We start from the raw sequence: 54,971 nt of genomic DNA, 5'->3' as shown, positions 1-54,971 counted from the left end.
TGACTGGCTGGCCGAGAACTACCCGGTGCAGTTCAAACGCGATCCGATACCGTCGTGGCGTAAACGCGTGGACAGGCTGAGAAGAAGCAAAAGTGCTCACCTCGCTATTTCCAACTACCAGTCCTTCATGAAAGCGACGCGTGAGGTCCGCGATGCGCTTAATGAGACAGCCCGCCAAATTGACGACGAGATCGATAGGCTTGTCGATGAGCGGCGCGGGAAATAGAGGGGCCAGACAATCCCACTTAAGCAAAAGAAGGGCATTGGCCGGACGCGCTTAATTAGCCATGTCCGCTGGGTCAGTTCTTTGATCGGTTCAATTCCGGGGGTATGATCGAGCGTGAACTAAGAGGTTCCTTATGGACGCCGCAGAGGTAATTGTTGAAGCAGTCCGGCGGATACCTTCTGGGCTAGGCCTATTCAATCACTATGAAATCTATGAAGCCGCCCGCGAGGATGCGGATGCGCCGAAATTACGGCGGCATAATCTTGGTCTCTATGTTCGGAGTTTTCTTGAGCGACCAACTACCGACTTGTGGATTGCCGAGGCGCCTTCGCGTTATGGTGCGCGCTGGTCGGGCGTGCCTTTCACCCATCAAGGCAGCTTGAAAGAAATGGCCGAGATGCTGGGCTTGTCGAAGCCTTTTGCCGTGCCGACGCGGGATCCAGAAAACGGCGCAAGCCGAACATCAACAGCGATCTGGGAAATCTTCCCAAAGCCGATGCCGCTTCTGTGGAACGTCGTCATGCCGCACCCATTCAAACTGCGGAACGGGCAAGTCAGAAATGCAGAGACCACCCGCGAGCAACACGAACTTTGCCGTGAGTCTTTAACGCTGATCCTCGACACGTTTAGGCCGAAGCGCATCATTGCGATTGGCGGTGTATCAGCAAAGGTACTTGGCCGAATGGGGGTGCCGGTGAGGCAAGTTGCTCATCCAGGACGGAACCGCCACCATCTCTTCTGGGCCGATATGAAGACGCTGGGTATAAGCTAAGCTCGCCTTTTTGACCCGGAGCGAGGGCGGGATGGGGAACCCCGGGGGCGGCCACAGAGAGCTTAGCATCGTCATCTACCGCCAGAAAAACTCGTTCGAAACCTTCCATGTAAGGAGGCCTTCCGCTAGGTTCACAGCCAACGTGGTGGTAAGTTTAGCTGCCATCATTCGTCCGTGTATGTGTATCAAATGCCCTCTATTCCCGCTGTCGACAACGCAGACTGGCCTCGTGCTCTCGCGGCGGCAAACGCATGGCGTGGACGCTGTCTCGATATATTTGCTCGAAGCGAAGCAGCCGTCAGCGATACGCTTTTGGTGCTGGCGAATGTATCGGAGCGGGGCGTTGTCGTGAAACTGCCCCATCTGGTCGGCCAGAGATTCGAGGAGTTGGCAAACTTGATCGGACCAGCCGGAGCTTTCGCCTTGGAAGGCAAGGCATCCACAGTCGCATTGGCGACCTTCCGTGCCCATGAGAGCCTGCGCGCGTCGCTGTGTCACGGTGTCGGCAAAATTGTACTCGACCAACAAGGGGGTTGGTTGCTCGTATTGCGGACACTTGCGTTCCGATCAAAGCAGCCGCAACGCACGGTTCTTGTTATTGAAGAGAACGAAGCCGAAGGATTGGTAAAATCGCTCCAAGCCGCTGGGCAGGGACTCCGCTCAGAGTTGGGGAACCTGCGGCATGCCCTGAACCCGACCTGATCCTCCAGCGGAAAAGGAACCAGTTCAGTCCTGCCAGCCCCGGCAAGCTACGACCGCTGTTGTTCTCGGCGCCGCTTGTCTGCCCGCTTCAACTGATCGCGGACATACTCGGCCGATCGGCGACTGTTGGCGATCGTGATCTTGTCAGTGGCCAAAGACCCCCCGTTGGCCGATTGCTGGGAGGAGCCATGTTTCAAGGCACTGTCGGCTGCATCGATCACTTGGTCCAAGTTGTCGATCGCCTCAAAGTTCGTTCCTGGCGCTGCGCGCCCCGCCGGATGCCGACGAACAGTCCGCCGGCCAAGCTAAGCGCAAGCGGTATTGTTCCGCCGCGCATGCCGACGCCGCCGTGGTGCGAGCAAGCACCGCGCCTGCCGATTGAGCTGGAATGCGCGCCGTCGCTGCAGGTTGTTTCCCCACGAAATGGAAGCAAGCAGATCATCAGCACCATGAACGTCGCAGAGCCAACAGCCCAGGGGCTGTTGATGAAGCGGCGATAAATTCTTCTGAGATGGCGAAGCATACGGCAATGCATAAATGTTCGAATTCCGATGGCCAAGCCAAAAAGCGCTACCGCCCGCGATCAGGATGGCGCAGCCCCTCAACACGGTCGCCGGCAAGGCCGACATTTGCTGCCAGACATCACGGGAAGAGAAAGCGACACGTGGCCTTTGTTCGGTAGCCGTCGCCTAATCGATCCGAGGTCGATTGTCGGTAAATACCACCGCTCCGTCGTCAGCTACTTGAAACACTGAGATGCCGAGGTACTTCAGTGCCGGCCTTATCCGACCGACATGGACATTGAACCATCGCGACGATGGGATGCCGATGGCGAAACGCTCGCCCGCTATGCCTTCTTGAAAGCGCCAGCCAGCGGTCATCAAAAACGCTGCACCGACTCTTCCCCAAGCAGCGTTCGAGCTATCTACCCCCGAATGCGCGCCGCCTTTTGCCTCAATCAGCCAACGCTCGCCCGTATCGTTGCGCTTGGCAACAATATCGTAGCCTCGAGAGCCGGCCTTTATGGCTTTGATTTCCGAGAAGCTGTTTGCGTTCAACCACGCCTCAATCGCGTCAACGACGCCCTGTTCCCTCAGCGGCATACTTCCCCCTAAACCAGATCGGGCAACTTGTTAATGAGAGATGGTGCGATCGTCTAGGTATGTAGAAAAGACGTGTAACAAATCGTGCAACATGCATTCGCCAACGCTGCAAGCGTCAAGCGGGCGACCGGCATCAAGGATGAGGCGCTCGCCTCCAGATCCTTCGATTTCAATGCACGAACCGCCGATCGACTTCGTTCCGCGATGAGCGGTCGGGGTCAACGTCATTCAGGCATCACATGGCGCGAAAGAAGCGGTAGAGAAAGTCCCCCATGATCTGGGCCGACCTCATGCACGCGGACACCAGCGCGTTGGAGCTTATCGCGGTGCCCGTTCCTAGCGAAGCTGGCGGCACATTGCGCCATGCGATCACTGGCGATCGATTCTGTAAAGCCTTCGGGCCAGTAGTTCCCGATGACAATGCCCGGTTGCATAATCACGGTCGGGGCCTCAAGAGTGGCCAGCATTTGCCATATACCCACGCTCTCCAGATTGCTTCCATCGCCTTCGCGGAACAGGCGATGGAGGTCCAATAGCAGGACCGCCGTAGTCCGATATGCCTGTTGCACCTGACCTATTCGATCGCCTTCCTCCATCCAGCGCACATATTTCCCTAGCTGTTCCAGAACTTTCGGCGCGCCGTCTTGGCTTGCACGAAGCTCAGAATTGTTAGCGCATTTGGCTTCCCAGAAGCATATCGACGGTGATCTACCATCTGCTCGCTGGGCAACCACGAGATCCATGCGGGGCGCTACCCGCTCCCTGTCTGGAAGGTCATTCGCGGGCAGGCCCATCTCAAGATCGATAACGCCCGGATTGACCCCGATGAGATCATCAACGAAGCGCTTTTCGGCTGAAGCATAGCTTTCCGCCGTTTCGATCCAATTCGCGATCAGCGTGCCCGTAACCGGATCAGCAAGAGATTTGGCGTCATAATTCTCATAGCCCTGCACCGGAGGGGCATCATAGCGCCCCCTTCGGCGACCGTTGGCGTAAGCCCTATGTACCGCGAGCTTTGGACCGCTCCGGCCCGCGGACAGTTTGGCGACCGACTGACCCTTAATATAGAAATTCAGATAGCCGTCCCGCAGCCCGAGCCTCAGTACCTCCTTCCCGGATGCCTTCCTCCCCGGCGGACACCAGCGATCGAAAAGCGTACGAATCGCACTGTCGGGGTTGCTCGCAATCCACCCGGCAAGAGCGTCGACCGCGAATGAGCGGGAAAATAATGGCAATCAGATTCCCCCATAATCTTATTCATTGTTGCAGGTAACAAATTACATGGAAATGAGCAGCGTTCTCAACCTCATCCAACGGTTGGGGTTCGCTTTCCAGGAGCGTCCGCCAGCTGAGCGTCTGAGTGCAGCGCATCAAAGAATGAAGACATGTGCCCCCTGGCGTTAGGCCTTGGCCAACGAAAAGTATCAAGACAGCCGTTGCGACCCGGCACGGAACGACATTCCGGTCTACTCGTCGGCGTTGCTAGCTAAAGTCGATGCGCGGAGCCTCGCCACAGCCAAGCTCCGATCCCACCCTTGTTTAGCGCTCGGTATTCGAAAATACTCGTAAAAGAACCGACTGTATCCGATCCAACTCATTGTCGTACTCATCCGGAAAATGCGCACGAAAATAATCGGACGCTTCGGAAAGTCTTCTTTCGATAAATTCCTGGGCGTCTGCCTTGGAACGATCTGAAAATAGCATCTTTATCTTTTCGAGAATCTCATCCCCAAGGAGGGCACCTAGAGCTTTCTGTATTGGTCTAGAAAAACACCCTGTGTCTATAACTCTATTGGCGGCACGCCATATGAGGAGGTTCTCCTTTGCCTCTTCCATTATTTCCTTCGAGGACGAGTCTGCGTAGAGATCCATATCCTTCTTAATCTTTAGGTCGATGCCTCTCAGAGCCGCTCCAATCTCGGAGAAATTGCCTTTGGGGCTGATATTGCCCATTGAGAACCAAAGGAGCGCCCTGGCTCTCAGGACGACAGCGGGATGACTGGCAAACACGTTGGCCTGTGGAGGCTTGGCAGATACCTGTCGAAGCTGAGATACAAACACGCTGAAATCGAACCTAAGATGCCTGTCCGACAACCCGGAAATGGTCTTCAGCAAAGCCCTAAGTGCCATTTCGAGAGATTCGCAGGCAATGAGGCCAACCCGATCGCTCGATATTTCCTGCGCTCGGCTTTCCACAAAGCTCTGGACGCTAAGGTTGCGATAGAGTGAACGTCCCGTACCGTGCCTCAAGAGGAAATGTCCCAACTCATGCCCAGCTACGAAGGCAAACTCATCAGGTGAAAGCAAGTCGACTAGCGCGGAGGAAAAACGGAGCACACATCTGGTATGCCCGGTTGTAAAACATTCCGCCTGGATCTGAGGTGATGCATAGACAAAAGCTGTGACCGCCCCTTCGGGAATGTTCAAACGTTCACGGGCGGCTCCAAGACGTTCGGCAAGAAGCGGCGTCACTTCCCGCGTGATCTTAAGCTCATTTTGAAGCAATGAGCTGGCGAACGCATCGGCCCTGCTGTTGTCAGCTAACTCTTCATGCTTGCCGACGTCACCGGAATACCTGACGGCCTCTGCAATGTCTCGAGCTGCCCAAAGATATTCAGCCATAATTCTTGCGAGCCTGAGCGACCCTGTCCAACATCAGCTGCGCGTTTTGACGCTCATTGCCTTCGGGCAGGGTGTTCAGGCGATTGTTCCATTTTTGGAATTCATTCCTCAAATGCTTTCGCTTTCGATCCTGGTCCCAGTCGGGATCCATGCCAAGGATATCCTCCAGCGTGCCATGACCGGAGATATCGGCATTCAATCCAATGATTTTCTGATCCCTCAACTTTTCGATTTCAGCCAAATCGAGACCCAACGCGGCCGCGACGCCATTGATAGTCTTCAACTCCGCTGCATCAGCGACGCCGTCTGCAGCCATGATATCGAAACAAAGCTCGATGATTTCGTACTTCGTGCTGGTGTCGCCGATCTCGTTCACTCGATCGGTTAGGGCGGTGAGGCTTAGGTTGCCGCCTTTGGCATTCTGGTAGGCATCTCTGAATGCGTCGTTGTAAATGCTCTTGAGTTCAGCTTGCCTTCCGTCCGCGAACGGAGAGACAGCCCGCGTAATCCACTTTTTTATGATTTCCCCTTCATTATCGTCGAGCGAGCCATCCGCCATGGCCACTGCCACCGCAATCTTGACAGCAATCGCTTGCGCCTCATCACGCTCTATCGCATGTTCCTGGAACCCTTTGTCAGTAAACTGATGGCTGAAGCCAATAGCTTCCGTCCACAAGATACCCGGATGATCTTTGGCAAATCCAAATCGGATTTTGGGCGGGTCGTCCAGATTGATCAGCCTCACCACAGCCGTTAGGTCGCGGCGCCCGCTGAAAGGCGGCTGCAGGATTTCCGGCAATATCACGCCGATGCGAACCCAATCGACAAAGCCCTGATTCGGCTGGACCCATCCCACCTCAATACCGTGGCGATAGGCGATGGTGTCCTGTTCCTGAAACGCCTCAAGCGCCGATAGAACGAACAGGGGTTTTTCGTCGACCCGATCAAGAACGGAAGTTTCGACTCCCAAGAATATCCGCCGGGGCAACGGCAAAAGGCCTTTGCATTCGATTATCTTAGCTAGGGGGCCATCTCCTTGATCTCCCAGTCGCGTATCCCTAATTCGGAACTGGAGGGGAGGCATGCCTTTGAAGGCAATCTCCATGTTGCCGGCGAACGTACCTTTACCCACGGCCGCCTTGGCAGCGGCACCCACGGTCCGAGCCCCTGCATTCAGCACCAACTTGAATAGAGCGATACCTACGACAAAGATGATAAATGCGAAAACCGCTCCCATCTCACAGAACCAAAAATTTCTCGACTTCGTCGTTCCCAGAGTTGCTAAGTTCAGTCATTGAAAGGTCTACCTTGGTCTGTCGTCCAGTGGCGGTGTCTTCGAAAGCACATTTCATTATTTGATTTTGGTCATAGGAAAACGTCACTTTGATTTCCTGTTTCGCAGGGCGATTCGAAGGTAGCGAGAGCTGACCTTCCCAAATCACCTTGACAAAGCGCGGATCACTTTCAGCCGAAGTGGACTCGGTTACTTTGCACATGACCTCCGTCTGGCCCTCGCGGACGGTTAGGAACGATTGCGTTACCGAACAAGGAATCTTTTCACCTTTCCTGATAAGGACGTTGTTTGTCACGATGTCCCGATCGCGGGCGACATCGAAACTCAGAGATATCGTTCCGAAGCACTTCGATGTGGATTCTAACACCTTGATACGCTGAATGGCCGTTCTTTGCGCAGCTGTAAGTGTGGCTCGATCGCCCTTGTATGCCGCGTAGAGCGCTGCTCCAAGAGCGACCACCTCATCGACATTCGCCAACGCAAGCGGCTTCTGCCTGAAAACTCTCGTTACGCTTTCCTGAATGCTAGGCCATCTGGTGCTTCCCCCTGCGAGAAAGACACCCTCGATTTGGGACGGCTCCAGTTCGGCGTCGTCCAGTGTCGCTTCGCATAGCATCTCAGCTTGCGTTACCAATGACGATATCGCCTCGTCGAGTTCCTCCCGCGTGACGTCGATCAATTCCTTTCCTACCTTGATGGTGACGCGCTTGCGCGAAGCTAACGACTTTTTTTGTTCCTCGGCATCATTTTTTGTGAAGTCGTCCGCCTCGAATTTCCTTCCTGTCTCCTTTTCGTATTTTTGCTTCACAATCCGGATTAGTGCGTCGTCAAAGTCGTCGCCACCGAGCTTGGCCACACCGTTAGTAGCCAATACGTCGACGTCATGCCCCTCGACGTGAATGATGGAGACATCGAAGGTCCCGCCGCCGAGGTCATAAACTGCATAGTTCCCGCTTAATTGTTCGCCGCTTTTAAAGGCGTAGTAGAGAGCAGCGGCAGTGGGCTCGTTAATGATATAACGGACATTCAAGCCAGCATTCTTGGCCGCCCGCATTGTTGCTTCGCGTGCCTCATGGGCAAAATTCGCGGGTATCGTCACAACCACTTCGCCCAACTCGCCGATCGCGGCGAAGGCGTCCTGTGCAAGTTTTTTGAGGACGAGAGTGCTTAGATCAGTTGGTGTAAATTCGTGGCCGTTGACCATGTGTTTGGCCGCAGTACCCATTTCCCGCTTGAATCGCGCTGCAGCCTTTTCAGGGGCGTTCCCCCAGGTACGCCGCGCATATTCGCCGACCTCCACCCGTCCGTCGCTTGCTGTGACACAAGACGGCGTGAGGTTCTTCCCATCAGCGTTGTGAACGATTACGGGCCTGCCCGTTTCGTCAATTGTGGCCACTGCCGAAAAGCTTGTTCCCAGATCGATCCCAACAAAGGACCCCATCTTACCTACTCCTGTTAAATATAAATGATGACTTTCGCGGGCATAATCACCTGCGGATCTTGGCCCTGCTTTAAAACATATCCAGGCTCCGCGACCTCTGCGATCCTAAACTCTTCATCCTTCGAGCTTGCAGCGATCGTTCTTGGATTGTCCGCGACGCCGACAGCGATTCGGTAATCAGCACCAATGTCCGGTTGGTAACTTTCGATGCCGCATTCCTCCAGCGCGTCTTCAAGCAACCGCTTAATCTGCTTCATTTCTAGCGTAGCGATGTCTGGATTTGAGCAAAATTCGCGAAGTGTAATGTCTAACCGGATAAATCGAGTAACAAACGATTTAAATACGTGATAATCATGACCTGTTTTCAGTCGGCGAATTTCGGTATCTTTTTCATCCAGGGCATTTTGATAGGTCCTAAACGCCTCTGTCATTTCCAATACTCGTGAATCCGTTTGATCGTATATGCGCCTAACGTGATTGACTTGGGCGACGGTAGCACTGCCCAGCTCCGATAGTTCCTTACCGAAGTCTGAAATTTCACCACCAAGAGACTTCAGGTATTTAGCAACGTCTTCTGGCACTGCGAGATGAGGCGATGATAGGAGAATTTTTCGCCACTTGTAGAGGTAGAACGTAGTTGCGGAGAGGACGGCTACCGCTACGGACATCGCGGTTAGCAGAACGAATAGCCAGGCGCTCGAGCTGCCGTCGCCTGCTCCACTGTTGGCGATCACAATCGGAGAATTTCCAGGAGAGTTGCCAGCTGGCTCCGAAGAGGTAGCGCTGGAAGGGCCTTGCGCGTACGCAATCATGCCGGTCACCTCAACTGATTGCGACGTACCCATCGCGACAGCAAGGCATAGGAACACAGCAACCGACGCGACTCTTGCAAGGCTCTTCATGACTGACCAATTGCCTCCCCAAACACCCAACGCTATTCTTAACATTCTTACCGCTTCCCAAACCAAAGTTACGCCGGAGCCACGCCGCATTTCTTTTGATCCAGCCACTTCAGGCCAAATGAATTCGGCTCCTCCTCTTAATGCCCGAACCGAACTCAGCGATCACGGTCTTAGAATGCTCGAAATTCCTCCCGGCCGCCGAGTCCCCATGCTCTTTTTTTCGGCTCAGCGATCATCATCGGGCGCCGACCATATTGCACTATCAAGTTGATCGGCAAAAATCGTGTCAACCGTTCGGATTGCAGCCAGCTTCCCTACAGCCGTTCTAGCTCAGTCTGGAACGCCAGCTTCATAAAAAAGGGGGCCCACCCCTCGGTCTTTAATATCCCGAGCCTGCAGTGGCCCCTTTGATCGCGCGATTTGACGGTGGTTGCTCTGCTAATGGGCTTGGCGGTTCAACTCCCGTTGTTGCTCGTCGGACAGGACCGGAATGTCAAGCGTCGAACTTCCTCTACTAGAGGTCGCGCCGAGCCCTGCCCCAACCGCTTCGCGTCCAGAGGCTGGCTTTCAAGACCTGTCTTCGACGGGTCGGCCCCACGGCAGCGTTTTGGAGATGCAAGCGTTATCCATGTTGCGACGGGACTAGAAACATTCATCAGGCCGCTTTCAGTATTAACCAGCACGGCGATCATCCTGCTGTGATTACTGAAGAGATCTGCCATGGATCCCTATGGAATTTTGGCGCAATCGGCATAGGAATAAACATTGTATGGGGTGATTGGCTCATCCTCTTTCGGTGCAAATCCGTCGAGCAGGTCTGAGACGAGTCCTCCATAGCGCTTGCCTTGGGCAACAGCGTACTGCTCGGTCTGGTAGACTTCCTGGCGGAACGCGGGAACAACGACCATCTCCGCAGCTCCTTCGCCGACCATTTCGTACGGTAACTCGATCGGCTCAGCTAACATCAAAGGGAATGTCAGTCGACAGATTGAGGCGCCGTTGGAGCAGGCAAAATCACCCTTTGCAGTCCATGCAGGCTTGCCATCGTGAAATTCTCTCAGGCTGACTTTGCCGATCTGCGCACCCTCGGTGAACTGAAGCTCCTGATATGACTTAGGGCTTTCGTCCTTAACCAGTTTCGACCGGTAGCGCCGTAAGTTGAATTCGCAATCTGGTGCCGGCGAAGGTTCGCTTGGAGTAAGGGACTGTCCTTCAAGCTCTACACAAGCATTTTTCCAATCAACCAGTTTCTTGCCATCACCTCGCTGTGGCGCCAAAGAGAACCGCTTCCCAGCAACGATGAGGGACGCGCCTTCCCCAGCCGTTTCCGTGAGAGCATCAAAGAACGTATCGATGCTTCCGAGGCTAAATGTAACGATCCACCCGCCATCCATGTCGTTCGAATCCACACGAACCGAATTCACCGCTAGATCAACGGTGGTGGAGCCGCGTGACAGCCTAAGCTGGGCCTTCGCTTGGCCTTCCGTTCCAATGATCAGGGATGAGGCGATTTTTTCGACGTCGCCAGTGAAGACTGTGAATTCCGGACCACCCCCGGATTTCTTCTCGCATGAAATGCTGTGTGAAATGCACTCTGCAACTTCGTCGCCCGTGCAAGGGCTTATCGACACAGAAGTTTGCGGGGGATCATCGCTTTGAGAAAAGTATGAGAACAGCTCTTCGCAGCTGGCGGACGTCCATGAAAGCATCACAATCAAAAAAGCTGCCACGCCAATCGCCCGCATAGTCACTTCCTCGCTGCCGAACATCGCATTTTGTGACATGATGAGGATGCTATGCCAAGAACTGCACTAACAATGATTATCGAGGCTGTTGACCAGCCTGTGGGCGCATGAACTTTGATTCTCGCCAGGAACTGCCCTAGTTCCACAAGCTGGAAGCGGCCTTTACGTTTGGCACGTTCCACAGCCTCATCTCCAAGCGCAAATTAATTCACCTCAACATCCATATCGTCGGCCTGGCCGACAAGGCGGTGGCCGAAAGCCGCGAGCGGGTGCAGGCGGCACTGCATGCCTCCGGCCTGTCGATGCCGTCGAAGAAGGTGACGGTCAATCTGGCGCCGGCCGACCTGCCCAAGGAAGGCAGCCATTACGACCTGCCGATCGCACTCGGCCTGATGGCAGCGCTTGGCGCCATTCCGGGCGACATGCTGGCCGGCTATGTCGTGCTCGGCGAACTCTCGCTCGACGGCACCATCGCCGCGGTTGCCGGTGCGCTGCCGGCGGCGATCGGCGCCAACGCCGAGGGAAAAGGGCTGATCTGCCCGTTCGGCTGCGGCCCAGAGGCGGCCTGGGCCGGCAAGGATTTCGACATATTGGCGCCGCGCAGCCTGATTGCCATCGCCAATCATTTCCGCGGCACGCAGGTGCTGTCGCGGCCGGAGGCCGGCATCCACGCCTCGGCGCGCGACCTGCCCGACCTCTCCGACATCAAGGGCCAGGAGACCGCCAAGCGGGCGCTGGAGGTGGCGGCGGCCGGCGGCCACAATCTGCTGAGAGTGTATATGATTAAATATTTTAATGCTGCACATTGGCTAATTAAACGCGCGCCGCCATCATGGCGAAACCCGCCCATTAAGCGCCAAACGGCTTGGTCCAAACTTCGATCAGGAACGACCGCAACGGGACGTAACCGGACTGTCAGGTCTCGGCAGGCATTTGAGATAAGCTGCCGTTCTCTATACGACCCCAATTCGGTCGTTCAACGAGCCCGGCCAAATGGCCAAAAGCGGTCAGCCCTGTTGAGAAGGCGTAGGTGCGCCGAGGGCTCTCACAAATCCGTCGTTTTCCCGCTTTGCGCCAGACGTTGAACGAGCAGATCAATGAGCATTCGGACCTTCGAGGGCATATGGCGACGATCTGGATAGAGCGCGTATACCGGTAGCGGTTCACCTTGATACTCTGCCAGAAGGGGGACCAACCTTCCCGCTTCGAGATCGGCCGCCACAATTGCGCTTGGCAGACTGGCGATGCCGAGTCCCGCAATCGCTGCGGCACGCAGGCCATCGGCGCTATCCATGACCATTCTCGCTTGCGCATGCCTAACCTTCACCAGTTCATCACCGGCCTGAAGCGACCAGGCCATTAAGTGCCCGTCGCGGCCAAATGCCAGATGATCATGTTCGTTTAGCATTTCGGGGTTGTCTGGCTTGCCGCGTTTGGAGAGGTAGGACGGCGCGGCGCACAGGACTCCATCGATCCGATCAATGACGCGGCTCACAAGGCCGGTGCTGAATTCAAGTCCCCCTATGCGAACCGCGAGATCATAGCCGCCGCCAACGAGGTCACTGATGCGATCGGAAAATGTCACCTCTGCCCTGATCTCTGGCCATTGGAGGAGGTATTCCTGCAGAACCGGCAAGATGCTTAGCCGGCCATAGGCATCAGGAACGGACAGTTTTATCGTGCCACGGGGCTTTTGCTCACGGTGCCGGACTGCCGCCTCTGCTTCTTCCAGATCTGCCAGCAGCGAAACGCAGCGTTCATAGAAAAGCAGGCCGTCCGAAGTGGGCGAAACTCGGCGCGTACTTCGGTTAAGCAACCTTGCGCCAAGACGCTCCTCCAGCCTGATAACGGCCTTCCCCACAGCCGATCGCGTTATGCGCAGCGCTCGCCCAGCCGTCGTGAAATCGCCAGCGTCCACCACAGCGATAAACGCCCGGATGGCTCCGATATCGAGTTCGTCTCGCAACAGGCACCCCGTCCACAGTGTGGGGACACACATTCCCCAATAGATCGCTTATATCGCGAATTGTAGCGCCAGAACACCTCCCGTTCCCAGTCGCGCGTCAAGCAAACACGATGGAGAATAGCTATGTCCGCCATGTCCCCTCTCGATACCGCCCCGGTGGTTCGTCACAACCCTTCAACGATGTGGGACTCGACCACGAACGGTCACTCACAAATCAGCGTCGCCCAAGCAAGGCAGTTGGCCTACCTGTCGGGGCAGATAGCTGCCCCGCTCGACGGCTCGGCGGTGCCAGAGACAGTAGGTGGCCAAGCGGAGCTCATTGCCCATAGCTTGAAGGCTGCCCTCCAAGAACTAGGCGCCTCGACAGACGACATCGTTATGCTCCGCATCTATGTTGTCGATGGCACAACAGAGCGCTTTCTCGAGGCCTATGCACCGATCCAAGCGATGCTTGCCGGAACAATGCCGAGTCTCACCGTGTTGGGGGTGCAGTCCCTCTTTACCCCAATGTTGCAACTCGAAGTGGAGATGGTTGTCCGCGTCCCATGACGACGACAGGTTAGAGCCTCGGAGGTCGGGGCCCAGCCATGGCTGCTTTCAGGAGAACCTGAACGAGCCATGCGACGGCTGAAATGCGGCGCACAGCTGACCGGCAGATTTGGGGCCGGAACCCGTCGGTCCGCTATCGGGGCGAACTCGGCGGATAGCTGCCATACGGCAGAGGACCTCTGAGCGGACGTTGAGGCGGGTTCCATGCATACGGATGCCCCGGGCCTGAGGAGGGGGTTTCAGTGAAGGGGCGGCGGCGAGGCAGAGCTTTTCCAGCATGGAGGCACTGGAGCAGCGTCTATGCGACTCTCCTTGAACTTTCCGGTCGGGCGCCGGCCTGGCGGAGGAGTTGATCCTTGCCGAGCCGAAGCTCTCCCTTGCGGTAGCGGAAAAGGAGGTGAGGCTGGGTGCTCCACTCCCCGGCCTCATGTCGGAGCGCGTGGCGCAGGCGGCATAGCCAAAGGGCATTTGAAGCTACACGCTAGGTCCGTTTCTCCGGGCCGATCCTCTTTTACCCAGCTCAATCGGTCGCGGGGATCAACTTCTGAAGCGTCGGCGTCAGGATCATGCCGAAGGTCAAGACATCGCCATAAGCTCGCGCGGAAAGCATTGCGCCATGCACGGTCGCCATGAAGGCCTCGGCCTCAACGCGTGGCGAAGCGGAAATAGACAGCGTGCCTTTCTCGGCACCGCGCTCGATGACGCCAGTCAGCCATTTCGAGAGAAACTGAAAATACGCCCGCACTTCCATGCCAACCTCCGGCGGAAGGGCCGGCAGCTCGCTGGCAAGCAGCGCGCAGACGCAGAACGGTATGCTCGCGTCCTCGATGCATCGAGCCCAGATGCCGGCATAGGTTCGAAGCAACTCCGGCGGCTCGGGGACATTGCGCTCTAGCCCTCCCATGCCCGTAACGGCATCCTCGAGGTAACGCCTGAGCAGGGTCTGCACGAGGTCGACCTTGCTGGGGAAATGGTGATGGATGCTGGCTTTGCGGATGCCGATCACTTCGGCGATATCGGCGTAGCTGAAGCCATTGTATCCACCGGCGACGATGAAGGTTCGCGCGGCGGCCAGGATCTCATCGGCGGTGTTTGAAGGCTTGCTCATAACTTGCTCCGCAGAGGGCTCCTCCCTACTTAGCGGGTCACCGTTTTCACGCAAACAGTGACCCGCTTTAGACTAAGTCTTTGTTTTGTTTTGACGCAATCCCGGACGGAGGCGACTGCGAAGTCGCCGAGCCCAACCGTTCGGGCTTTTCCTGGAATTTCTCTAGCTTGCGACCCGCGGCGACTTGCGAAGGACGTCGCTGACCGACAGCCACAAGGCGGACACGAGGAAGTAGAAGGCGCCGAAAGCTGCATAGGGCGCAACATTGGCGATGCCAATGATCTCTGTGCCGCCGGCCATCTTGACGAAGAAGAGACCTGCCACCGCCGATTGGGCGCCGCTCAGGATCATCGCCCATTGCGCACCGTTGGTTTTCCAGCGCCGGGCCGCGGTCAGGAGCTGAAACGCGCCGGAGACAACGGCCCAGACGCCGTAGACCGAGAGCACCGCGTTCATGCTGTGGCGAAGCGCGATGGCAATAGCGATCGCAGTGACGATGCTGGCGACGAAATTGAGCAATTGAGACTTGTTGCGGCCGAGCCCGCCGGTGCGCTGAGCGTCGATGTAATTCGCCAGCGCGTCCCATGCAGGGTAGGCAACCAGCATGGCGGCAGCGAGCGCTGGGCTGCTTTTCGCGACGGTGAAAGCCGCCGCAACCCAGGCTGCCGACACGGCAAACCGCAGATAATAATAGCTTTTGAGCCACCCGTCTGATGACGGGGCGCGGCTCTGATCATTCATTTGTCCAGGCATGATGGGGATCTCTCGTTTCAACTGCCTACCAACTAGTAGGTAGATTGCTGGCCGTCAAGTCGTCCAAGACCGATCGCCGATCACCTCGACATCTCATTTATGTGACCGGCTTTCGCGTCGGGGGGCCGCGCGTGCTATGATCGCGCAGATCCGCGGGGGCTTGGGGGATGATTTCAGTGTCGCCGGCGCGCAGCGCCGAGGACTTCGAGACCTTGGCGGTCCTCTGCCGCAAGCTTGCGCAATGGGATGTTGACGCTTCGGCGCCCCACGGCGTCTCGGAGGAGGATGTCAGGACCCTCTTCCAGCCCGAAACAAGCGGCCCCGAGCTGGCAATGCAATTCGGCGTGCCGGATGCCATGGCGTTCATTGCGCGATCGGAGAGCCGGCCGGCAGGCTGCCTCGCCTTCGACCAGTTCGGCGACAAGACAGTGGAACTTCACAGGTTCTTCGTCGACGCATCCTTCCGTGGACAAGGCATAGGTCGCGGGTTGATCGGCGCCGCACTGGCGGAGATCGAGAAAGGGCCAGCCCGCACGGTGCTGATCCACACGACCTTCTATATGGAAAACGCTGTTGCGCTGTACGAGGCGTTCGGCTTCAGGCCCTGCGCGCCTTTCCGCGAAACTCCGGCGCATGTCAGGCATACGGACGTCTTCTTGTCGCGCTCGATCCAACGCGTGTGAGGCCACCGCAACCGGCGACCACATCCGGATCCCGCCTCAGATGCGGAGCGGCCGGTAACAGCAATCACCTCCGGCCGGGCTGATTCAGGCCGTGCCCTGCTTCGCCTTCAGCTCCAGCCGCCGCCCGTGCAGCACCGGCTCGGTATAGCCATTCGGCTGTTCGCGGCCCTTGAACACCAGGTCGCATGCGGCCTGGAAGGCGATGGAGCTGTCGAAGTCGGGCGCCATCGGCCGGTAGTGCGGATCGCCGACATTCTGGCGGTCGACGATGGCCGCCATGCGCTGCAGGGAATCCATCACCTGGATGCGCGAGCAGACGGCGTGGCGCAGCCAGTTGGCGATGTGCTGCGAGGAGATACGCAGCGTGGCGCGGTCCTCCATCAGGCCGACATCGTTGATGTCAGGCACTTTCGAGCAGCCGACGCCTTCCTCGATCCAGCGCACGACATAGCCCAGAATGCCTTGCGAATTGTTGTCGAGCTCGCGCTGTATCTCATCCGGCGTCCAGTTCGGACGCACCACCACCGGCACCGACAGGATGTCGTCGAGCTTCGCCTTGGGCCGGCTTTTCAATGCCGCTTGCACGGCGTGGACATCGACCTTGTGGTAGTGGGTGGCGTGCAGCGTTGCTGCCGTCGGCGACGGCACCCAGGCGGTGTTGGCGCCGGCCTTCGGATGGGCGATCTTTTCAACCAGCATCGCCGCCATCAGATCCGGCATCGCCCACATGCCCTTGCCGATCTGGGCATGGCCGGCCAGCCCGCATTCCAGCCCGGTGTCGACATTCCAGGCCTCGTAGGCGGAGATCCAGGCGGCCTGCTTCATGTCGCCCTTGCGCAGCATCGGGCCGGCTTCCATCGAGGTGTGGATCTCGTCGCCGGTGCGGTCGAGAAAACCGGTGTTGATGAACACGACCCGGTCTTGTGCGGCGCGGATCGCCTCCTTGAGGTTGACGGTGGTGCGCCGCTCCTCGTCCATGATGCCCATCTTGATGGTGTTTTTGGCCATGCCGAGCAGGGCCTCGACGCGGTCGAAAATCTCGACGGCGAAGGCGACTTCCTCGGGGCCATGCATCTTGGGTTTCACCACATACATGGAGCCGGCGCGGGAGTTTTTGCGGCGGCCGTTCGGGCCGACATCATGCAGCGCGATCAGCGCCGTCATCGCCGCATCCATGATGCCTTCCGGCACCTCGTTGCCGTCGCGGTCTGTTATCGCCGGATTGGTCATGAGGTGACCGACATTGCGCACCAGCATCAGCGAGCGGCCGGGCAAGGCAAGCTGGCCGCCATTGGGCGCGGTGTAGCTGCGGTCGGAGTTGAGCTTGCGGGTAAAGGTCTTGCCGGCCTTGGTGATCTCTTCCACCAGATCGCCCTTCATCAGGCCGAGCCAGTTGCGGTAGACCACGACCTTGTCGTCAGCATCCACCGCGGCGACCGAATCCTCGCAGTCCTGGATGGTGGTCAGCGCCGACTCCAGCACAACATCGGCGATGCCGGCCGGATCGGTGCGGCCGATCTGGTTGACGCGGTCGATCAGGATTTCGATGTGCAGGCCGTTCTTGACCAGCAGGATCGCTTCAGGGTTTTCGGCATCGCCGCGATAGCCGGCAAACTGTTTGGGATCGGCAAGCGTGGTGCCGCCGGCGCCGGCGCTGAGCCGCAAGGTGGCGCCCGAGACCGTCAGACCATTGACGCCGGCCCATTTGCCCAGAGTGAGCGGCACCGACTCGTCGAGAAAGTTCTTGGCCCAGGCGACGACCTTGGCGCCGCGCGCGGGGTTGAAGCTCTTGCCCTTTTCGGCGCCGCCGGTCTCGGGGATGGCGTCGGTGCCGTAGAGTGCATCATAGAGCGAGCCCCAGCGCGCATTGGCGGCGTTCAGCGCATAGCGCGCGTTCATCACCGGCACCACCAGCTGCGGCCCGGCGACGACAGCGATTTCCGGGTCGACATTTTCGGTCGCGACGGCGAAGGCCGGGCCTTCTGGCACTAGATAGCCGATCTCCCGGAGGAAGCTCTTGTAGGCCTCCATGTCGCTCGGTGCGCCATTGTCGCGATACCAGCCGTCGATCCGTTCCTGGATGGCGTCGCGCTTGGCCAGCAGCGCGCGGTTCTTGGTGCCAAGATCATGGACGATGACTGAGAACCCGTTCCAGAACGCATCCACTGCTACGCCGGTGCCCGGCAGCGCTTCGTTGACGACAAAGTCATGAAGCGCGCGGGCAATCTGCAATCCGGCGATCTCGATGCGATCGGTCATCAGGGCTTCTCCAGATGAAAGGCTTAAGTCGGCCTTTGGCATGTCAGGGGTGCAGGGTCAATTCAGCTTAGGGTGAAGGGGGGATTTTGGCAGACTAGCGAAGACGCGTCGGTATCGAGTGTTCTTCGTCTGTTTGTGCATGCCTTCTGAACCGTCGCATTCTACGCCCAACGCCACGGCATGGATCCTAGGGTCTGCGCCGCGTCGCTTCGCTCCTTGCTCCGCCCTAGGATGACGAAGGCGCCGGATTCAGGTCAGGCCGAGTCGAAAATGGTGGCGTCCGAGAACCGGAGCGGAGCGTACTTTTGGGTACGTGAGCACCGGAAGCGCAGGACGCCGCCATTTGCAGGCCGGCCTCACCTGAATCTACACCGCAATCCTTGGCCTTCCCGAGGCGACCGCCACGACGTGCGCTTCGATGAACATGCGCTGGGCTTCGACAGTGGAAACCTTGAATTCGGTCGAAACATCGATCTCGGCATTGTCGGTGCCGGCATCCTTCGCGCGCTGGGCGACGATGGCGCGGACGTCGGCTTCGGCCGCCGCGATCGCTTTCCCCTCGTCGGTGAAATCGCGCACGGTTTCCCCCGACGCCAGACGGAACAGCCCTTCCTGGGGTTGACTGACGCGCGCCTCGGCTGAAACCCGGACCTGGCCGACGACGGCGCCGAGCGCGTTGGCGACGTCGGTATCCTCAGGCACCACGCACTCATTGCCGACCAGCTCGGCGAGGCCGGCATAATGCAGCGGCGCCGAGGCGCCGAGGCCGATGACCGGGCGGTCGAGCGCGACGGTCAGCCGAGCGATGCCGGGATGCGAATCGACGGCGCGCTGCACCAGCGCGTGAGCCACGGTCGCCGCGCCATCCAAGCCGTCCTCGGCAAAGGCGGTCTCGAGGATGTATTCCGCCGACCAGCGCGTCAGCGTCACCAGCACACGTTCGGAAATGACCTCGGGCGACGCGGCGATGTTCTGGCCGCGGCCGTCGCGCTTGCGGGCAAACAGCTCGGCGCCGAGACGGGCCGCGACCGGAGCCCAGTTGGCCTGCTTACCCAGCACATGGGCGGCGTCCGAGGGTGTAAAGCCCGAGATATGCACCAGGCCGCGCGACACCAGCCGGTTCAGCGTGGCGTTCTGGGCGTTCGAGGCGAGCAGCCTGTCGATGGCGAGCGGCACAGCACCGATCTGCTCGTAGAGTTTGGCTTCAGGCGCGGTCAGGCCGGCGGCGAGCCTGTCCGGCACGCCGGTGCGCAGCGCAAAGCGGCCATCCATGCGGCCGGGATTTGGCGCGCGCAGCTGGCGTTCGAGCTCCGAGGTTACCGCCTCGCGATGCATCAGGCCGGCCAGGGCGAGCGGCACCAGGCGACGGGGCCCGAGCAGGATTTTTGGGTTGAGCGCGCCATCCTCCAGCGCCACTTCGGAATCGCCGCCGAGGCCAAAGGTGCGCATGGCCACTGCCTCGACCATGGTGCGGAAACCGCCAACGGTGGCGCCTTCCGGATCGAGCCGCGGGCGACCGCCATCGAGCACGGCGACGTCGGTGGTGGTGCCGCCAATGTCGGAGACCACGGCATTGTCGAGCCCGGTCATGTGGCGGGCGCCGACCAGGCTGGCGGCCGGGCCGGAGAGGATGGTCTCGATCGGCCGCTGGCGGGCAAACGCCGCCGAAACCAGCGCGCCGTCGCCACGCACCACCATCAGGGGGGCGACGATCTTGCGGGCGTCCAGAAATCCTTCGGTTGCCGCCACCAGCCGGTCGATCATCGAGATCAGCCTGGCGTTGAGCAGTGTCGTCAGCGCCCGGCGCGGACCGCCGAGCTTGGCCGACAGCTCATGGCTGGCGGTGACCGGCAGGCCGGTCTTTTCGCGGATCAGGTCGCGGGTGGCGAGTTCATGTGCCGGATTGCGGGTGGCAAAATAGGCGCAGACGGCAAAGCCGGACACCGAGGCGCCGAGTTCCGGCAAGGCGGCCTCCAGCCCGGACAGATCGAGCTTGGCCGCATTGCCGTGCACGTCATGGCCGCCCGGACAAAAAACCACCGGGTCGGTGCCGAGCGCTGCCTTCAGCCCGTCGCGGGCGAGGTCGCCTTCGGCAAAGCCGATCATCACCAGCGCCACGCGCCCGCCCTGGCCCTCGACCAGCGCGTTGGTGGCGAGCGTCGTCGACATCGACACCAGTTTGATCGCGGCCGGGTCGGTGCCGGCCTGCTGCAGCACCGCATCGACCGCGCCGGAGATGCCGACGGCAAGATCATGGCGCGTGGTCAGCGCCTTGGCCTTGGCCAGCACTTTTCCGTGCGGCCCCTCGGCCTCCGACCACAGCACCGCATCGGTGTAGGTGCCGCCGGTGTCGATGCCGAGGAACAGGGGGAGGGGTTTGGTCTTGGCGGTCATAAAGGCGGGTCCGGAGATTTCGCGTCCCCGCCCTTAGCCGATAGCGGCCTGGGGATAAAGGCGGGAGAGATGGGCCAGTGGAGGAGTGGGATCTCCCCCCGTGTGGGGGAGATGGCCGGCAGGCCAGAGGGGGGCGCGAAGGATCGCCCACTTTGCCACGACCTAAGACGCTCCACCTAGCCCGGCCGCAATCACGATATGCTGGCAGACATTGTCGATATCGTGGAGGACGTCGTCGTTCCAAAAGCGCAGCACGCTCCAGCCATCCTGTTCCAGACGCACCGTCCTTGCATCATCGCCGGCGACCGCATCCGCATGCTGGGAGCCGTCGACCTCGACGACGATTTTCCTGACCGGGCAAGCGAAGTCGACAATGTACCCGGCAACAGGAAATTGGCGCCGGAAGCCAAGCCCCATGAGCCGATGCGCGCGAAGCTTGTTCCAGAGCTTCAATTCGGCTGGTGTCATGACCTTGCGCATCGACCTGGCGTTTGCGCGATGCTTTGGCGGCAATGGCGTGTGGGGCATTGTCGATGCTCGGTGTTGGGGAGGTTGGCGCTCTACGGCGCCCCCCTCTGTCCTGCCGGACATCTCCCCCACCAGGGGGGAGATTGGCAGCTTCGGTCGCCCAGCCTACGCCACAAACCCCACCTTCTTATGCGAATTATCGCAAAACGGCTTGTTGGCCGAATGGCCGCAGCGGCAGAGGAAGGCGCGGCGGGTGCGGTCGATCGTATGGCCGGTGCCGGTGACGATTTCGACATTGCCTTCGAGCTTGAGCGGGCCGTTGGTGGTCGGCGTGACGGTGAGCGGGCCGTTCCGCGCCTCCAGCGCCGGCGTGTCCTTCAGCGGCGGTTCGCCGGTGGCGGCGAAGCCGGCCTTGATATGGCTGTTGTCGCAGAACGGCTTATTTTGCGAGGCGCCGCAGCGGCAGAGCGTGGCGCGGTAAAATGTTTCGCCGTTGAGCACGATCTCGGCATGGACGGCGAGCGGACCGTTTTCCCTGATACGCACGGTGTTGACAGCCGGCGGCTTTTCCTGCGGCCCGCCATCCTTGCGGAGATAGGTGATGGCGCCGGAGGGGCAGCTTTCGGCGATGGCCACCACTTTTTCGACGCTGGCCGCATCGGGGTGGATCCACTCGCCCGGCGCATTGGGCACGAAAACGTGCGGGTTGCCCAGCACGCAGTTGCGCGAGTGGATGCAGCGTTTGCCGGAAAAACCGACGTCGATCTTGTCGCTTTCAACCACTGCCATCGCCATGCTCCTGTTTTTCGCCGCAGGCTATGGCTGTAGCCGGAAGCGCGTCAAGCTAGCTGAGAGGCTGGGCGCGACCTTTGCGATGGGCGAAGGCCAGGGTGACAGCCAATCTCCCCCCTCGTGGGGGAGATGTCCGGTAGGACAGAGGGGGGCGCGAAGGATCGCGGCCCTGCTGTCGTTCGGGCAGGCAAATTCCCCAAGGCGGGGCTGGTAGGTTGAGACGTCCGCGGGACAGCGCCCCCCTCTGCCCTGCCGGGCATCTCCCCCACAAGGGGGGAGATCAGCAGCGTCACCGCCTCACGGCACCAGTTCGATTTCCTCGGTCTCGCCGCCGGTGCAGGTGTAGCAGCAGTCTTCGCACTTTTCCTTGTTGCCGGGGCCGACGCCCCAATAGGTCTGCTCGTCGCCGTCGACCCAGGCGCCGTAGCAGATCGATTCGCCGTCATTGCACGACAGCGGGATCGACTTGGTCTCGCCGTCGTCGAGATAGAAATCCTTGCCATCGCCCGGCCAGACATAGTCGCGGTCCTGGCTGTAGAGCTCGACGCGCATGGCGTTGGGATGGCTGTTCTTGATTTCGAACGTGACATCGCCGGCATGTGCCGCCGGCGCGAACAGCGCGGCAAGCGAAAGCGCGAGAACGACGCGGCGCGTGGTGGCAAAAAACATGGCAATCTCCCCTGGATGAGAATCGGCCCCCGGCCGTGGGAGGAATCATTACATGATGTGCGGAGGGGCGGAAGTCAGGATCGGCTAATGCGGTCCTGATTTGTGCGTCGGTGCGCGACGTTTGAGATTGGCAAAGGCCGAGGTGACGGCCAATCTCCCCCCGTGTGGGGGAGATGTCCGGTAGGACAGAGGGGGGCGCTGTCCCGCCGGCATCTCAATCGAATACAACTGTGCCTTCACACTGTTTTGCGCGGTCGCAGGGCGCGAGGTTGGCGATCCTTCGCGCCCCCCTCTGCCCTGCCGGGCGTTCGTCGTTCGAAAAGCCAAGCAGTTGGCTTTTCGTCCGCTTCGCGGACCACTCCTCAACCCCCACAAGGGGGGAGATCGGCAGCTTCTGCTACTCAACCAGATCAATCGTCTCCGTCGTCTTCTCCACGCAGATGAAGCAGCAATTGTCGCACGGCTGATCATTGTCCGGGCCGACGCCGGCGGAGATGCTGTCGTTGCCGTTGACCCAGGCGCCGTAGCAGATGTTCTCACCCGGATTGCAGGAGATCGGCACCGATTTCTGCGAGCCGGGCTCGATCATGAACACCTGGTCGTCGCCCGGCCACACCGTCTTGCGGTCATGGCTGAACAGCTCGACCGCCACCGATTGCTGCCGCAGGTTCTTCACGAAGAAGGCCATGTCGGCGGCGTGGGCGGAGGTGGTGAGGAGAAGGGCGGCGAGTGCGAGGCGAATCATGATGGCGGGTTCCCTGAGGGGTAGAGTAAAGCACGGGCGGAGGAGCACGTAATCTCCCCCTCGAGGGGGAGATCAGCGCGTCACTTCGACATGCGGCGCCAGCCGCTGGATCTCCGCGATGATGTCGGCGCCGCTCATGTCGAGCGAGGACACCTCCATGTGCACGGTGTTCTGGCCGAACGGCAGCATCAGGTTGAGCGCGTTGGCCAGCGCGTATTTGATCTCGTCGGGCGGCGCCTCGGCCAATTCGAAATTGACCATCCCCGACCCCTTGCCGGAGGTGAGGCGCACGCTCTGCACCTTGTCCCAGGGCACCAGCACGTCGCCGAGGCGACGGTCGCGAAAGCCCTTTTCGTCGAGCACTACCTTGACCGAAGTGTCGAAGGCGCCGCGCGCGAGGAAATAGCCGAACCCGAGGAAGCCAAGCGCCAGCAGCGCCACCAGCAGCACCCGGCCGCCATCGGCGCCGGTGACCAGCCCCTTGAGCGTGTAGAAGCCGAAGATCGCCGCGAACAAAAGCGCCCCGAAGGCGGAAGACATCTTGCCGGTGGGACTGTTGCGGAGTTCGACAGGGGCGGACATGCGCTCACCGAGCGGGCTTCAGCAAGGTCCAGATCCAGCCGATGAAGGTCAGCACCAGGAACGGATAGCCGGCGGCTGGCAAGGGCGAGGAGGTCGGCAGCAAGGGAGCGCCCCAGAGGATTTTGCCCACGGACACGGCAAACAGAAGGGCGGCAACGAGGCCGGTGAGACGCATCCACAGAGCGAAGGTTTTGGGCGCGCTGATCAGGACCAGGGCTGCCGCCCACAGCGAGATACCGCCGGCATAGGCGGGAACGCTGGCCTCGAGGCCTGCCGCATTGCCGGCCAAAAGCAGGCTCTCGCCGGCGACGAAGGTGAGGAAGCCGGCGGCGACGCAGTCATTGCCCTGCCGCTGATACTTCGTCGTCAGCAGGGCGGCTGCCACCACGAGTGCTGTGCCATCGATCGCCCACAGCGTTTCGCGCAGTTCCGCACCCGCCACGAAAGTGCCGGCAAGGCCAAAAGCGCCGCCGATGGCGAGGCCGATCGCGGCAACGATATCCAGATTTGAGCGCATCGAAACCTCCCCTAAGCCGGGCTCAAGGATAGTTCAGGATGGGAGGTTCGCCAAGCGGCGCGCGATGGAGAGGCCGCCCGGCCGTCGCAAAGCAAGAAAGCCCGCTTGGCCCAGGGCACCAGCACGTCTCCACGGCGACGGTCGCGGAAACCGTTGGCGTCGAGCACCACCTGGACCGATGTGTCGCGGATGCCGCGCGCCATGAACAGGCCGATCCCGAGACAGCAAAGCGCCAGCACCGCCATCAAAAGCACCACCCGGCCGCTGGTGATCGACGATGGTGAAAGCCCCTGCAGCATGAAGAAACCGAACAGCCCGGCGAGCAGAAACGGCGCCAGCGCCGGGAAGAGCTTTCCGGTGGTGCTGTTGCGGATTTCGACCGGGGCGGACATGGGGAGGGGAGTGAAGCGGAATGCGGGGGAGGTGTCGAGAGAGCGGAAGGGCGGCCCACAACGAGGCTGGCCGACTGAGGAAAACTTGGTCGCGACCAGACCGTATTGGGATCGTGGCTGAACAACTCGACCGCCACTGCCTGCTGCCATTTTCTCGGCGTGAACGGGCGATTAACTCGGAACCGGCGACACTGCAACACGTTGTGATTCGCCTTAGTGACGAAATTGGATCAGAGTGTTCCTGTTTTGTTCCCTGTGACTCGAAAGGCACGCACAAGGAGAATGTGACTGAATCGTGTCGAGGGTGTATGCGAATCACAGTGGACAGTTCACTCTGAATAAAAACTAAAGCAACAAAGGGAGAAAGATTATGAGGGTGAAGATAGAGAGAATCCGCTCGGGCAGCCACCCAAGCGAAGTTCTGGTTTCTGTCCACACAGTCGATGGCGACGAGCATCTAGTCGTGCATGAACGGTCTGTAGCAGATGGGATGCTGGAAATAGGTTACCCGATTAATTCCCGCGACTCGGAACATTTGGTTGAGCTCCCCCGTGAAACTGTGAACGGTGCTTGGAGAGTTTGGGTTCCGTCTAATTCGGTGCTATAGCTCCCGCTAAATAGTTAGGGGGCGGGAAATGATTCTAACAGACCGTGAAATCCAGATCGCCATAGATAGTGGCGCTATAGTTGTTGATCCCGCCCCTTCCGACGTCGCTTATAGCTCTACAAGTCTCGACCTGACCCTGGATAAGACTCTTACAGGTTTTAAGAAGGTAACAGCTGGCCTAAACCTCTGCATAGATCCTTCGATAAAGGGATTTGATCATGAAAAAGTCTTATCCGACACAACTGAGCAATTCGAAATGCATCCTGATAGAGGATTCGATTTTGAACCGGGCCAGCTAATTCTCGCGTGGACTCGAGAGTTCGTAGAATTGAAATCTCACTCTAGAATCGCCGCACGAGTTGAGGGCAAAAGTTCGATGGCCCGACTCGGAATCGGGGTGCACCTGACAGCACCAACTATCCATGCTGGTTTCTCCGGGCAGATCCGTTTGGAAATGGTCAATCACAACACCATTCCGGTTAAGCTCAAGCCAGGCATGCGCATTTGCCAGCTCATCTTCGAGATGACTGTGGGAACTCCCGTACGTGGCTATAAGGGCAGGTTTGCGGGGCAGACTGCGACCGAACGGAAGGGCTAAACGGCCAATAGGACCGAGGAATTCTTTGGAACGGTCAGTTTCCAGTTCGCAGGCCGGCTTAGTGGTGACGGCTCAGGTGCTAGAATAGCCGCCAGCTTGCCAGCAAAGCACACTACGCCCGATCAGGTCACAGCACTGCCGCAACCCCCGGGGTGGGACCCGCTGCCTGCGGCAGCTCCCACCCGGACTTGCGCTCGCATCGACCCACCGGGTCGATGCGTCCGGCCCAAAGGGCCGGACCGCTTAGTCCCCCATCTTAAGCGCCTGGATAAACGCCTCCTGCGGGATATCCACCTTGCCGAACTGCCGCATCCGCTTCTTGCCCTCTTTCTGCTTGTCCAGCAGCTTGCGCTTGCGGCTCACGTCGCCGCCGTAGCATTTGGCGGTGACATCCTTGCGCAGCGCCGAGATGGTCTCGCGGGCGATGACCTTGCCGCCGATGGCAGCCTGGATCGGGATCTTGAACAGATGGTGCGGGATCAGCTCCTTCAGCTTCTCGCACATCTGGCGGCCGCGCTTTTCCGCCGCCGTGCGGTGGACCAGCATCGACAGCGCGTCGACCGGCTCCTCATTGACCAGGATCGACATCTTCACCAGGTCGCCTTCCTTGTAGTCGGTCAGATGATAGTCGAAGGAGGCGTAGCCCTTGGAGATCGATTTCAGCCGGTCATAGAAGTCGAAGACGACTTCGTTGAGCGGCAGATCGTAGGTCAGCATGGCGCGCTTGCCGACATAGGACAGGTCGGCCTGGACGCCGCGCCGGTCCTGGCAGAGCTTCAGGATGCCGCCGAGATAGTCGTCGGGCGTCAAAATGGTGGCGCGGATCCACGGCTCCTCGATGGCCGAAATCTTGACCACGTCGGGCATGTCGGCGGGGTTGTGCAGTTCCTTCATCGAGCCGTCGGTCAACAGCAGCCGGTAGACGACTGAGGGGGCGGTGGCGATGAGGTCGAGGTTGAACTCGCGCTCCAGCCGCTCCTGGATGATTTCGAGATGCAACAGGCCAAGGAAGCCGCAGCGATAGCCGAAGCCGAGCGCCGCACTGGTTTCCATTTCGTAGGAGAAGCTGGCGTCGTTGAGGCGCAGTTTGCCGACGGCGGCGCGCAGGTCCTCGAAATCGGCGGCGTCGACCGGGAACAGGCCGCAGAACACCACCGGCTGCGCCGGCTTGAAGCCGGGCAGCGCCTTTGCCGTCTGGCGCCTGTCCTCGGTGATGGTGTCGCCGACGCGCGTGTCGGCCACTTCCTTGATCGAGCCGGTGAAGAAACCGAACTCGCCGGGGCCGAGCTCGTCGACATTGATGCGGGCGGGCGTGAAGACGCCGGTGCGCTCGACCAAGTATTTGGCGCCAGTGCCCATCATGCGGATGGTCTGGCCCTTCTTCAGCACGCCGTCGATGATGCGCACCAGCACGATGACGCCGAGATAGGCGTCATACCAGCTGTCGACCAGCATGGCCTTCAGCGGGGCAGTCGCGTCGCCTTCGCGCGGCGGCGGCAGCTGGTGGACGATGGCTTCCAGCACATCGGGAATGCCAAGGCCTGTCTTGGCCGAGATCAGCACGGCGTTGGAGGCGTCGATGCCGATGACTTCCTCGACCTGCTCGCGGATGCGCTCGGGCTCGGCGGCCGGCAGGTCGACCTTGTTCAGCACCACGACGATCTCGTGGTTGTTGTCGATGGCCTGGTAGACATTGGCCAGCGTCTGCGCCTCGACGCCCTGCGAGGCGTCGACCACCAGCAGCGAGCCCTCGCAGGCGGCGAGCGAGCGCGATACTTCATAGGCGAAGTCGACATGGCCGGGTGTGTCGATGAGGTTGAGGATATAGTCCTCGCCATTGTTGGCGCGGTATTTCAGCCGCACTGTCTGCGCCTTGATGGTGATGCCGCGCTCGCGCTCGATGTCCATCGAGTCCAGCACCTGCTCCTTCATATCGCGCAGCTCCAGCCCGCCGGTGGACTGGATCAGCCGGTCGGCAAGCGTGGATTTGCCATGGTCGATATGGGCGACGATGGAGAAATTGCGGATGTGGTCGAGGGGCGTGCTCATGTCGCGCGCTTTAGCAGGGGCGGGTTGCAGGGGCAAGCGGGGCGGGGAATGGGCGGCGATCCTTCGCGCCCCCCTCTGTCCTGCCGGACATCTCCCCCACGAGGGGGGAGATTGGAGCTTCGCCGATGGCGCCCACCCTGAAATGTGAGATCGGTGATGACGTCCCTGGAATTGGCGAGGCGGCGATGCAGCCAATCTCCCCCCGTGTGGGGGAGATGTCCGGCAGGACAGAGGGGGGCGCTGTCCCTCCGGCCTACCACCGCAATCACAAACCAGTGAACGATGTAACGAAGCCTCCACCGCCAGCGAAGTGTGGAATGAACCCCGCCGCAGGAGACCCCCAATGTCTGGATCGAAAACCAACCGCAGCGCGCTGCTGGCCGCCCTGATGGCGCTTGCCGCGACGGGTGCGGCTGCCGCCCAGCCGCTCACCGTGGTCGAATTGTTCACCAGCCAGGGCTGCTCGTCCTGCCCGCCGGCCAATGCCAATCTGATCAAGGTCAAGGACCAGCCGGGCGTGCTGGCGCTGTCGTTCAACGTCACCTACTGGGACTATCTCGGCTGGAAGGACACCTTCGGCAAACAGGAATTCACTCAGCGCCAGGTCAGCTACGAGCCGGCGCTCGGCCGCTCCGGCCCGTTCACGCCGCAAGTGGTGGTCAATGGCGATGCCGATGCGGTGGGTGCTGCACCGGGCGAAATCGAGCAGCTGATTTCCTCGAGCGGCCGCGCCAAGGGACCCTCGCTGTCGCTTGACGGCGGCAAGATCAGCATCGGCGCTGGTGCTGCGCCCGGCGGCAAGGCCGATGTCTGGCTGGTGCAGTACAAGCAGGGCGTCGTCGAGGTGCCGGTGGCGCGCGGCGAAAACACCGGGCGCACGCTGCCGCATGCCAATGTCGTGCATGCGCTGCAAAGGCTCGGCAGCTGGAGCGGCGATGCCACCACGCTGCCGCTGCCCGCCGCGTCCGGTGGGCTCAGCACCGCGGTGCTGGTGCAGACGCCGGGTGGCGGACCGATCCTCGCCGCCGCCACCAATTGATTTCACGTTTTGCGCAACGCCGCTTGAGCGGCGCCGCACTGTCGGCCGCATCCGCGCGCCATCAACCCAAGGAGACTTCCATGACCAATTCTCGCCTGACGCTGCCGGCCCTTGCCCTGGCGCTGTGCTCGACGGCGCTGTTTGCCGGCGGCATCGCCCGCGCCGAAGATGCGATGAAGCCGGCCACGCCGATCACCACCGACGCGATGAAGCCGGCCACGGACGCCATGAAACCGGCGACCGATGCCATGAAACCCGCCACGGATGCGATGAAGCCCGTCGATCCGATGGCGACCAATGCGATGAAGCCGGCGACGGATGCGATGAAACCGGCCACTGACGCCATGAAGCCCGCGGACGCGATGGCGCCCGCGCAATAAGTGCTTAGGCCGGGGCCTGGCCACCCGGTGGCCGGGCCCAGCGCACGGCAATTTGAGAAACCAGGCGGGACGATCTGTCGTATAGTCTTCGCCACCATCAAGGAGATCAGACATGACCGGCATTGCAAAGACGAGATCGCCGAGCTTCGCCAAGGGCGCGCTCGCCGCCCTCATCCTGGCGGCGGCAGGTGCTGCCTTCTGGCAGAGCCCGGCCGTCTCGGCCGAGGACGCGGTGGTGATCCCGCCGCCGGCGATGGACGAAAAGGCAGCCAGCGGCACCGAAACGGCAATCTTCGCCGGCGGCTGTTTCTGGGGCGTGCAAGGCGTGTTCCAGCACGTCAAGGGCGTGACCAAAGCGGTCTCGGGCTATACTGGCGGCGACAAGGACACCGCCATCTACGAGACCGTCGGCAGCGGCCGCACCGGGCACGCCGAATCCGTCGAGATCACCTATGAGCCGTCCAAGGTTACCTATGGCCAGCTCTTGCAGGTGTATTTCTCGGTGGCGCACAATCCGACGCAGTTGAATTATCAGGGCCCCGACAGCGGCACCCAGTACCGCTCGACGATCTTTGCCGAAAGCGACGCGCAAAAGAAGATCGCGCAGAGCTACATCGCCCAGCTCGACCAGGCCAAGGTGTTTGCCGAGCCGATCGTCACCACGCTGGAGACCGGCAAGACCTTCTACCCCGCCGAGAACTATCACCAGGATTTTCTAACGCTGAACCCGACCTATCCCTACATCGTCTACAACGACCTGCCCAAGGTGGCGAATTTGAAGAAACTGTTCCCGGCGCTGTACAGCGACAAGCCGGTGCTGGTGCTGGCGGCGAGCAACTGAGGTTTGGCTCAGCGCTGGGGGTTGGAAGAGGAGCGAGGGCAGCGATGCCCTCCCTCCCTTCGTCATCCTAGGGCGGAGCAAGGAGCGTAGCGACGCAGCGCAGACCCTAGGATCCATGCCGTGACCGTGGTGCAGTGCTCCGGCGGTGCAAGAAACCGAGCGCCTACCAACCGGTTCCGCGAAAGAGTTCGAACCACTCCGGATTGGCCCTTTCGATCGCCTCGATCTTCCACTGTCGCGGCCATCGCTTCAGCGACTTCTCGCGCTGAATGGCGTCGGTAATGTCGAGATACTCCTCGTACCAGACCAGCCGTTGCACGCCGTAGCGGCTGGTGAACCCGGCGCCCTGGCCGGCCTTGTGTTCCGGCATGCGGCGGCCAAGATCGTTGGTGACGCCGATGTAGATCGTACCGCGCTTCTGGCTTGCGGTCATATAGACGTAGCCGGTCATGGTTTCAGGGTAGCGAGCGTCGGTGTGCGCGGACAAGCGTCATTCTGATCCGTTGCATTCTACGACCACCGTCACGGCATGGATCCTAGGGTCTGCGCTGCGTCGCTTCGCTCCTTGCTTCGCCCTAGGATGACGAAGGGATAGGATGCGCCGCGCTGACCGCCGACGCGCTCTCCCTCCTCACCCCCTCAATCATACGTCAGATCCGTCGCCTTCCCGCCAAACACGCGGTAGGCATAGAACGAATAGAAGATGATGACCGGCAGCACGACGACCGTGCCGGCGAGGATGATGGCCAGGCTTTCGGGCGCCAAAGCGGCCTGCCAGATGGTCAGCTTGTCGGGCACCACGAACGGGTAGAACGACCACGCCAGCCCGGCAAAGCCGAGCGTAAAAATGGCGGCGAGCGTCAGGAACGGCGTCAGCGCGTGGCGGTCGTCGGGCTTGGGCAGATGAAAAGTCTGCCGCCACAACCAGGCGAACAGCAGCGCCGAGAGGATCGGCAGCGGCGACAGATAGAGCATTTGCGGCCAGACGAACCATTTGGCGAAGATGCGCGGGCTGGCGAAGGGGGTCGCCAGCGACACCGCGGCCATGCCGAGCGCGGCCAGCACCAGCGCGGTGCGCAACCACAGCACTGCCTTCTTCTGCAACTCGCCCTCGGTCTTGTAGATCAGCCACGCCGCGCCCATTGCCGCATAGGCGGCGGCAAGGCAGAACGCCACCAGCGCGCCAAAAGCCATGCCGCCCAAGCCGACATCGAGGCCGAGCACATAGACGCCGAGCATATAGCCTTGCGCCAGCGAGGCGATGATCGAGCCGAGGAAGAAAATGCGGTTCCAGCGCTGCTTCTTGCCGGCCGGCACCTTGGCGCGGAAATCGAAGGCGACGCCGCGCAGGATCAGCCCGACCAAAAGCACGAAGACCGGAATGTAGAGCGCCGTGAGGATGGTGCCATGCGCCATCGGGAAGGCGACCAGCAGCAGGCCGACGGCCAGCACCAGCCAGGTCTCGTTGGCATCCCAGAACGGACCGATGGCGGCGATCATCGTGTCCTGCTCGGCGTCCTCGGCGGCGGCAAAGAGAATGCCGATGCCGAGATCAAAACCGTCGAGGATGACGTAGATCAGGATGGCAAGGCCCATCAGGCCGGCGAAAATGAGGGGGAGCGCGATTGGCCAGTCGATTGTCATTTTTTTCTCCTCACTCACCAGCCGCCGGTTGCGACAATGCTGCGCTCCTGACACCCGGTAGCGGCGAGGCGTCGCCGTCCTTCGCCGCCTTCAGCGCCAGGTGCACCAGCACGCCGAGATAGGCAATCAGCAGCAGCACGTAGAGGATCAGATAGACGGCAAGCGTGAAGGCGACATGGCTGCCGGCGACCGGGCCGACGGCGTCGGCGGTCTTCAAGACGCCTGTCACCAGCCAGGGCTGGCGGCCGATCTCGGTGGTGTACCAGCCGGCCAGCGTCGCCAACCAGCCGGACAGCGCCATCGGCACCATGAGCAGCGCCAGCGGCTTCGGCAGGCTGTGGCGGCGCTTGAGGAAGAAGGCGGCCGACCACGAGACGATGAGCATCAAAATGCCGGTGCCGACCATGATGCGAAAGCCCCAGAACACCGGGAACACCGGCGGATGGAGACCGGGATAGTCGTTGAGCCCCGGCACGACGCCGCTGGCCGAGTGCCGCAGTACCAGGCTGGCGCCGTCGTGGATGGCGATCTCGAATTTGTTCTCTTTCGTCGCCTCGTCGGGAATGGCGAACAGCACCAGCGGCACGTTGGGCCCGGTGTTCCAGTTGGCCTCCATGGCGGCGACCTTCTGCGGCTGGTGTTCCAGCGTGTTGAGGCCGTGCTGGTCGCCGGCAAAGATCTGGATCGGGATCAGGATGGCGGCGGTGAAGACGCCGGTGCGCAGCGCCTTCCACATCGATTCCGAACGGTCGCCAGTGAGATAGCGCAGCGCCGACAGGCCGGCGATCAGGAACGACACTGTCAGGCCGGAGGCAAGCAGCATGTGGACCAGCCGGTAGGGCATGGACGGGTTGAAGACGATCGCCCACCAGTCGACGGCGTGGGCCACGCCATCGCGCATCTCGAAGCCGGCCGGCGTCTGCATCCACGAGTTCAGCGCGATGATCCAGAAGGCCGAGACGGTGGTGCCGCCGGCGACCAGCACGGTTGCCAGCGTGTGGACGCGGTTGGAGACGCGGCGGAAGCCGAACAGCATGATGCCGAGGAAGGCCGCCTCAAGGAAAAAGGCGGTGAGGATCTCGTAGGCGAGCAGCGGCCCGGCGATGTTGCCGACGGTCTGCATGTAGCCCGGCCAGTTGGTGCCGAACTGGAAGCTCATGGTGACGCCGGTGACCACGCCCATGGCAAAGGACAGCGCAAACACTTTTACCCAGGTGAAATAGGCCCGCATCCAGGCGCTGTCGCCTGTCGCGTTGTAGCGCAGCTTGAAGAACAGCAGCACCCAGCCAAGCGCAATGGTAATCGTCGGAAACAGGATGTGGAACGAGATGTTCGCGCCGAACTGGATGCGCGACAGGATGAGCGGGTCCATGGCGGGCTCCGGCTGCTTCTTATGCCCTCGAGAATAGGCGTGAAACGAGGCCCGGTCAAAGCGGCGTGGCGTCACGCGGGGCGCGTTGTCGCAGCACTTTGGGCGAAAGCGTCAGCACCCCGGATGAGCGGCATGGGGGGAACGATTGTCTACATTTGTCAGGAGCGGCATTGACTTCCAGCCGCGCGCACCGACATTCAGCGCAATAATAATCCCCCGCCTCTTTCAAGCAGTTGTTTTCCTGCCATGCCATCGATCATTTCCATTTCCGGGGTCACCAAGACCTATGCCACCGGTTTCACCGCGCTGAAGGAGATCAACCTCGACATCGAGCGCGGCGAGATCTTTGCGCTGCTCGGGCCGAACGGCGCCGGCAAGACGACGCTGATCTCGATTGTCTGCGGCATCGTCAACCGCTCGTCGGGCACCGTCACGGTGGACGGCCATGACATCGGCAAGGACTATCGCGCCGCGCGCAGCCTGATCGGGCTGGTGCCGCAGGAACTGACCATCGACGCCTTCGAGAGCGTCTGGGCGACGGTCAATTACAGCCGCGGCCTGTTCGGCAAGCCGGCTAACCATGCCTTCGTCGAGAAGGTGCTGCGCGACCTGTCGCTGTGGGACAAGAAGGATGCCAAGGCGATCACCCTGTCGGGTGGCATGAAACGCCGGCTGATGATTGCCAAGGCGCTGTCGCACGAGCCGCGCGTGCTCTTTCTCGACGAGCCGACCGCCGGCGTCGACGTCGAATTGCGCCAGGACATGTGGGCGATGGTGCGCCGGCTGCGCGAGGACGGCGTCACCATCATCCTGACCACGCACTATATCGAAGAGGCCGAGGCGATGGCCGACCGCGTGGGCGTCATCAACCGCGGCGAGATCATCCTGGTCGAAGACAAGGCCGAACTGATGCGCAAGCTTGGCCGCAAGCGGCTGGTGCTGGAGCTGCGCAGCCCGCTCGCCGCCATCCCGGAGATTTTCTCACACTATGCGCTGGAGCTGTCGCCGGATGGCGGACAACTGACCTACACCTATGACAACCAGGCCGAGCGGCCAGGCGTCGCCTCGCTGATCCGCGACCTCGAGGCATCAGGCATCCAGTTCCGCGATATCGACACGCAAAACAGTTCGCTCGAGGAGATCTTCGTCAATCTGGTGAGGAAAGACGCATGAACCTTCGCGCAGTTTGGGCAATCTACCGGATGGAGATGGCGCGCGCCTTGCGCACCGTGCTGCAGAGCATCGTCTCGCCGGTCATTTCGACATCGCTCTATTTCGTCGTCTTCGGCTCGGCTATCGGTTCGCGCATCACCGAGATCGACGGCATCAGCTACGGCGCCTTCATCGTGCCGGGGCTGATCATGCTGTCGCTACTGACGCAGTCGATCTCCAACGCCTCCTTCGCCATCTATTTCCCGAAGTTCGTCGGCTCGATCTATGAATTGCTGTCGGCGCCGGTGTCCTACCTCGAAATCGTCATCGCCTATGTCGGCGGTGCGGCGACCAAATCGATCATCCTCGGGCTGATCATCCTGGCAACGGCGTCGCTGTTCGTGCCGCTCACCATACTGCATCCGTTATGGATGCTCGCCTTCCTGGTGCTGACGGCGGTGACCTTCAGCCTGTTCGGCTTCATCATTGGCATCTGGGCGAAAAGCTTCGAGCAGCTGCAGCTGGTGCCGCTGTTGATCATCACGCCGCTGACCTTCCTTGGCGGCAGTTTTTATTCGATCAACATGCTGCCCGGCGTCTGGCGCACGGTGACGCTGTTCAACCCGGTGGTCTATTTGATCAGCGGGTTCCGCTGGAGTTTTTATGGCAAGTCCGACGTCTCGGTCGGCATGAGCCTGGGCATGACCGTCGTCTTCCTGCTGGCCTGCATCGCGATCGTCGCCTGGATCTTCCGGACAGGTTATCGGCTGCGCAACTGACGCGGCTTCGCAGAGCCTTAGATCGCCTTGACCAGCCGCAGCAGCCCCAGCATCTCGACATAGGTCCCCTTGCGGAAGGCGATGTAGACCGGCTCCTCGACGCCGTGGAAGCGGCGCTTGAAGGCGGCCTGGCCCTGCAGGTTGAACCTGCGGCGGTTGATCCATGGCGACGCATAGGCGCGCTGGAACGTATTGCGCCAGAAATCGCTTTCGACAAATCCGCTCGGCTCGATGTCGAGCATCGGCGACAGGCCAAGGGTGACGACCGAGATGCCCTCTTCGCGAAAACGGTCGACGGCGAATTTGGTCAGGCCGATCTCGGCATGCGGTGAGGCGTCGATATGCTTGCGCTTGAAGGCGGTGGTATAGCCGATGACCTTGCCGTCGCGAAACAGCGGATCGAAGTCGAGCAAGGCGACAAGTTCGCCCTCGGGACCGTGCAGGACGAAGCGGCGCATGTCGACGCCAAGATGATCGGCGAAGGGGCGATTGAGAAAGCCCATCTCCCAGCGCTTGACGATGCGGTCGCCGCGCCAATTCTCGGAAAGCCGGGCGATCTCATCGAGGAAAATGGTCCGCTTGTCCTCGGCAAAGGAGAAGCCCTTTTTCAACAGCCAGCGTTCGGAATAACGGACGGTCTCGTTGCGCTTTCCGGAAAAATCGTGATCAGGCAGGACAAGCCTGGTGTCGATACCGAGGCGGTTGACCTGATAGCCGAGCCCTGCAAGCACGCGCGCCGTCTCCGCGCCGATCTGCACGAACCAGGGGCCACCGGCGGCTTCGACGAAACGCTTGATGTAGTCGGGCCGGTCGGCTGAGTGAGCCACCGGGTCGCCGAGGGCGAAGTGGTGCTTCATCTTGGTGCCGAAGGCGATGTAGCCATCGGCATCGCCGAAATAGGACAGTTTTTGTTGCGCGGCGGTCGAATAGGCGAGCGAAAAATCGCCGTGCCGGCGAACCAGTGCCAGGCGCTCGACATGGCTCAGCTCCTGGCGCGCAACCTTGGGCGCGGCGCCGTCAAGCAGTCGGTCGAAATAGATGCGCAACGAGGGCATGGTCGAGCTTTCGCGTGCCGTGGGGTATGGAGGCCAGCCCAGGGCCTCGAATCAGTCGTATTGACGCGACCTGATTATCGATCATATCGCGCAAGTGCCATATAGGGCGCGCTCGGCACCCTGCGGCGCCCATGGAAGGGAATCTCGACGGAATGGCGGCAACGACAACCGAACCGGTCATCGTCATCGGCGCCGGTGCGGCCGGGCTGGCTGCGGCCGATGCACTGGGCCGGCTTGGCGTGCCTGCCGTCGTGCTGGAGAAAGAGATGCGGCTCGCCGAACCGTGGCGGCGGCGGCACGAGCGGCTGCATCTGAACACGCACCGCGCGCTGTCGGCGCTGCCGGGGCTTGCCTATCCGCCGCGCACCGCCGCCTTTCCGCACAAGGATATCATCGTTGGCCATCTCGAGGCCTTTGCCCGCGAGCGCGGCCTTGCAGTCGAGTTCGGCGTAGCGGTCGAAGGGATCGCGCGCGATGGTGGACGCTGGCTGGTGCATACCAGCACGGGCACGCGCGCCGCCGCGCATGTGATCGTCGCCACCGGCCGCGACCGCTTGCCGTGGATGCCCGACTGGCCAGGGAGCGGATCTTTCCAGGGCAAACTCATCCACGCCGCCGACTTCGGCACGGCGGACGACTATTCAGGCAAAAGCGTGCTGGTGATCGGCGCCGGAAATTCCGGCTTCGACGTGCTCAATCATCTCTCAGGCGTCGACACCAAACATGCCTGGCTGTCGGCAAGGCACGGCCCGTCGCTGCTGCCGAAACGGATCGGCAAGGTTGCGGTCCATCGCTTCGCCGGCTTCATGGCGCAACTGCCGACGCCCATCGTCGATAGGATGATCTCGGCGACGCAGCGCCTCGTCTTCGGCGATCTCGCCCGCTTCGGCCTGCCGCCGGCGCCAAAGGGCGGCGCCAGCCGGCTCGGCACCGAGCAGATCGCCATTGCCGTCGATGACGGCGCCGTCGCCGCGCTCAAGGCCGGTCGCATCAGCGTGGTGGCGCCGGTGGCAAGCTTCGATGGCGCGGCTGTCCGGTTGAGTGACGGCACGATGCTCGAACCGGATGTGGTGATCGCCGCGACCGGCTATCGCACCGGGCTAGAAACCATGGTCGGCGAGCTTGGCGTGCTCGACCAAAAGGGGGTGCCGAAAGCCAATGGCGGCACGCCGAGCGGCCAGCCCGGCCTGTGGTTCATCGGCATGCGGCCGAGCCTGACCAGCTATTTCCACAGCGCCGGCCTGCAGGCCCGCGATATTGCGAGGCAGATCGCCAGGGGATCGTAGCGGCGCCTCGGACCTTCGTCATCCACGGGCGAAGCAGCCGCGCAGCGGCGTCGCGAAGACCCGAGGATCCATTCCGTGACATTGGTCTTAGAGTGCAGCGGAGCAGACCCTGCACTGCAGCGTAGTTCAGAAGTCGCGGCATGGATCCTCGGGTCTGCGCTGCGTCGCTACGCTCCTTGCTCCGCCCGTGGATGACGAAGGGATGGGCGCTTCAGCCAATCGCCAAGGTCCAGCTAATCGCCAAGGCGCGCTCTTGACCTCATTCCTTGCCTTGTTATATAACTTGTTATGGTTATGCAGTGAGCCCACCATGGAAGACATCATTCGATCTCTTGGCTACCTCACCCTGGGCAGCCGGCTGAAGCGCATCGGCGAGCAATTGCAGGCTGATGCGCAGCGCCTGCTCGATCGCCTGGAGGTACCGGTGCAGTCGAGCCAATACCCTCTGCTGGCCGCGCTCGACAGGCTGGGGCCGCTGCCCGTCGGCGAACTGGCGCAATCTCTGGGGATCACGCAGCCGGGCGTGACGCGAAGCGTGTCGCTGCTGGCCGATCTGGGACTGGTCGAAGTGATCCAGTCGGACGGTGACCAGCGGCGCAGGATGGTCTCGCTGACGAAGAAGGGTGAGCGCCTGGTCGATACTGGCAAGCGAGATGTGTGGCCGCGCATCGAGAACGCCGTCGCGGATCTGTGCAAGGACCTTTCGGGGCCGCTTCTCGATCAGTTGGCCGCCATCGAGGACGGGTTGGCTGCTTCCTCGCTCGATCGCCGTGTGGAAAAAGCGCAATGAGGCACGTGCTTGATCGCCCTGTCTGGAGCGCGCTGGACACAAAACATCAGGCCTTCGCGCAAGGCGGCGCCCTTGCCCGGCGCTATCCCTCGTCGATCGTTCCTTTTGCGGCCAGCGCCGCTGACGACGCCGAAAGCCTGCAGGCGCTTCAGGCGCTCGTAGCCGCAGGCGAGAGCATCATCATGCTGCAGGCGGACGCCATCGCGCTTCCCGCGGGACTGGCCGCGATCTCGACCGCCTCCGGCGTCCAGATGGTTCTCGAGGCGCCCTTGCAAGCTGTGTCGGACGAGCGCGTGCAGCAGCTGACGCAGGACGACGCGGCCGAGATGCTCGCTTTGGCCTCGCTGACCAAGCCCGGCCCGTTCTCGCTCAAGGCACTCAGCCTCGGCGATTTCTGGGGGGTGAAGATCGATGGCAGACTGGCGGCAATGGCCGGCGAGCGCATGAAGCAGCCCGGCTATACCGAACTCAGCGGCGTGTGCTCGCATCCGGATGTTCGCGGCGGTGGCCTAGGCCGGCTGCTATCCGTGTTTGTGGCCAATCAGATCGCGGCGCGCGGTGAGGTTCCGTATCTTCACGCCTATGCCACCAACGCCGCGGCCATACGCCTCTACGAGTCCATCGGCTTCAGCTTGCGCAGCCCGATGCATGTGGCCGTCGTTCAGCGCGCAGGATAGGCGCAAACCGCCAACTTCGGGCCTCAGGCCGATTTCGGCTCAAGCCGCCGGAAACCGACGGCTTCCATCAGCATCTCTTCTTCGACCATGCCGGCATTGTGCAAAGCGAGCAAGGTGAGCGCGATCTCGCGCGCCTCGGCCGAATCGGGATGCGCTTCGCGCCGCTTGCAGGCTTCATCGAACACGCGCTGCAGCCGGGCGATGTCGGCAGGTTTGAGCAGGCCACGGTCATAAACGGATTTTGTCATGGCAGTCTCCTAGTATTGACCTAGGGCGCGACGTTTAAATTGCCAATCTTTCCCGAGGCTTGAATGGATTTCAGGGCGAAGGAGAGATGCGGATCCGTGCCGCCTGATCGTTCCGGACCGCGATCTTGCCTCTGCCCGGCTTTGCGATGACGACGACAGGCGGCCAATTTCCGGCCCGATTTCCGCCCCCGCTTGACCGCGACCAGCGGTTCGGAAACAAGGATTGCGACACCCGCGACAAGGGTCATGGTCAAGGAGCAGAAATTGAGTTTTTCGGGATTGCTGCAGCTCGGCTTTTCAACGGTGATTTTTCTGCTTGCGGCGACGGCGGCGAAGCAATGGGGGCTGGCGCCGAGCCTCGGCAAGATCGTGCTGACGCTGGCGCTCTATTCGCTGGGCAATCTGATCATGCTGCGGCTGATCCGCGAATTCGGCATGTCGGTGTCGTTCAGCCTGTCGGCTGTCATCCAACTGGTGTCGGTCAATGTGGTGGCGCTGGTCTTCTTCGGCGAGCGCGTCAACGCGCTGCAGGCGGCCGGCATCGTGCTGGCGATCGCCGCGGTGGCGCTGATCACACTCGGGCCCTATCTGCAGGGGCGGATGTAACGGGGCGAATTGCCGATGAAGAACGCCACGAACGCCCTGCTTAACTGGATCGAATTCCCGGTGCTGCTGGCCGGGCTGGTCATCGCTGGCGGGCTGTGGGGGTTCGAGGAGCTGATGGAGATGGCGCGCGCCACCACGCCGCACGCTTTCGACACCGAAATCCTGCTCGCCTTCCGTCAGCCGGGTCAACCGGGACTCCCGATCGGTCCGCCCTGGCTGGAAGGCGCGATGCGCGACATCACAAGCCTCGGCAGCGCCAGCGTGCTGGTGCTGATCGTAACGGCGGTGATCGTCTATCTCTTGCTGATCCGCCGGCCGGCAACGGCGCTGCTGATCTTCGTGGCGGTGGCCGGTGGCCAGGTGCTGTCCAGCCTGCTGAAGGCCGGCATCGACCGGCCGCGGCCGGAACTGGTCTCGCATCTCGTCGACGAGACGTCGCTGTCCTTTCCGAGCGGCCACGCCATGCTGTCGGCGGTGACCTACCTGACGCTCGGTGCACTGGCGGCACGCTTCCTGCCCGGACGAACGACGAAGATCTATGTGCTGGGCCTCGCGATGCTGACGACCCTGCTGGTCGGCATCAGCCGCATCTATCTCGGTGTCCACTGGCCATCGGACGTACTGGCCGGCTGGTGTGCCGGCTTCACCTGGGCGATGCTGTGCTGGCTCGCCGCCCGGGCGTTGCAGCGCTGGCACGGGCAGCCCGACGGCGGCTGACGCCTCGCAAGACCGGGCCTTGAGCCAACCCGTGTCCGCACGTGCAGCGTCAGATCATCCTGTTGATCACGTGCCCGCAGCCCGCGAGCAGGAAAATCGTCGACAGCACACAGGCCGATGTCATCAAAGCCTTCAAGAGTCTCAACGGCTTATCCCCTCAATGTTGTCGATGAAACGGGATCGCCGTCGATTTTTTGCAAACGACGACAATGCGGTAGGCTAGCATGAATGTCATACGCACCACCATCGCGCCGACAAGAGCAAAGCCCATGTTTCACATATGCATACTGATGGTTGAAACATCATCATGATTGTATTATGCATTGATCCCGCAGACTCAGACGGGGGTTTTGGCCGATGATCACTGCCGCGCAGATGCGCGCCGCGAGGGCGCTGGCCGGCATCGATCAGAAGACGCTCGCCGAGCGCGCCGGAGTTTCGCTTCCAACCATCCAGCGCATGGAAGCGAGCGACGGCGTGGTCAGGGGCGTGGTCGATACGCTGATGAAGGTCATCCAGGCTCTCGACGAGGCCGGGGTGGAACTGATCGGCGAGAACCAGACCAGCGAGCGCGGTGGCAGGGGCGTGCGCCTCAAGCCGGTCGCGCAGCCCTAAAGCCTCTCCAACCTGAGCCGGCACAGATAAAGTCGCGACGCGACCGCCGACATTGCTGCCGACGATCCCGCCGCCTTCACGGAGCGGAAGGCACATTCATGGACCATCAGGCAAGCCGCCATCCGGCACGGCCGACATTTTCCGAATTGTTCACGCCAAAGCTGGTGACGGTCTGGCGCGAGGGCTACCACCTGCCGCAGTTCAAGGCCGACTTCATGGCCGGGCTGACCGTCGCCATCGTGGCGCTGCCGCTGTCGATGGCGATCGCGATCGCCTCGGGGGTGACGCCGGAGCGCGGCCTGTTCACCGCCATCGTCGGCGGCTTCATCGTCTCGGCGCTCGGCGGCAGCCGCTTCCAGATCGGTGGCCCGGCCGGCGCCTTCATCGTGCTGGTGGCGGCGACGGTGCAGCGCGAAGGCTTCGACGGGCTGCTGCTGGCAACAATGATGTCCGGCGTCTTCCTGCTCGCCATCGGCTATCTCCGGCTCGGCACCTACATCAAGTTCATTCCCTATCCGGTGACGGTCGGCTTCACCGCCGGCATCTCGATCATCATCTTTTCCGGCCAGATCGTCGAACTGTTCGGGCTGAAACTGGCGGGCAAGGAGCCCGGGCCACTGGTGCCGAAGCTGATGGCGATCGGTGACGCCGCCGGCACGTTCAACATCTCCGCGACGCTGGTGGCGGTGCTGACCATCGCCACCATTGTCGCAGTGAAACGCTGGCGGCCCGGCTGGCCGGGCATGCTGATCGCCGTCGGGCTGGCCTCGCTGGTGGTGGCGCTGCTGGCACTGCCGGCGGAAACGATCGGCACGCGCTATGGCGGCATTCCGCGCAGCCTGCCGTTTCCGGCGCTGCCGGCGTTCAGCCCCGACAAGGTGGTCGCGGTGTTGCCGGACGCCATTTCCTTTACCCTGCTCGGCGCCATAGAATCTTTGCTGTCGGCCGTGGTTGCCGACGGCATGACCGGGCGGCGGCACCGCTCCAATTGCGAGCTGGTGGCGCAAGGTTTCGCCAACATCGCCTCCGCGCTGTTCGGCGGCATCTGCACCACCGGCACCATCGCCCGCACCGCCACCAATGTGCGGGCCGGCGCGCACGGACCGGTTTCGGGCATGCTGCATTCACTGTTCCTGCTGGTCTTCATGCTGGTAGCCGCACCGCTGGCCAGCTACATCCCGCTTGCCGCCCTTGCCGGGGTGCTGGCCGTGGTCTGCTGGAACATGTTCGAAAAACAGGCTTTCGCCACGTTGCTGCGCGCCTCGCGCGGCGACGCGCTGGTGCTGATGGCGACCTTCCTGATCGTCGTCTTCCGCGACCTGACCGAAGGCATCGTCGTCGGCTTCGTGCTTGGCTCGATCCTGTTCATCGACCGCATGGCCAAGTCAATTGCGGTGGAGGCGGATCTGCCGCTGGTGCAGGAAGATGTCGCCGACAGCCCTAGTGCCTATGATGCCGGCGAGTCGAGCGACGCCGACACCGTCGTCTACCGCATCTCGGGCGCGTTCTTCTTCGGCGCGGCCTCCACCGTCGGCACCGTGCTCGACCGCATCGCCGACCAGCGCAAGAACTTCATCCTCGATTGCTCGGCCGTGCCATTCTTCGATTCGACGGCGGCCAATGTCATCGAGGGCGCCGCCCACAAGGCAAAGCGCGCCGGCGTGCGCTTCATCATCTCAGGCGCCTCACCGCAGATACGGCGCACGCTGATCAACCACGGCGTCAAGCGCCCACTGGTGACCTACGCCGCCTCGATCCGGGATGCGCGGGCGCAGCTCAACGGAAAACTGGAGACGCTGTAGCAATGGTTGCCGACCGGTGACCGCTTTGGCGGCACAGATTGTCCGCCGGGTTGAACGTCAACTTTTGACCACAACAGACATTCAAAGAGGCGTTCGCGAATGACCGTTTGGGGTCAAAATCAGTCATTCGGGATTGTCCGGTTCTGAGTTGTGAAAACCAATCGAGAGCGATAACCGTGTCCCGGGCTGCCTCATCGCAGCCATCTCCTTGTGGACTGTTCTGTGCGCTCTCTCCGCAATGCTTTTGGGAAAGGCTCGGGATGAGACTTGCAATGTTGGTCGCGTTGGCCGCGACATTGGCTGGATGCGTGACCTCTCCGGTCGACTATGAAGCGTCGCTTTCGCAGCAAGATCCGAAATGGCTGTCGCCGGAATGCCAGCAAGCGCGCATGGCGGCTTCGACCTATGAAGCGCGCGAAAAAGAGCACCCGGGATGGGGCTTCGGCGTCATGCTTGGCCCGTACTCACTGGGGCTCGTGGCAGCCATCAAGGAGCATGAGCAGAAGCAGAGGAAATTGTTTTCCCGCGAGGTGCATCTGCAGTGCTCAAGTCTGCCGCTGCCAAAGGATTTGCAGGGCGACACAAGCCTCCAGGACGCGATCGCAAATCGGACAAGGTATCCATAAACAGCATGGCCACCTCAGCCGGTCGAGGCGGCGGTGAACACCGCCAGTTGCGCCTCGAAAGCCCGTTTGTAGGCAGGCCGCGCTTCGCCGCGGGCGATATAGGCGGAGAGGGTTGGATAGTCCTCCAGTATGCCTGATGTGCGCAATCTAAGCAGCACCGTCACCATCAGCAGGTCGCCGGCGCTGAACACCGCCTCGAGCCAGTCGGCATCGCCAAGCCGGTTGGAGAGTTCGTCCAGCCGCTGACGGACGCGTGCGTCGAGCATGGGCATGCGCTCCGCGTACCAGGGCTTGTCGCGCTCCACGATCATGGGCATTGTCCGTTCCAGGATCGGCGGCTCGATCGTGCTGAGCGCGGCAAACATCCATGTGATCGCGCGCGCCCGGGCATTCGCATCGTCCGGCAGCAGGCCCGCATGGCGCTGCGCGATATGGAACACGATGGCGCCTGACTCGAACAGAGCGAGATCGCCTTCCTCATAGGTCGGTATCTGCCCGAAAGGATGCAGCGCGCGATGCGCCGGCTCCTTCATCTCGCTGAACGAAACAAGCCTGACGTCGTAGGGTTGGCCCACTTCTTCGAGCGCCCAGCGAACACGCATGTCGCGTGACAGTCCCTTGCCGCGGTCGGGTGAGCGTTCAAAAGCTGTGATCGTTGGGGTCATTGGAGCTCCGGGTGGTTGGTCAGGTGTCCAGTTGTTTTGATGTGCATCCTAAGGACGAACGACCAATGTGACTCCCGACACCCTACCTCGTTTTCTTGGCCACGGGATTTCGCGGTCCGAACCTTCTGCGCGCTCCCTGTATCCGGCGCGGATCATTCGCCACGCAACTGTGATTTGCAGTTGCCTGGCTGGAAGTCTCAGTGTGGATCTCACGACTTCTCGGGCAAGAAGGCGGTGGCGATGCAGGCGAAACATCTTGTCGCTCTGGCAGGCCTGTTCGCCCTTTGCATGGCGCAGCCGGCTGCGGCCGCCGGCCAGACGCCCGATAGGGTGAGCATTCCGGGCGGCGGCAAGAATGAGCCGGCGACACTGGAGGCAATGTTCTTCAAGCCGCAAGGCCAGGGGCCATTTCCGGCAATCGTTGCCATGCATGGCTGCAGCGGCCTGTGGAGCAGCAAGAACGCGACGCAACTCAGCCCGCGCCATGCCGATTGGGGCCGGCGGCTGGCTGCTCTCGGTTACATCGTGATCTTTCCCGACAGCTATGGCTCACGCGGGCTCGGCGCCCAATGCAAGAACGACGACCGGCAGGTCGAACCGTATCGCGAGCGGGTGGAGGATGCCAACGCCGCGCGCCGCTATCTGCAAACGCTGCCCTATGTCAAACCGGACGCCATCGCCTTGCTCGGCTGGTCGAATGGCGGCTCGACCGTTCTGTACACGGTCCGTCCGAAGGACAAGCCGAAGGCCGATACACCGGACTTTCGCGCGGCGGTGGCTTTCTATCCGGGTTGCACGGCGCAGGCCGGGAAGGGCGATTGGGCGACACGTGTGCCGCTTCTTATTGTGATGGGCGACGCGGATGACTGGACCCCGGCCACGCCGTGCAGGAAGCTGGCGGCCGCCAATCCAGACAGCGTGAAGCTCATCCTCTATCCCGGCGCCTATCATGATTTCGACAATGCTGCGCAGAAACTTCACGAGCTCAAGGGGTTGGCCTTCACGGCCAATGGCGACGGCATTGCGCACGCAGGGCTGAACCCGGCCGCCCGTGCGGCGGCGCTTGAGGACGTGCCCGCTTTCCTCGCCGTGTTGAAGCAGTAGGCGGCTTCAACAGGCGGTCATCAGCGATGCCCTCAAGGGCGATAGTGTGCGGCTGCTCAAACTGTCGCCTCGATCGGCTCGGCAAGCTTCGGGTTGGCGCGCGCGGCGATCAGGCAGCCGGCGACGATCAGGCATGCTCCTGCCAGCGTCGTCCAGGCCAGCGCCTCGTCGAAGAAGAACCAGCCAAGCGCGATCGCCCAGATGAAGGCCGAGTATTCCGTGGGGATCAGATATTGCGCTTCGGCGCGGGCGTAGGACCAGCTCATCAGGAATTGCCCGCTGAGCGACAGCATCATCACCCCGGCCAAGGGGAGCCAGAGATTGGTCGGCAAAGCGACAGCCAGCCACGGCGCGGCAAGGCCGAAGAAGATTGCAACAAACAGGTTCTGGAACAGCATGATCTCGATCGGCTTGGCCAGCAGCGCCTGTTGCCGGGAGAGGATCAGATTGTAGCCGTAGAACACCGTCGAGACGAGCACCGCCACCGTGCCGAGCAGCGTATCCTGCGAAGCGCTTGCCTGGCCGAACTGGCCGGTCAGTATGATGGCGACGCCGGCGATGCCGGCCAGCGATGCCCAGATAGCCTGTCGTCGGATACGTTCGCCCAGCAACAGCGCGGCGAGGAAGAGGGCGAACAAAGGCGCGACGAAGCTAAGCCCGATCGCCTCCGCCAGCGGCAGCCTGGCGAGACCCCAGAAGAAACAAAGGAGAACGATGCCGACAATTGCGGCGCGCAGCGCATGCAGCCGCAGCACCGCAAGGGTTGGCTTTGAGCGCGGCCCCGCCGACCAGGCTGCGCCGGCGACGACAGTGGCGACCATGCTGCGCCACAGCACCGTGTTGTAGACACCGACGGCGATGACCAGGGTCTTCATCGCCGCATCCATCCCCGACAGCAGGCAGATCGCCAGCGCGCAGACGAGCACCGGGATCATCGGGGAAACGGCGGTCAGGCTGGATGTCTTCACGGCTGCACTCATGTGCTGCCGCGTATCCCAGAGCAAAGAGCAGGGCCAGATGGCAGCACCGTCGATGTGGAGGGCCAATACGATTGACGGCAGCGCCCCTATCCGTTGAGCGATCGTGGACCGCTGACGAAGGGGCTGCCTCTCACATAAAACCGCAGCAGGCGGTCCGCATCTTTCGAAATACCGATCCTGATGCTCTGCCCGATGTCGCCGGGCTCAAAGTCATCGCCGGCGAGCCACAGCGGGCCTTGCCGGCAAAGATCGAGCCCGTCGAGCGAACGATCAATCCGCAAGGCCTGGGCGAGCCGTCCCGGTCCGCGCGCCAGATCGCGCAACCGCTCGACGCCGCGATTGCGCCGCATGATGTCGATGCCTTCGAGCGGCTCGAGCGCCCTGATCAGCACCCCGGTGCCAATCCCTTGCGTCTCGCTGGAGACATTCAGCATGTAGGAGATGCCGTAGGCGAGATAGACATAGGCGTGGCCGCGCTCGAGAAACAGCGAACGGTTGCGCGCAGTCATCCCCCGGTAGCCGTGCCCAGCGGCGTCGCCGACGACATAGGCCTCGGTCTCGACAATGCGGCCGCTGACGATGCCCTCCGGTAATTCCCGCACCACGACCTTGCCTATGAGAGCGCGGGCGAGAGCTGCCGTGTCAGCCGGCAGCTCCGAACGAGCCAGCAGCGGATATTCCTTGCGGCCCGGGTTCACGGCATCCGCTCACCGCCACCCCAACGCCGGAGCGACATGGGTCAGGATCGCCTCGATGACATGCGCGTTGTAGTCGACGCCGAGCTGGTTCGGCACGGTGAGCAGCAGCGTGTCGGCTTCCGCGATCGCCTCGTCGCCCTTCAGCTGCTCGATCAGCACATCCGGCTCGGCGGCATAGCTGCGTCCAAAGACGGCGAGTTTTTCGGGCTCGATATAGCCAAAATGATCCTGGCTGTCGCTGCGGCCGAAATAGGCGCGGTCGCGATCGTCGACCAGCGCGAAGATACTGCGGCTGACCGACACTTGCGGCTGGCGTGCATGACCGGCCTCTTTCCAGGCGGCGCGGAACAGGCGGATCTGCTCGGCCTGCTGGATGTGAAATGGTTTTCCGCTCTCGTCGAACTTCAGCGTGGAACTCTGCAGATTCATCCCCCGTTTCGCCGCCCATTGCGCCGTGGCGTTGGTGGCGGCACCCCACCAGATCCGTTCGCGCAGCCCTTCCGAATGCGGCTCGAGACGCAGCAGCCCCGGCGGGTTCGGAAACATCGGCCGCGGGTTGGGTTGGGCAAAGCCCTGGCCCCTCAGAATGTCGAGAAACACATCCGTGTGGCGCCGCGCCATGTCGGCGTCGCTCTCGCCTTCGGCCGGCGCAAAGCCAAAATAGCGCCAGCCGTCGATGACCTGCTCGGGCGATCCACGGCTGATGCCGAGTTGGAGGCGCCCGCCGGCAATCAGATCGGCAGCACCGGCGTCCTCGGCCATGTAGAGCGGGTTCTCATAGCGCATATCGATCACGGCGGTGCCGATCTCGATGCGGCTGGTCTTGGCGCCGATCGCGGCAAGCAGCGGAAACGGCGAGCTGAGCTGGCGGGCGAAGTGATGCACGCGGAAATAGGCTCCGTCGGCGCCAAGCTCCTCGGCGGCGACGGCGAGATCAATGGATTGCAGCAGCGTATCGCCTGCAGAGCGTGTTTGCGATTGGGACGAGGGCGTCCAATGTCCGAATGACAGAAAGCCGATTTTTTTCATGAGGGGGAGCCGCGCTAGCGTTGAGGTCAGTGTCATCTAATGATGGAACCGCCGATTCGCTAGCAAAGCTCTTCTACGGCGCCTCGTGCCGAGGCGCCGCTTATAGCGCTCAGTCGAGCTTGAGCGCCGCAACTTCTCCCTCATTCATCAGCGGCACATAGATCGTCGACTTGCCGTCGGTGCCGATGTCGGCGCTGCCCGGTTTGAAGGTCACGACTGTCTCCGGCGTGCCGCCTTGCCTGTAGCGATAGAGCGTGCCGGTCATGTAGGCGGTGGCGTAGATGGTGTCGCCGATGGCGATGACGCCATCGAGGTCGGCGAAATTTTCCGCGCCGGGCAATGGCGAGATCGCCTTGCTGGCGAGATCGACCGCCAGCAGGCCACCCGGCTCGGCGGTGCTGAAGTCAGCCTTGATGCCCTTGCCCCAAGAGGCGACGATCAACCTGCTGCCATCAGCGAAGACGCCGTTGGGCGAAGCAAGGGTCGCGTCCTTGACGAACAGTTCCGGTGTGTCGCCGTCGATACGGTAGATCGCGTCGGCCAGCATGTCGGTGACGTAGGCCTTGCCGGAGGCGTCCGCTGTCATATCGTTGAGGAAGACGGCATTCGGCACATCGATGCTGGCGACGAGCTTGCCGCTGGCGAGATCGACGACGCGGACCTTGGTGATGTCGGCGACATAGAGTTTTCCGCCCGAAATCGCCATGCCCTTGGGCGCGTCCATGCCGTCGGTCCAGTGCGGGGTGATCATTTTGCCGTCCGGCGACAGCACCGAGAGATAGCCGTTGCCGTCGGCTTCACCGGGATTGCCGACGATGTTGGAGACGATGATGCGCTTGTTGGCGGCGTCGAACAGCGCCGATTCCGGCTGCTCGAGACCTGTCGCGCGCCAGATTTCGCCGGCCTGGGCACCGGGCATGATCGCCATAACGGCGACGGCGAGGAATGTGGAAGTGATGAGGGCTTTCATAGCTGGTCTCCTTAGGTGATGGCGGAGAGCTAGGCTTTTCGATACTTTTTCGGAAGGCCGATTGCCGCTAGTATCGGATACCGATACGAAATCGCGCAAAAGAGGTGCATCTCATGAATGGCCTGATCTTCGAGGCGCTGAAGCGGACGCTGAAGGCGAAGGGCGTCACCTATCGCGTGCTGGCCGAGCGCATGGGCGTTTCCGAGCCGACGGTGAAGCGGATTTTTCACGAACGCAACTGCAAGCTCGACCGGCTGGTGGAAATCTGCTCGGCAGCCGGCGTGGATTTGGAAAACGTGCTCGGCTCGATGAGCCGGGGGCCAGGGCCGGCCAACCGCGTGGCACCGGAAATCGAGCTCAAGCTCGCCGGCCGGTCGGCACTGCTGTTCATCTTCGTCATGCTGTCGGAAAAATTCACCCCCGAAGGCATCATGCGCTCGCACGGCCTGAGCGAAGCCTCGATGTTCCTCTATCTGCGCGACCTCGAGGAGCTGGGGCTGGTGGCGCTCGGCCGCGGCCTCACGGCCAGGCTGCTGGTCGAAACGCCGATCCAGTGGAATTTCGAAGGGCCGCTGCGGCCGCTGTTCGAAATGACCAACAAGAACTTCATTGGCTGGGCCATCTCCCATATGGAAAAGGAGGCGACCTTCGTCAGCTTCTCCAGGCGGATGCGGCCGGAGACGGCGGAGATGGTGCGGCGCGAGGCGGAGGAACTGGCGGAGCGCGCCAAGCTGCTTGCTCATCACGACCAGCACACGACGCCCGAGGACGGGCTCACCGGCTACAAATGGACCTTCGCCTTCGGCGCGACGCCGTTCCCGGCGATCATGCCGATCGGGCCGCACCCGCGCGACGCCGGTGCGCGGCCTGCAGTGGCTGCGAAGGGACGGCGGCCGCTGCCGGCCTGACACGGCCAATCAGATCCGGCACCAACACGGTATAGCCTCTGCAGCCAGGCGTTCCGCCATGCCGCCCAGCGCCGACCGCGGGCCGAACGCATCCATGTGGAGAATGACGCCGGGCGCTGCGATTCTTGGTGACCTGAACAGGGGAGCCTCCGCCTGTCCTCTTCGGTTTTCACGATGATCTTTTGTCTGGACTTTTTTGCTCTTTGCAGCCGCGTTTCAAAAATGAAACCACATTCATGATAGAGTTCGCGCACTGATTTGCCAGACTGTAGAGGGCGGGTTTGCCCAATGCGTGACACCTCCCCGTGAAATCGAAGTGATCCCATGCCGACCGCGCCAACACTTGAACTTCGCCGCTATTCGCGCCTGAAAAATTTGCGGGCGCGCGCAGAACGCCAGGGTGCTGCACTGCAGTTCTGGGCGCGTACAGCATCGCTCGCCGTGATCTCCTGCTTCTTTTCATTGATCAGCCGCTGGGATGCCTCGCTGCTCTTCGTGCTGGCGGGCCTTGTGCTGTTCCAGCTCGTCGGCCTGATCCAGTTTCTGTTTGCGCGCCGTCGCACGGCTCCATGGTGGATCGGGTACCTCGTCGGTACGCTGGACATCATTCTGTTGACCGTTCTGCTGATAACGCCCAACCCGTTTTCCCTGGAGGTCGCGCCGGCCGCGATGCAACTTCGCGAGGGCAGCTTCAAATTCCTGCTGATTTTCGTATGCCTTGGCGCGCTGACCCTTTCGACACGATTGGCGCTCTATCTCGGCGCGCTCGCGGCCTTGACGTGGGCGATCGGCGTGGGATGGGTGATTTCTTATCCGGGAACCGTCATTCCGGCGAAGAACCTCTATTCGCTGCCGGTGACAGAGCGACTGAACCTCTACCTCAACCCCAATTTCGTCGATACATTCGCGCAGGCGACCAACGTGTTGGTTGTGCTGATTATCGGCGCGATCATGGCGCTGGTCGTCTCTCGTTCCCGACATCTGTCGGAAGACTATGTCAAGGCAGAGCGCGCCCGCGCCAATCTCGCCCGGCATTTTTCGCCCAATGTCGTCGACCAGCTCGCCACGGATGACGAGCCCTTCGGCCCGGTCCGCCGGCAGGATATCGCGGTGCTGTTCGCCGACATCGTCGGCTTCACACACTATTCCGAGGATCATCCGGCCGAAGCCGTGTTCGAACTTCTGCGTCAGTTCCACCGTCGCATGGAGCAGGTCGTTTTCGACCACAATGGCACCGTCGATAACTATATCGGCGATTGCATCATGGCGACATTCGGGGTTCCGCAAGCCAGCCATGACGACGCGACTCGGGCCATCCAGTGCGCTGAAGCGATGGTCGCCGCCCTCGAAGACTGGAATGTGCAGCGGGTGTCCAGGGGATACCCACCGCTGGACGTTCGGATCGGTGTACAATATGGCGCAGTCGTCATCGGCGCGGTCGGCAGCGAGCGCAATCTGTCCTTCGCGGTGGTGGGCGACACCGTCAACGTCGCCAGCCGTTTGCAGGCGCTCTGCCGTGAGCTTCAGGCGAGTATTTGCTTTGGATCACGACTGATTGAGGCCGCGCAGGCGGAATCGCCCACGACACAGTTGAATGCGCGCGATCATGGACCGGTGAACATCCGCGGCCGGGACGAACCGGTCCATGTCTGGGTCGAACGCAGAGCCGAAAGCCAGGGCGCTCTTGCGGTTTCGGCCTGATGTAGGCCGCCATGTGAAACGCCTGCACCTCGGCCGGATAGCGGTAGGCCGCGCCACAGGGACATATCCTGACCCAGGCCGAAAGCCATCACGTATCTGAGGCGATTGCGCCAGCCTTCGCGGCTGCGGCGTCTGGGCTTGCCTTGTCGTCCCATGTCACCGCCCGATAGTCGAAACCGAATTCCAGCGTCGGTTTGACGATGCGGAAAAACGGCGACAGGTCGAAGTCGCGCGGCGTGTAGAGCGAGTGGTGGCGGATGTGCAGGATTTCCTTACGCATATAGGTCGACTGCGCCGAGGCGCGGCCGGGCGCGCGGGTGATCTCGGGCAGGATCGGATAGCGGATCTGGCCATAGGCCTCGGCGATCAGCGTCGAGCAGATAGCGCGCGTCGGGTCGCCGGAGCCGAAAGCCAGCATGCGGCGGCGCCAGCGGACCGGCACCGGCGGCGTCGGCAGGAAAAACCGCAGCATGTCAAAAATGTTCTTGAGATCGTATTTGAGGCCGAGCTTGCCGATCATGAAGGCGACGACCTTGTCGCGGTCTTCCGGCGCCAGGCCGCTGGCTCGGCAAATGCGGGTGTTGTAGGTGCGGTAGCGCGACAGCGGCACCGCGACGCAACCTTCGCCGAGCGTGACCTCGATCAGGCGCCGCCGCTCCGATCCGTCCTCGGGTTCAGCCAGGGCGTCGCCGACATAGAAGGCGGCATGCGACCAGGTCGACTGCGTCAGGTATTTGATGGCCGCCGAGATCTTCTGGTTGCCCTCGACAAGCAGGATGTCGCCGGGCTCGAGGGTGCGGCGCAGCGTTTCGGCGTCGGACGGCGTGTAGGGCTCATAGCCGGAAGATTCATCCTGCAGCCGACCGGCAAGCCAGCGGCCAAGGCGATCGAGAAGCGTTTCGGCGGGCGCAGTCATCGTAGATGGCGATTAGCACAGACCGGCGGTCTGGGCCATCATCAGCCGGCGGTGGGCAGGCCAGCATCTTCCTGCGCCGCCGCGCCGACCAGATCGTCGCGCACCTTGCGCGCAAGCTTCCGTGTCGAGCGCTTCGGGCTGTCGCCGAACAGTTCGGCGGCTTCGGCGAGGCAGGACTTTTTCAGGCTTTTCTCCGAGCGTTTCAGCAGCTTGGCGAGAAGTTTCGTGTCCTGCGGCTCGCCGAGTGGCTGGTCATCGGCGTCGAGCAGCGCGCGCATGACAAAGACATCGTGCAATTCGCCCAGCCGCTCGCCCAGTTCGTCGACCGCCTTGCGCCGGGTCTTGATCGGCGTCGGCCACAGCCGGCCGAGCAGCGACAGATGCATGCTGTGGGTCTTGGCGGCCTTGCGCAGGTCGTGGAAATCATCGGCTTCGCCGCGCGATCCGGCCTTGTCCAGCGCCTTCCTGGCGCGGCGCAAGGTGATGCGGGCGCCCTCAGCAAGCACATCGGCGGCCTGCTCCGGCTGGTCGGGCAGAGCAAGCTTTTCGACGCGCGCGAGACCCTCTTCGCAAGCGGCAATCGCTGCCCCGATGGCAGCGCCGAGACCGGCGCCGCCATGCATCGCATGCTGGCGCGCGACGAGCGAGTCGCGCACGGCATCGAGGCCGCCGCTGGCGCTGTGTTCGGGGAAGCTTGCCGCCAGGCGGTCGATCGTTTCGACCAGCGCGGTCGCCTCGCGCGGACCGGCCAGTAGGGCCGCCACCTCACGGTAACAATGATTTTCGGCGTTACAGAACGTTTCGTCCCCGGAACGGACCAGGCGCAGCAAGGCACGCGCGCTCTTCAACCGCTTGCGGCATTTGTGCAGCGCCTGCTCCGGCCGGCTGTGCGCAACGTCGAGATGGGCCAATGCCTTGCCGATCTCTTCGGCAAGGATGCGCCTGACCTCGCCGGTCAGCGGCAGACGTGGATCGATACGAAAACTCATGCGGCGATCTCCGGAACCCCCCCAAGGGCGAGCGACGCGTTGTAAAATCTGGACTCGCCGGTGACTTCGCGGCCGAGCCAATCTGGCAGCATTTCGTCCGGCACGTCCTCCGGCGTCTCGAGCTCAGCGACCACCAAGCCAGCCAGCATGCCGCCGAAAACATCGACTTCATAGAGATAGCCGCGGTGCCTAACATGGTGACGTGTCTTCTCGATGACACGCCCGATGGCGAAAGCCAGCATCTCCTGCGCCTCCGCCAGCGGGATCGAATACTCGAATTCGTCGCGTTCGCGGGCCGTGCTGCCGAATTTGAGCGTCAGCTTGGCCGAGACACCATCGCTGATGCGCACGCGCACGGTGCGGCCCGGTGCTGCGGCAAGATAAAACTGGCGAATGCGGATATCCGCCTCAGCCAGCTCCAGCCATTCGGCACTGGAGACCAGGAATTTACGCTCGACTTCCTTGCCCATGGCCGCGCACTAAAGCGCGGCGGGCCGGATATGGCAAGCCATCTCAGGTTGCCTTCGACCAAGTGCAACCAAACCACGCAAATCCAGGTCAGCACGCAAGGACTTGACATTTAATCAATCGATTGATTAAATGTCAGGCATGAACAAGAATCCGAACGCCTCACGCCCCGACATGACGCGCGCCGCACTTGTGCACGCGTCGCTAAAGCTGTTCGGGCGGCAAGGCTATGACGGCACCTCGACGCGAGAGATCGCAGCCGAGGCGAAGGCCAATATCGGCTCGATCGCCTATCATTTCGGCGGCAAGGAAGGGCTTCGCTCGGCCGCGGCCGACTACATCGTCGAAACCATCCAGACCATTGCCGGCCAGGCGATGGGCAGTCCGCCAGCCGCCGGCGACCCGGAAGCGGCGCGGGCGCAACTCTTCGTGGCACTGGAGCGGATGGTGACCTTTATCGTCGCTAGCCCGCACGCCGGCGAGATCGTACAGTTTGTACTTCGGGAATTGTCGCATCCGACCGCGGCACTCGACCGCATTTATGACGGCGTGTTCGAGCCGACGCATCGCCGGCTCTGCCTGATCTGGGAGCAGGCGACCGGCGAGCCGGCCGAAAGCGAGGCGACACGGCTCACCGTGTTCACGCTGATCGGCCAGGTCATCTATTTCCGCATCGGCCGCGAGGCGGTGATGCGGCGCATGGGCTGGCACGACATCGGCACCGCCGAGGCGGCCAAGGTGGTGGCGGCGACATCGAGCAATCTCAGCGCGATACTGGCCGTAAGGAAGGGGCAAAGACTATGAGCTTTCTCTGTTCGCTGCCGCTCGCCGCGCAGCTGTTCGGCGCCTGCGCGCCGGCCGCGCCGCTGGCCGTCGGCTATGTCGAGGGCGACTATGTGCTGCTGGCGCCGATCGAGGTGGCGCAGGTCGAGACAGTCGCGGTCAAGCGCGGCGACCGCGTCGTATCAGGCACGCC

The 54,971-nt window shown here is 61.7% G+C and carries 58 protein-coding genes and 1 pseudogene (2 of these 59 only partly in view); 26 read left to right on the top strand and 33 right to left on the bottom strand.

From position 1 onward, the window contains the following. From AC1DX6_RS01455 to AC1DX6_RS01440, 4 genes are all read left to right on the top strand, one after another. A protein-coding gene (locus tag AC1DX6_RS01455) for a hypothetical protein (protein ID WP_477310517.1) crosses the window boundary here: on the top strand, positions 1-226 show its 3' portion. The gene continues 773 nt to the left of window position 1, outside the view; the window shows 226 of its 999 coding nt (coding positions 774-999); the start codon falls outside the window, past its left edge; it ends in the stop codon at positions 224-226. A 133-nt stretch (positions 227-359) separates the two neighbouring features. Then, positions 360-998, top strand: a complete 639-nt coding sequence (locus AC1DX6_RS01450) for a uracil-DNA glycosylase family protein (protein ID WP_477310515.1) — start codon at positions 360-362, stop codon at positions 996-998. A 189-nt stretch (positions 999-1,187) separates the two neighbouring features. After that, positions 1,188-1,700 carry a hypothetical protein gene (locus AC1DX6_RS01445; RefSeq protein ID WP_477310513.1) on the top strand — a complete coding sequence of 171 codons (513 nt, stop codon included), beginning with the start codon at positions 1,188-1,190 and terminating at the stop codon, positions 1,698-1,700. Between the two features lie 188 nt (positions 1,701-1,888). Beyond that, on the top strand, positions 1,889-2,200 hold the full coding sequence (locus AC1DX6_RS01440; protein ID WP_477310511.1) for a hypothetical protein: 312 nt from the start codon (positions 1,889-1,891) through the stop codon (positions 2,198-2,200). A 189-nt stretch (positions 2,201-2,389) separates the two neighbouring features. Here AC1DX6_RS01440 and AC1DX6_RS01435 read toward each other — a convergent pair whose 3' ends face one another. The 7 genes from AC1DX6_RS01435 to AC1DX6_RS01405 all read right to left on the bottom strand — a co-directional run bounded on the left by AC1DX6_RS01435 (position 2,390) and on the right by AC1DX6_RS01405 (position 10,846). Then, positions 2,390-2,803 (bottom strand): hypothetical protein, encoded by a 414-nt coding sequence (locus AC1DX6_RS01435; protein ID WP_477310509.1) that lies wholly within the window; start codon positions 2,801-2,803, stop codon positions 2,390-2,392. A gap of 224 nt (positions 2,804-3,027) precedes the next feature. Continuing rightward, on the bottom strand, positions 3,028-3,756 hold the full coding sequence (locus tag AC1DX6_RS01430; protein ID WP_477310507.1) for a hypothetical protein: 729 nt from the start codon (positions 3,754-3,756) through the stop codon (positions 3,028-3,030). Between the two features lie 586 nt (positions 3,757-4,342). Then, the gene (locus AC1DX6_RS01425; protein WP_477310505.1) at positions 4,343-5,425 is read right to left on the bottom strand and encodes a M48 family metallopeptidase; all 1,083 of its coding nucleotides are present in this window, start codon (positions 5,423-5,425) and stop codon (positions 4,343-4,345) included. Next, positions 5,418-6,581 carry a tellurite resistance TerB family protein gene (locus tag AC1DX6_RS01420; protein ID WP_477310503.1) on the bottom strand — a complete coding sequence of 388 codons (1,164 nt, stop codon included), beginning with the start codon at positions 6,579-6,581 and terminating at the stop codon, positions 5,418-5,420. The genes AC1DX6_RS01425 and AC1DX6_RS01420 overlap by 8 nt, the downstream gene beginning before the upstream one ends. An 82-nt stretch (positions 6,582-6,663) precedes the next feature. Then, positions 6,664-8,160 carry an Hsp70 family protein gene (locus AC1DX6_RS01415; RefSeq protein WP_477310501.1) on the bottom strand — a complete coding sequence of 499 codons (1,497 nt, stop codon included), beginning with the start codon at positions 8,158-8,160 and terminating at the stop codon, positions 6,664-6,666. A 14-nt stretch (positions 8,161-8,174) separates the two neighbouring features. Then, the gene (locus AC1DX6_RS01410) at positions 8,175-9,062 is read right to left on the bottom strand and encodes a hypothetical protein (RefSeq protein ID WP_477310499.1); all 888 of its coding nucleotides are present in this window, start codon (positions 9,060-9,062) and stop codon (positions 8,175-8,177) included. 728 nt (positions 9,063-9,790) lie between these two features. Continuing rightward, positions 9,791-10,846 (bottom strand): hypothetical protein, encoded by a 1,056-nt coding sequence (locus AC1DX6_RS01405; RefSeq protein WP_477310497.1) that lies wholly within the window; start codon positions 10,844-10,846, stop codon positions 9,791-9,793. Positions 10,847-11,019: 173 nt separating this feature from the next. On the opposite strand from AC1DX6_RS01405, the pseudogene AC1DX6_RS01400 reads away from it, so the two are divergent. Beyond that, positions 11,020-11,583 (top strand): annotated as a pseudogene (locus AC1DX6_RS01400) (magnesium chelatase domain-containing protein); the annotation flags it as partial. A gap of 269 nt (positions 11,584-11,852) precedes the next feature. Here AC1DX6_RS01400 and AC1DX6_RS01395 read toward each other — a convergent pair. Beyond that, on the bottom strand, positions 11,853-12,773 hold the full coding sequence (locus tag AC1DX6_RS01395) for a LysR family transcriptional regulator (protein ID WP_477310496.1): 921 nt from the start codon (positions 12,771-12,773) through the stop codon (positions 11,853-11,855). A gap of 123 nt (positions 12,774-12,896) precedes the next feature. On the opposite strand from AC1DX6_RS01395, the gene AC1DX6_RS01390 reads away from it, so the two are divergent. Then, the gene (locus AC1DX6_RS01390) at positions 12,897-13,322 is read left to right on the top strand and encodes a RidA family protein (protein WP_477310494.1); all 426 of its coding nucleotides are present in this window, start codon (positions 12,897-12,899) and stop codon (positions 13,320-13,322) included. 520 nt (positions 13,323-13,842) lie between these two features. On the opposite strand, the gene AC1DX6_RS01385 is transcribed toward AC1DX6_RS01390, so the two are convergent. Further along, on the bottom strand, positions 13,843-14,430 hold the full coding sequence (locus AC1DX6_RS01385; RefSeq protein ID WP_477310492.1) for a TetR/AcrR family transcriptional regulator: 588 nt from the start codon (positions 14,428-14,430) through the stop codon (positions 13,843-13,845). 162 nt (positions 14,431-14,592) lie between these two features. Next, positions 14,593-15,183, bottom strand: a complete 591-nt coding sequence (locus AC1DX6_RS01380; protein WP_477310490.1) for a DUF308 domain-containing protein — start codon at positions 15,181-15,183, stop codon at positions 14,593-14,595. 167 nt (positions 15,184-15,350) lie between these two features. On the opposite strand from AC1DX6_RS01380, the gene AC1DX6_RS01375 reads away from it, so the two are divergent. After that, positions 15,351-15,866 carry a GNAT family N-acetyltransferase gene (locus tag AC1DX6_RS01375; RefSeq protein ID WP_477310488.1) on the top strand — a complete coding sequence of 172 codons (516 nt, stop codon included), beginning with the start codon at positions 15,351-15,353 and terminating at the stop codon, positions 15,864-15,866. An 84-nt stretch (positions 15,867-15,950) separates the two neighbouring features. On the opposite strand, the gene AC1DX6_RS01370 is transcribed toward AC1DX6_RS01375, so the two are convergent. From AC1DX6_RS01370 to AC1DX6_RS01330, 9 genes are all read right to left on the bottom strand, one after another. Then, on the bottom strand, positions 15,951-18,125 hold the full coding sequence (locus AC1DX6_RS01370) for a malate synthase G (RefSeq protein WP_477310486.1): 2,175 nt from the start codon (positions 18,123-18,125) through the stop codon (positions 15,951-15,953). A 366-nt stretch (positions 18,126-18,491) separates the two neighbouring features. Next, positions 18,492-20,519: a hydantoinase/oxoprolinase N-terminal domain-containing protein gene (locus AC1DX6_RS01365; RefSeq protein WP_477310484.1), complete on the bottom strand. Its 2,028-nt coding sequence runs from the start codon at positions 20,517-20,519 to the stop codon at positions 18,492-18,494. A gap of 162 nt (positions 20,520-20,681) precedes the next feature. Then, positions 20,682-21,047: an endonuclease domain-containing protein gene (locus AC1DX6_RS01360; RefSeq protein ID WP_477311874.1), complete on the bottom strand. Its 366-nt coding sequence runs from the start codon at positions 21,045-21,047 to the stop codon at positions 20,682-20,684. Between the two features lie 105 nt (positions 21,048-21,152). Next, a complete protein-coding gene (locus tag AC1DX6_RS01355; protein WP_477310482.1) occupies positions 21,153-21,782 on the bottom strand; it encodes a CDGSH iron-sulfur domain-containing protein in 630 nt (209 codons plus the stop codon). A gap of 294 nt (positions 21,783-22,076) precedes the next feature. Beyond that, positions 22,077-22,448: a hypothetical protein gene (locus AC1DX6_RS01350; protein ID WP_477310480.1), complete on the bottom strand. Its 372-nt coding sequence runs from the start codon at positions 22,446-22,448 to the stop codon at positions 22,077-22,079. Between the two features lie 397 nt (positions 22,449-22,845). Continuing rightward, positions 22,846-23,193 carry a hypothetical protein gene (locus AC1DX6_RS01345; protein WP_477310478.1) on the bottom strand — a complete coding sequence of 116 codons (348 nt, stop codon included), beginning with the start codon at positions 23,191-23,193 and terminating at the stop codon, positions 22,846-22,848. 72 nt (positions 23,194-23,265) lie between these two features. Beyond that, positions 23,266-23,775: a hypothetical protein gene (locus AC1DX6_RS01340; RefSeq protein WP_477310476.1), complete on the bottom strand. Its 510-nt coding sequence runs from the start codon at positions 23,773-23,775 to the stop codon at positions 23,266-23,268. A 4-nt stretch (positions 23,776-23,779) separates the two neighbouring features. Continuing rightward, positions 23,780-24,292 (bottom strand): hypothetical protein, encoded by a 513-nt coding sequence (locus AC1DX6_RS01335; RefSeq protein ID WP_477310474.1) that lies wholly within the window; start codon positions 24,290-24,292, stop codon positions 23,780-23,782. A gap of 11 nt (positions 24,293-24,303) precedes the next feature. Beyond that, a complete protein-coding gene (locus tag AC1DX6_RS01330) occupies positions 24,304-24,684 on the bottom strand; it encodes a hypothetical protein (RefSeq protein ID WP_477310472.1) in 381 nt (126 codons plus the stop codon). Positions 24,685-25,319: 635 nt separating this feature from the next. Between AC1DX6_RS01330 and dcd the strand changes: the two genes are divergently transcribed. Then, positions 25,320-25,889, top strand: coding sequence for a dCTP deaminase (gene dcd, locus AC1DX6_RS01325; RefSeq protein WP_477310470.1), 570 nt, complete (start codon positions 25,320-25,322; stop codon positions 25,887-25,889). A 243-nt stretch (positions 25,890-26,132) separates the two neighbouring features. Here dcd and lepA read toward each other — a convergent pair whose 3' ends face one another. Beyond that, positions 26,133-27,938 (bottom strand): translation elongation factor 4, encoded by a 1,806-nt coding sequence (lepA, locus tag AC1DX6_RS01320; RefSeq protein ID WP_477310468.1) that lies wholly within the window; start codon positions 27,936-27,938, stop codon positions 26,133-26,135. Positions 27,939-28,281: 343 nt separating this feature from the next. On the opposite strand from lepA, the gene AC1DX6_RS01315 reads away from it, so the two are divergent. From AC1DX6_RS01315 to msrA, 3 genes are all read left to right on the top strand, one after another. Continuing rightward, positions 28,282-28,977 carry a DUF1223 domain-containing protein gene (locus AC1DX6_RS01315; protein ID WP_477310466.1) on the top strand — a complete coding sequence of 232 codons (696 nt, stop codon included), beginning with the start codon at positions 28,282-28,284 and terminating at the stop codon, positions 28,975-28,977. Between the two features lie 80 nt (positions 28,978-29,057). After that, a complete protein-coding gene (locus AC1DX6_RS01310) occupies positions 29,058-29,357 on the top strand; it encodes a hypothetical protein (RefSeq protein WP_477310464.1) in 300 nt (99 codons plus the stop codon). A gap of 112 nt (positions 29,358-29,469) precedes the next feature. Then, positions 29,470-30,198, top strand: coding sequence for a peptide-methionine (S)-S-oxide reductase MsrA (gene msrA / locus AC1DX6_RS01305; protein WP_477310462.1), 729 nt, complete (start codon positions 29,470-29,472; stop codon positions 30,196-30,198). Positions 30,199-30,361: 163 nt separating this feature from the next. Here the strand turns inward: msrA and AC1DX6_RS01300 are convergent, their stop codons facing one another. From AC1DX6_RS01300 to AC1DX6_RS01290, 3 genes are all read right to left on the bottom strand, one after another. Next, a complete protein-coding gene (locus tag AC1DX6_RS01300) occupies positions 30,362-30,649 on the bottom strand; it encodes a GIY-YIG nuclease family protein (RefSeq protein ID WP_477311873.1) in 288 nt (95 codons plus the stop codon). A gap of 188 nt (positions 30,650-30,837) precedes the next feature. After that, complete coding sequence (locus AC1DX6_RS01295; protein WP_477310460.1) at positions 30,838-31,842, bottom strand: cytochrome d ubiquinol oxidase subunit II; 1,005 nt, start codon at positions 31,840-31,842, stop codon at positions 30,838-30,840. A gap of 10 nt (positions 31,843-31,852) precedes the next feature. Next, positions 31,853-33,214: a cytochrome ubiquinol oxidase subunit I gene (locus tag AC1DX6_RS01290; RefSeq protein ID WP_477310458.1), complete on the bottom strand. Its 1,362-nt coding sequence runs from the start codon at positions 33,212-33,214 to the stop codon at positions 31,853-31,855. Positions 33,215-33,460: 246 nt separating this feature from the next. Between AC1DX6_RS01290 and AC1DX6_RS01285 the strand changes: the two genes are divergently transcribed. Together AC1DX6_RS01285 and AC1DX6_RS01280 are read left to right on the top strand one after the other, a co-directional pair. Further along, positions 33,461-34,387, top strand: a complete 927-nt coding sequence (locus tag AC1DX6_RS01285; RefSeq protein WP_477310456.1) for an ABC transporter ATP-binding protein — start codon at positions 33,461-33,463, stop codon at positions 34,385-34,387. Next, on the top strand, positions 34,384-35,145 hold the full coding sequence (locus AC1DX6_RS01280) for an ABC transporter permease (protein ID WP_477310454.1): 762 nt from the start codon (positions 34,384-34,386) through the stop codon (positions 35,143-35,145). The genes AC1DX6_RS01285 and AC1DX6_RS01280 overlap by 4 nt, the downstream gene beginning before the upstream one ends. A gap of 17 nt (positions 35,146-35,162) precedes the next feature. On the opposite strand, the gene AC1DX6_RS01275 is transcribed toward AC1DX6_RS01280, so the two are convergent. After that, on the bottom strand, positions 35,163-36,200 hold the full coding sequence (locus tag AC1DX6_RS01275; protein WP_477310452.1) for a phosphatidylglycerol lysyltransferase domain-containing protein: 1,038 nt from the start codon (positions 36,198-36,200) through the stop codon (positions 35,163-35,165). A gap of 152 nt (positions 36,201-36,352) precedes the next feature. On the opposite strand from AC1DX6_RS01275, the gene AC1DX6_RS01270 reads away from it, so the two are divergent. From AC1DX6_RS01270 to AC1DX6_RS01260, 3 genes are all read left to right on the top strand, one after another. After that, positions 36,353-37,486: a flavin-containing monooxygenase gene (locus AC1DX6_RS01270; protein ID WP_477310450.1), complete on the top strand. Its 1,134-nt coding sequence runs from the start codon at positions 36,353-36,355 to the stop codon at positions 37,484-37,486. 310 nt (positions 37,487-37,796) lie between these two features. Beyond that, complete coding sequence (locus AC1DX6_RS01265) at positions 37,797-38,276, top strand: MarR family winged helix-turn-helix transcriptional regulator (RefSeq protein WP_477310448.1); 480 nt, start codon at positions 37,797-37,799, stop codon at positions 38,274-38,276. Next, complete coding sequence (locus AC1DX6_RS01260) at positions 38,273-38,953, top strand: GNAT family N-acetyltransferase (protein WP_477310446.1); 681 nt, start codon at positions 38,273-38,275, stop codon at positions 38,951-38,953. Before AC1DX6_RS01265 ends, AC1DX6_RS01260 begins: the two co-directional genes overlap by 4 nt. Before the next feature lie 23 nt (positions 38,954-38,976). Here AC1DX6_RS01260 and AC1DX6_RS01255 read toward each other — a convergent pair whose 3' ends face one another. After that, positions 38,977-39,201, bottom strand: a complete 225-nt coding sequence (locus AC1DX6_RS01255; protein ID WP_477310444.1) for a hypothetical protein — start codon at positions 39,199-39,201, stop codon at positions 38,977-38,979. 264 nt (positions 39,202-39,465) lie between these two features. Here AC1DX6_RS01255 and AC1DX6_RS01250 point away from each other — a divergent pair, with 264 nt between their 5' ends. The 5 genes from AC1DX6_RS01250 to AC1DX6_RS01230 all read left to right on the top strand — a co-directional run bounded on the left by AC1DX6_RS01250 (position 39,466) and on the right by AC1DX6_RS01230 (position 43,567). Continuing rightward, positions 39,466-39,807, top strand: a complete 342-nt coding sequence (locus tag AC1DX6_RS01250; RefSeq protein WP_477310442.1) for a hypothetical protein — start codon at positions 39,466-39,468, stop codon at positions 39,805-39,807. Between the two features lie 15 nt (positions 39,808-39,822). After that, entirely contained in the window at positions 39,823-40,524 is a 702-nt protein-coding gene (locus AC1DX6_RS01245; protein ID WP_477310440.1) for a phosphatase PAP2 family protein, read from the top strand. A gap of 357 nt (positions 40,525-40,881) precedes the next feature. Next, positions 40,882-41,139, top strand: a complete 258-nt coding sequence (locus tag AC1DX6_RS01240) for a helix-turn-helix domain-containing protein (protein WP_477310438.1) — start codon at positions 40,882-40,884, stop codon at positions 41,137-41,139. Positions 41,140-41,237: 98 nt separating this feature from the next. Continuing rightward, positions 41,238-42,941, top strand: coding sequence for a SulP family inorganic anion transporter (locus AC1DX6_RS01235; RefSeq protein ID WP_477310436.1), 1,704 nt, complete (start codon positions 41,238-41,240; stop codon positions 42,939-42,941). Between the two features lie 260 nt (positions 42,942-43,201). Then, positions 43,202-43,567: a hypothetical protein gene (locus AC1DX6_RS01230; protein WP_477310434.1), complete on the top strand. Its 366-nt coding sequence runs from the start codon at positions 43,202-43,204 to the stop codon at positions 43,565-43,567. A 14-nt stretch (positions 43,568-43,581) separates the two neighbouring features. On the opposite strand, the gene AC1DX6_RS01225 is transcribed toward AC1DX6_RS01230, so the two are convergent. Beyond that, positions 43,582-44,232, bottom strand: coding sequence for a glutathione S-transferase family protein (locus AC1DX6_RS01225; protein ID WP_477310432.1), 651 nt, complete (start codon positions 44,230-44,232; stop codon positions 43,582-43,584). Between the two features lie 240 nt (positions 44,233-44,472). Here AC1DX6_RS01225 and AC1DX6_RS01220 point away from each other — a divergent pair, with 240 nt between their 5' ends. Continuing rightward, positions 44,473-45,336 carry a dienelactone hydrolase family protein gene (locus AC1DX6_RS01220; RefSeq protein WP_477310430.1) on the top strand — a complete coding sequence of 288 codons (864 nt, stop codon included), beginning with the start codon at positions 44,473-44,475 and terminating at the stop codon, positions 45,334-45,336. A gap of 56 nt (positions 45,337-45,392) precedes the next feature. On the opposite strand, the gene AC1DX6_RS01215 is transcribed toward AC1DX6_RS01220, so the two are convergent. From AC1DX6_RS01215 to AC1DX6_RS01200, 4 genes are all read right to left on the bottom strand, one after another. Continuing rightward, positions 45,393-46,316: a DMT family transporter gene (locus AC1DX6_RS01215; RefSeq protein ID WP_477310428.1), complete on the bottom strand. Its 924-nt coding sequence runs from the start codon at positions 46,314-46,316 to the stop codon at positions 45,393-45,395. Between the two features lie 86 nt (positions 46,317-46,402). Then, positions 46,403-47,014, bottom strand: coding sequence for a DNA-3-methyladenine glycosylase (locus AC1DX6_RS01210; RefSeq protein WP_477310426.1), 612 nt, complete (start codon positions 47,012-47,014; stop codon positions 46,403-46,405). Between the two features lie 9 nt (positions 47,015-47,023). Next, positions 47,024-48,043 carry an LLM class flavin-dependent oxidoreductase gene (locus AC1DX6_RS01205; protein WP_477310424.1) on the bottom strand — a complete coding sequence of 340 codons (1,020 nt, stop codon included), beginning with the start codon at positions 48,041-48,043 and terminating at the stop codon, positions 47,024-47,026. Between the two features lie 109 nt (positions 48,044-48,152). Then, entirely contained in the window at positions 48,153-49,013 is an 861-nt protein-coding gene (locus AC1DX6_RS01200) for an SMP-30/gluconolactonase/LRE family protein (RefSeq protein WP_477310422.1), read from the bottom strand. 113 nt (positions 49,014-49,126) lie between these two features. On the opposite strand from AC1DX6_RS01200, the gene AC1DX6_RS01195 reads away from it, so the two are divergent. Together AC1DX6_RS01195 and AC1DX6_RS01190 are read left to right on the top strand one after the other, a co-directional pair. Next, entirely contained in the window at positions 49,127-49,921 is a 795-nt protein-coding gene (locus AC1DX6_RS01195; RefSeq protein WP_477310420.1) for a helix-turn-helix domain-containing protein, read from the top strand. 324 nt (positions 49,922-50,245) lie between these two features. Then, entirely contained in the window at positions 50,246-51,622 is a 1,377-nt protein-coding gene (locus AC1DX6_RS01190) for an adenylate/guanylate cyclase domain-containing protein (protein ID WP_477310418.1), read from the top strand. Positions 51,623-51,710: 88 nt separating this feature from the next. Here AC1DX6_RS01190 and AC1DX6_RS01185 read toward each other — a convergent pair whose 3' ends face one another. Genes AC1DX6_RS01185 through AC1DX6_RS01175 form a run of 3 tightly spaced genes read right to left on the bottom strand, consistent with a single transcriptional unit; the run spans position 51,711 to position 53,997 of the window. Beyond that, on the bottom strand, positions 51,711-52,538 hold the full coding sequence (locus AC1DX6_RS01185) for a C40 family peptidase (RefSeq protein ID WP_477310416.1): 828 nt from the start codon (positions 52,536-52,538) through the stop codon (positions 51,711-51,713). A gap of 41 nt (positions 52,539-52,579) precedes the next feature. After that, entirely contained in the window at positions 52,580-53,527 is a 948-nt protein-coding gene (locus AC1DX6_RS01180) for a CHAD domain-containing protein (protein ID WP_477310414.1), read from the bottom strand. Beyond that, complete coding sequence (locus AC1DX6_RS01175; protein ID WP_477310412.1) at positions 53,524-53,997, bottom strand: CYTH domain-containing protein; 474 nt, start codon at positions 53,995-53,997, stop codon at positions 53,524-53,526. Before AC1DX6_RS01175 ends, AC1DX6_RS01180 begins: the two co-directional genes overlap by 4 nt. 139 nt (positions 53,998-54,136) lie before the next feature. Between AC1DX6_RS01175 and AC1DX6_RS01170 the strand changes: the two genes are divergently transcribed. Further along, positions 54,137-54,799, top strand: coding sequence for a CerR family C-terminal domain-containing protein (locus AC1DX6_RS01170; protein WP_477310410.1), 663 nt, complete (start codon positions 54,137-54,139; stop codon positions 54,797-54,799). After that, positions 54,796-54,971 carry the beginning of an HlyD family secretion protein gene (locus AC1DX6_RS01165; RefSeq protein ID WP_477310408.1) on the top strand. Its footprint extends 778 nt past the window's final position, so 176 of the gene's 954 nt are visible here — the first part of the coding sequence; its start codon is at positions 54,796-54,798; its stop codon lies off the right edge, out of view. The genes AC1DX6_RS01170 and AC1DX6_RS01165 overlap by 4 nt, the downstream gene beginning before the upstream one ends.

The sequence above is a fragment of the Mesorhizobium sp. P2_C4 genome (assembly GCF_056404575.1).
The sequence above is the reverse complement of the archived record's forward strand: the minus strand, read 5'-3'. Positions and strand labels throughout refer to the sequence as shown.

Coding starts and splice junctions, on each gene's coding strand:
- AC1DX6_RS01280 (WP_477310454.1), top strand. CDS start 34,384: ATGAACCTTCGCGCAGTTTGGGCAATCTACCGGATGGAGATGGCGCGC.
- dcd (WP_477310470.1), top strand. CDS start 25,320: ATGATTCTAACAGACCGTGAAATCCAGATCGCCATAGATAGTGGCGCT.
- msrA (WP_477310462.1), top strand. CDS start 29,470: ATGACCGGCATTGCAAAGACGAGATCGCCGAGCTTCGCCAAGGGCGCG.
- AC1DX6_RS01185 (WP_477310416.1), bottom strand. CDS start 52,538: ATGACTGCGCCCGCCGAAACGCTTCTCGATCGCCTTGGCCGCTGGCTT.
- AC1DX6_RS01350 (WP_477310480.1), bottom strand. CDS start 22,448: ATGTTTTTTGCCACCACGCGCCGCGTCGTTCTCGCGCTTTCGCTTGCC.
- AC1DX6_RS01195 (WP_477310420.1), top strand. CDS start 49,127: ATGAATGGCCTGATCTTCGAGGCGCTGAAGCGGACGCTGAAGGCGAAG.
- AC1DX6_RS01255 (WP_477310444.1), bottom strand. CDS start 39,201: ATGACAAAATCCGTTTATGACCGTGGCCTGCTCAAACCTGCCGACATC.
- AC1DX6_RS01315 (WP_477310466.1), top strand. CDS start 28,282: ATGTCTGGATCGAAAACCAACCGCAGCGCGCTGCTGGCCGCCCTGATG.
- AC1DX6_RS01260 (WP_477310446.1), top strand. CDS start 38,273: ATGAGGCACGTGCTTGATCGCCCTGTCTGGAGCGCGCTGGACACAAAA.
- AC1DX6_RS01365 (WP_477310484.1), bottom strand. CDS start 20,519: ATGACCGCCAAGACCAAACCCCTCCCCCTGTTCCTCGGCATCGACACC.
- AC1DX6_RS01225 (WP_477310432.1), bottom strand. CDS start 44,232: ATGACCCCAACGATCACAGCTTTTGAACGCTCACCCGACCGCGGCAAG.
- AC1DX6_RS01230 (WP_477310434.1), top strand. CDS start 43,202: ATGAGACTTGCAATGTTGGTCGCGTTGGCCGCGACATTGGCTGGATGC.
- AC1DX6_RS01405 (WP_477310497.1), bottom strand. CDS start 10,846: ATGTCACAAAATGCGATGTTCGGCAGCGAGGAAGTGACTATGCGGGCG.
- AC1DX6_RS01435 (WP_477310509.1), bottom strand. CDS start 2,803: ATGCCGCTGAGGGAACAGGGCGTCGTTGACGCGATTGAGGCGTGGTTG.
- AC1DX6_RS01295 (WP_477310460.1), bottom strand. CDS start 31,842: ATGACAATCGACTGGCCAATCGCGCTCCCCCTCATTTTCGCCGGCCTG.
- AC1DX6_RS01220 (WP_477310430.1), top strand. CDS start 44,473: ATGCAGGCGAAACATCTTGTCGCTCTGGCAGGCCTGTTCGCCCTTTGC.
- AC1DX6_RS01340 (WP_477310476.1), bottom strand. CDS start 23,775: ATGTCCGCCCCTGTCGAACTCCGCAACAGTCCCACCGGCAAGATGTCT.
- AC1DX6_RS01345 (WP_477310478.1), bottom strand. CDS start 23,193: ATGATTCGCCTCGCACTCGCCGCCCTTCTCCTCACCACCTCCGCCCAC.
- AC1DX6_RS01215 (WP_477310428.1), bottom strand. CDS start 46,316: ATGAGTGCAGCCGTGAAGACATCCAGCCTGACCGCCGTTTCCCCGATG.
- AC1DX6_RS01375 (WP_477310488.1), top strand. CDS start 15,351: ATGATTTCAGTGTCGCCGGCGCGCAGCGCCGAGGACTTCGAGACCTTG.
- AC1DX6_RS01245 (WP_477310440.1), top strand. CDS start 39,823: ATGAAGAACGCCACGAACGCCCTGCTTAACTGGATCGAATTCCCGGTG.
- AC1DX6_RS01335 (WP_477310474.1), bottom strand. CDS start 24,292: ATGCGCTCAAATCTGGATATCGTTGCCGCGATCGGCCTCGCCATCGGC.
- AC1DX6_RS01425 (WP_477310505.1), bottom strand. CDS start 5,425: ATGGCTGAATATCTTTGGGCAGCTCGAGACATTGCAGAGGCCGTCAGG.
- AC1DX6_RS01380 (WP_477310490.1), bottom strand. CDS start 15,183: ATGCCTGGACAAATGAATGATCAGAGCCGCGCCCCGTCATCAGACGGG.
- AC1DX6_RS01330 (WP_477310472.1), bottom strand. CDS start 24,684: ATGTCCGCCCCGGTCGAAATCCGCAACAGCACCACCGGAAAGCTCTTC.
- AC1DX6_RS01275 (WP_477310452.1), bottom strand. CDS start 36,200: ATGCCCTCGTTGCGCATCTATTTCGACCGACTGCTTGACGGCGCCGCG.
- AC1DX6_RS01235 (WP_477310436.1), top strand. CDS start 41,238: ATGGACCATCAGGCAAGCCGCCATCCGGCACGGCCGACATTTTCCGAA.
- AC1DX6_RS01415 (WP_477310501.1), bottom strand. CDS start 8,160: ATGGGGTCCTTTGTTGGGATCGATCTGGGAACAAGCTTTTCGGCAGTG.
- AC1DX6_RS01190 (WP_477310418.1), top strand. CDS start 50,246: ATGCCGACCGCGCCAACACTTGAACTTCGCCGCTATTCGCGCCTGAAA.
- AC1DX6_RS01170 (WP_477310410.1), top strand. CDS start 54,137: ATGAACAAGAATCCGAACGCCTCACGCCCCGACATGACGCGCGCCGCA.
- AC1DX6_RS01310 (WP_477310464.1), top strand. CDS start 29,058: ATGACCAATTCTCGCCTGACGCTGCCGGCCCTTGCCCTGGCGCTGTGC.
- AC1DX6_RS01200 (WP_477310422.1), bottom strand. CDS start 49,013: ATGAAAGCCCTCATCACTTCCACATTCCTCGCCGTCGCCGTTATGGCG.
- AC1DX6_RS01180 (WP_477310414.1), bottom strand. CDS start 53,527: ATGAGTTTTCGTATCGATCCACGTCTGCCGCTGACCGGCGAGGTCAGG.
- AC1DX6_RS01285 (WP_477310456.1), top strand. CDS start 33,461: ATGCCATCGATCATTTCCATTTCCGGGGTCACCAAGACCTATGCCACC.
- AC1DX6_RS01370 (WP_477310486.1), bottom strand. CDS start 18,125: ATGACCGATCGCATCGAGATCGCCGGATTGCAGATTGCCCGCGCGCTT.
- AC1DX6_RS01450 (WP_477310515.1), top strand. CDS start 360: ATGGACGCCGCAGAGGTAATTGTTGAAGCAGTCCGGCGGATACCTTCT.
- AC1DX6_RS01390 (WP_477310494.1), top strand. CDS start 12,897: ATGTCCGCCATGTCCCCTCTCGATACCGCCCCGGTGGTTCGTCACAAC.
- AC1DX6_RS01360 (WP_477311874.1), bottom strand. CDS start 21,047: ATGCCCCACACGCCATTGCCGCCAAAGCATCGCGCAAACGCCAGGTCG.
- AC1DX6_RS01385 (WP_477310492.1), bottom strand. CDS start 14,430: ATGAGCAAGCCTTCAAACACCGCCGATGAGATCCTGGCCGCCGCGCGA.
- lepA (WP_477310468.1), bottom strand. CDS start 27,938: ATGAGCACGCCCCTCGACCACATCCGCAATTTCTCCATCGTCGCCCAT.
- AC1DX6_RS01355 (WP_477310482.1), bottom strand. CDS start 21,782: ATGGCGATGGCAGTGGTTGAAAGCGACAAGATCGACGTCGGTTTTTCC.
- AC1DX6_RS01440 (WP_477310511.1), top strand. CDS start 1,889: ATGTTTCAAGGCACTGTCGGCTGCATCGATCACTTGGTCCAAGTTGTC.
- AC1DX6_RS01290 (WP_477310458.1), bottom strand. CDS start 33,214: ATGGACCCGCTCATCCTGTCGCGCATCCAGTTCGGCGCGAACATCTCG.
- AC1DX6_RS01410 (WP_477310499.1), bottom strand. CDS start 9,062: ATGAAGAGCCTTGCAAGAGTCGCGTCGGTTGCTGTGTTCCTATGCCTT.
- AC1DX6_RS01265 (WP_477310448.1), top strand. CDS start 37,797: ATGGAAGACATCATTCGATCTCTTGGCTACCTCACCCTGGGCAGCCGG.
- AC1DX6_RS01270 (WP_477310450.1), top strand. CDS start 36,353: ATGGCGGCAACGACAACCGAACCGGTCATCGTCATCGGCGCCGGTGCG.
- AC1DX6_RS01240 (WP_477310438.1), top strand. CDS start 40,882: ATGATCACTGCCGCGCAGATGCGCGCCGCGAGGGCGCTGGCCGGCATC.
- AC1DX6_RS01445 (WP_477310513.1), top strand. CDS start 1,188: ATGCCCTCTATTCCCGCTGTCGACAACGCAGACTGGCCTCGTGCTCTC.
- AC1DX6_RS01205 (WP_477310424.1), bottom strand. CDS start 48,043: ATGAAAAAAATCGGCTTTCTGTCATTCGGACATTGGACGCCCTCGTCC.
- AC1DX6_RS01300 (WP_477311873.1), bottom strand. CDS start 30,649: ATGACCGGCTACGTCTATATGACCGCAAGCCAGAAGCGCGGTACGATC.
- AC1DX6_RS01175 (WP_477310412.1), bottom strand. CDS start 53,997: ATGGGCAAGGAAGTCGAGCGTAAATTCCTGGTCTCCAGTGCCGAATGG.